52 protein-coding genes and 1 pseudogene (1 of these 53 running past the window's edge) are annotated in these 57,671 nt (G+C 35.5%); 33 read left to right on the top strand and 20 right to left on the bottom strand.

Translation table 11 applies throughout. The features are described from left to right. Positions 1-223, top strand: a 223-nt coding sequence (locus tag ACTCAF_RS01460; RefSeq protein ID WP_463061526.1) for a lysozyme family protein, incomplete at its 5' end; no start/stop codon positions are given. A gap of 2 nt (positions 224-225) precedes the next feature. On the opposite strand, the gene ACTCAF_RS01465 is transcribed toward ACTCAF_RS01460, so the two are convergent. Continuing rightward, positions 226-771, bottom strand: coding sequence for a helix-turn-helix domain-containing protein (locus ACTCAF_RS01465; protein WP_463061527.1), 546 nt, complete (start codon positions 769-771; stop codon positions 226-228). Positions 772-996: 225 nt separating this feature from the next. On the opposite strand from ACTCAF_RS01465, the gene ACTCAF_RS01470 reads away from it, so the two are divergent. The 16 genes from ACTCAF_RS01470 to ACTCAF_RS01545 all read left to right on the top strand — a co-directional run bounded on the left by ACTCAF_RS01470 (position 997) and on the right by ACTCAF_RS01545 (position 18,391). Continuing rightward, a complete protein-coding gene (locus ACTCAF_RS01470; protein ID WP_463061528.1) occupies positions 997-2,136 on the top strand; it encodes an ABC transporter substrate-binding protein in 1,140 nt (379 codons plus the stop codon). Positions 2,137-2,191: 55 nt separating this feature from the next. Continuing rightward, positions 2,192-3,073 (top strand): branched-chain amino acid ABC transporter permease, encoded by an 882-nt coding sequence (locus ACTCAF_RS01475; protein ID WP_463061529.1) that lies wholly within the window; start codon positions 2,192-2,194, stop codon positions 3,071-3,073. 9 nt (positions 3,074-3,082) lie between these two features. Then, positions 3,083-3,925, top strand: coding sequence for a branched-chain amino acid ABC transporter permease (locus ACTCAF_RS01480; protein WP_463061530.1), 843 nt, complete (start codon positions 3,083-3,085; stop codon positions 3,923-3,925). 9 nt (positions 3,926-3,934) lie between these two features. After that, a complete protein-coding gene (locus ACTCAF_RS01485) occupies positions 3,935-4,726 on the top strand; it encodes an ABC transporter ATP-binding protein (protein ID WP_463061531.1) in 792 nt (263 codons plus the stop codon). Further along, the gene (locus ACTCAF_RS01490) at positions 4,710-5,417 is read left to right on the top strand and encodes an ABC transporter ATP-binding protein (protein WP_463061532.1); all 708 of its coding nucleotides are present in this window, start codon (positions 4,710-4,712) and stop codon (positions 5,415-5,417) included. Before ACTCAF_RS01485 ends, ACTCAF_RS01490 begins: the two co-directional genes overlap by 17 nt. Positions 5,418-5,527: 110 nt before the next feature. Further along, positions 5,528-7,165 (top strand): L-glutamate gamma-semialdehyde dehydrogenase, encoded by a 1,638-nt coding sequence (gene pruA / locus ACTCAF_RS01495; protein WP_463061533.1) that lies wholly within the window; start codon positions 5,528-5,530, stop codon positions 7,163-7,165. A gap of 9 nt (positions 7,166-7,174) precedes the next feature. Next, the gene (locus ACTCAF_RS01500; protein WP_463061534.1) at positions 7,175-8,077 is read left to right on the top strand and encodes a proline dehydrogenase family protein; all 903 of its coding nucleotides are present in this window, start codon (positions 7,175-7,177) and stop codon (positions 8,075-8,077) included. Between the two features lie 168 nt (positions 8,078-8,245). Then, positions 8,246-8,542, top strand: coding sequence for a hypothetical protein (locus ACTCAF_RS01505; protein WP_463061535.1), 297 nt, complete (start codon positions 8,246-8,248; stop codon positions 8,540-8,542). Between the two features lie 596 nt (positions 8,543-9,138). After that, on the top strand, positions 9,139-12,444 hold the full coding sequence (locus ACTCAF_RS01510; protein WP_463061536.1) for a pilus assembly protein: 3,306 nt from the start codon (positions 9,139-9,141) through the stop codon (positions 12,442-12,444). A 3-nt stretch (positions 12,445-12,447) separates the two neighbouring features. Next, positions 12,448-12,921, top strand: coding sequence for a pilus assembly FimT family protein (locus tag ACTCAF_RS01515; RefSeq protein ID WP_463061537.1), 474 nt, complete (start codon positions 12,448-12,450; stop codon positions 12,919-12,921). Continuing rightward, complete coding sequence (locus ACTCAF_RS01520; RefSeq protein ID WP_463061538.1) at positions 12,893-13,312, top strand: type IV pilus modification PilV family protein; 420 nt, start codon at positions 12,893-12,895, stop codon at positions 13,310-13,312. Before ACTCAF_RS01515 ends, ACTCAF_RS01520 begins: the two co-directional genes overlap by 29 nt. 3 nt (positions 13,313-13,315) lie before the next feature. Then, complete coding sequence (locus ACTCAF_RS01525; protein WP_463061539.1) at positions 13,316-14,161, top strand: PilW family protein; 846 nt, start codon at positions 13,316-13,318, stop codon at positions 14,159-14,161. Beyond that, entirely contained in the window at positions 14,116-14,709 is a 594-nt protein-coding gene (locus tag ACTCAF_RS01530) for a hypothetical protein (protein ID WP_463061540.1), read from the top strand. The genes ACTCAF_RS01525 and ACTCAF_RS01530 overlap by 46 nt, the downstream gene beginning before the upstream one ends. Before the next feature lie 100 nt (positions 14,710-14,809). After that, the gene (locus ACTCAF_RS01535) at positions 14,810-15,607 is read left to right on the top strand and encodes a cation efflux transmembrane domain-containing protein (RefSeq protein ID WP_463061541.1); all 798 of its coding nucleotides are present in this window, start codon (positions 14,810-14,812) and stop codon (positions 15,605-15,607) included. A 97-nt stretch (positions 15,608-15,704) separates the two neighbouring features. After that, complete coding sequence (locus ACTCAF_RS01540) at positions 15,705-16,106, top strand: RrF2 family transcriptional regulator (protein WP_463061542.1); 402 nt, start codon at positions 15,705-15,707, stop codon at positions 16,104-16,106. Between the two features lie 167 nt (positions 16,107-16,273). Next, on the top strand, positions 16,274-18,391 hold the full coding sequence (locus tag ACTCAF_RS01545) for a vitamin B12-dependent ribonucleotide reductase (RefSeq protein WP_463061543.1): 2,118 nt from the start codon (positions 16,274-16,276) through the stop codon (positions 18,389-18,391). On the opposite strand, the pseudogene ACTCAF_RS01550 reads toward ACTCAF_RS01545, so the two are convergent. After that, positions 18,304-20,982: pseudogene (locus tag ACTCAF_RS01550) on the bottom strand (pilus assembly protein); the annotation flags it as partial. The gene ACTCAF_RS01545 and the pseudogene ACTCAF_RS01550 sit on opposite strands and share 88 nt — an antisense overlap. Before the next feature lie 431 nt (positions 20,983-21,413). On the opposite strand from ACTCAF_RS01550, the gene ACTCAF_RS01555 reads away from it, so the two are divergent. Then, entirely contained in the window at positions 21,414-21,953 is a 540-nt protein-coding gene (locus ACTCAF_RS01555; RefSeq protein ID WP_463061544.1) for a 50S ribosomal protein L11 methyltransferase, read from the top strand. Here ACTCAF_RS01555 and nspC read toward each other — a convergent pair. From nspC to murJ, 6 genes are read right to left on the bottom strand one after another with little or no spacing between them, the layout of a single operon-like run. Beyond that, positions 21,948-23,117, bottom strand: coding sequence for a carboxynorspermidine decarboxylase (gene nspC / locus ACTCAF_RS01560; RefSeq protein WP_463061545.1), 1,170 nt, complete (start codon positions 23,115-23,117; stop codon positions 21,948-21,950). The two genes, ACTCAF_RS01555 and nspC, sit on opposite strands and share 6 nt — an antisense overlap. Further along, on the bottom strand, positions 23,114-24,331 hold the full coding sequence (locus ACTCAF_RS01565; RefSeq protein WP_463061546.1) for a saccharopine dehydrogenase family protein: 1,218 nt from the start codon (positions 24,329-24,331) through the stop codon (positions 23,114-23,116). The genes nspC and ACTCAF_RS01565 overlap by 4 nt, the downstream gene beginning before the upstream one ends. Positions 24,332-24,342: 11 nt before the next feature. After that, complete coding sequence (gene speA, locus ACTCAF_RS01570; protein ID WP_463061547.1) at positions 24,343-26,187, bottom strand: biosynthetic arginine decarboxylase; 1,845 nt, start codon at positions 26,185-26,187, stop codon at positions 24,343-24,345. A gap of 3 nt (positions 26,188-26,190) precedes the next feature. Beyond that, positions 26,191-26,811, bottom strand: a complete 621-nt coding sequence (locus ACTCAF_RS01575) for an MBL fold metallo-hydrolase (RefSeq protein ID WP_463061548.1) — start codon at positions 26,809-26,811, stop codon at positions 26,191-26,193. Between the two features lie 16 nt (positions 26,812-26,827). Then, the gene (gene dtd / locus ACTCAF_RS01580) at positions 26,828-27,274 is read right to left on the bottom strand and encodes a D-aminoacyl-tRNA deacylase (RefSeq protein ID WP_463061549.1); all 447 of its coding nucleotides are present in this window, start codon (positions 27,272-27,274) and stop codon (positions 26,828-26,830) included. Next, positions 27,271-28,761 (bottom strand): murein biosynthesis integral membrane protein MurJ, encoded by a 1,491-nt coding sequence (gene murJ, locus ACTCAF_RS01585; protein WP_463061550.1) that lies wholly within the window; start codon positions 28,759-28,761, stop codon positions 27,271-27,273. Before murJ ends, dtd begins: the two co-directional genes overlap by 4 nt. Positions 28,762-28,886: 125 nt before the next feature. On the opposite strand from murJ, the gene ACTCAF_RS01590 reads away from it, so the two are divergent. Then, entirely contained in the window at positions 28,887-29,168 is a 282-nt protein-coding gene (locus ACTCAF_RS01590) for an integration host factor subunit beta (RefSeq protein WP_463061551.1), read from the top strand. 106 nt (positions 29,169-29,274) lie between these two features. Here the strand turns inward: ACTCAF_RS01590 and ACTCAF_RS01595 are convergent, their stop codons facing one another. Both ACTCAF_RS01595 and trxA read right to left on the bottom strand, forming a co-directional pair. Further along, entirely contained in the window at positions 29,275-29,463 is a 189-nt protein-coding gene (locus tag ACTCAF_RS01595) for an FmdB family zinc ribbon protein (RefSeq protein ID WP_463061552.1), read from the bottom strand. A gap of 16 nt (positions 29,464-29,479) precedes the next feature. After that, on the bottom strand, positions 29,480-29,797 hold the full coding sequence (gene trxA, locus ACTCAF_RS01600) for a thioredoxin (RefSeq protein ID WP_463061553.1): 318 nt from the start codon (positions 29,795-29,797) through the stop codon (positions 29,480-29,482). A 145-nt stretch (positions 29,798-29,942) separates the two neighbouring features. On the opposite strand from trxA, the gene pepD reads away from it, so the two are divergent. Beyond that, positions 29,943-31,322, top strand: a complete 1,380-nt coding sequence (gene pepD, locus ACTCAF_RS01605) for a beta-Ala-His dipeptidase (protein ID WP_463061554.1) — start codon at positions 29,943-29,945, stop codon at positions 31,320-31,322. Here the strand turns inward: pepD and ACTCAF_RS01610 are convergent. The 4 genes from ACTCAF_RS01610 to ACTCAF_RS01625 are packed head-to-tail and all read right to left on the bottom strand — an operon-like array spanning position 31,305 to position 35,443. Further along, positions 31,305-31,994, bottom strand: a complete 690-nt coding sequence (locus tag ACTCAF_RS01610) for a tRNA (5-methylaminomethyl-2-thiouridine)(34)-methyltransferase MnmD (protein WP_463061555.1) — start codon at positions 31,992-31,994, stop codon at positions 31,305-31,307. The genes pepD and ACTCAF_RS01610 overlap by 18 nt on opposite strands. After that, the gene (nadB, locus tag ACTCAF_RS01615; RefSeq protein ID WP_463061621.1) at positions 31,966-33,528 is read right to left on the bottom strand and encodes an L-aspartate oxidase; all 1,563 of its coding nucleotides are present in this window, start codon (positions 33,526-33,528) and stop codon (positions 31,966-31,968) included. The genes ACTCAF_RS01610 and nadB overlap by 29 nt, the downstream gene beginning before the upstream one ends. Next, positions 33,528-34,253, bottom strand: a complete 726-nt coding sequence (locus ACTCAF_RS01620) for a DUF6588 family protein (RefSeq protein WP_463061556.1) — start codon at positions 34,251-34,253, stop codon at positions 33,528-33,530. Before ACTCAF_RS01620 ends, nadB begins: the two co-directional genes overlap by 1 nt. After that, a complete protein-coding gene (locus ACTCAF_RS01625; RefSeq protein WP_463061557.1) occupies positions 34,250-35,443 on the bottom strand; it encodes a hypothetical protein in 1,194 nt (397 codons plus the stop codon). The genes ACTCAF_RS01620 and ACTCAF_RS01625 overlap by 4 nt, the downstream gene beginning before the upstream one ends. A 109-nt stretch (positions 35,444-35,552) precedes the next feature. Between ACTCAF_RS01625 and eno the strand changes: the two genes are divergently transcribed. The 3 genes from eno to ACTCAF_RS01640 are packed head-to-tail and all read left to right on the top strand — an operon-like array spanning position 35,553 to position 38,841. Continuing rightward, positions 35,553-36,839: a phosphopyruvate hydratase gene (gene eno / locus ACTCAF_RS01630; protein WP_463061558.1), complete on the top strand. Its 1,287-nt coding sequence runs from the start codon at positions 35,553-35,555 to the stop codon at positions 36,837-36,839. A gap of 9 nt (positions 36,840-36,848) precedes the next feature. Next, complete coding sequence (locus ACTCAF_RS01635; protein ID WP_463061559.1) at positions 36,849-37,946, top strand: aminopeptidase; 1,098 nt, start codon at positions 36,849-36,851, stop codon at positions 37,944-37,946. Continuing rightward, positions 37,939-38,841, top strand: coding sequence for an iron-containing alcohol dehydrogenase (locus tag ACTCAF_RS01640; protein ID WP_463061560.1), 903 nt, complete (start codon positions 37,939-37,941; stop codon positions 38,839-38,841). Before ACTCAF_RS01635 ends, ACTCAF_RS01640 begins: the two co-directional genes overlap by 8 nt. 182 nt (positions 38,842-39,023) lie before the next feature. Here ACTCAF_RS01640 and ACTCAF_RS01645 read toward each other — a convergent pair whose 3' ends face one another. Next, the gene (locus ACTCAF_RS01645; protein ID WP_463061561.1) at positions 39,024-39,596 is read right to left on the bottom strand and encodes a lytic transglycosylase domain-containing protein; all 573 of its coding nucleotides are present in this window, start codon (positions 39,594-39,596) and stop codon (positions 39,024-39,026) included. A gap of 80 nt (positions 39,597-39,676) precedes the next feature. Between ACTCAF_RS01645 and metF the strand changes: the two genes are divergently transcribed. The 8 genes from metF to meaB all read left to right on the top strand — a co-directional run bounded on the left by metF (position 39,677) and on the right by meaB (position 49,082). Then, positions 39,677-40,528, top strand: a complete 852-nt coding sequence (gene metF / locus ACTCAF_RS01650; RefSeq protein WP_463061562.1) for a methylenetetrahydrofolate reductase [NAD(P)H] — start codon at positions 39,677-39,679, stop codon at positions 40,526-40,528. Beyond that, complete coding sequence (locus tag ACTCAF_RS01655; protein ID WP_463061563.1) at positions 40,525-41,418, top strand: radical SAM protein; 894 nt, start codon at positions 40,525-40,527, stop codon at positions 41,416-41,418. Before metF ends, ACTCAF_RS01655 begins: the two co-directional genes overlap by 4 nt. Further along, positions 41,418-42,062 (top strand): phosphorylase family protein, encoded by a 645-nt coding sequence (locus ACTCAF_RS01660; RefSeq protein WP_463061564.1) that lies wholly within the window; start codon positions 41,418-41,420, stop codon positions 42,060-42,062. Before ACTCAF_RS01655 ends, ACTCAF_RS01660 begins: the two co-directional genes overlap by 1 nt. 186 nt (positions 42,063-42,248) lie before the next feature. After that, the gene (locus ACTCAF_RS01665) at positions 42,249-43,793 is read left to right on the top strand and encodes an acyl-CoA carboxylase subunit beta (RefSeq protein WP_463061565.1); all 1,545 of its coding nucleotides are present in this window, start codon (positions 42,249-42,251) and stop codon (positions 43,791-43,793) included. A gap of 20 nt (positions 43,794-43,813) precedes the next feature. After that, complete coding sequence (locus ACTCAF_RS01670) at positions 43,814-45,334, top strand: acetyl-CoA carboxylase biotin carboxylase subunit (protein ID WP_463061566.1); 1,521 nt, start codon at positions 43,814-43,816, stop codon at positions 45,332-45,334. Between the two features lie 10 nt (positions 45,335-45,344). After that, entirely contained in the window at positions 45,345-45,878 is a 534-nt protein-coding gene (locus ACTCAF_RS01675) for an acyl-CoA carboxylase biotin carboxyl carrier protein subunit (protein WP_463061567.1), read from the top strand. A gap of 74 nt (positions 45,879-45,952) precedes the next feature. After that, positions 45,953-48,115 (top strand): methylmalonyl-CoA mutase, encoded by a 2,163-nt coding sequence (gene scpA / locus ACTCAF_RS01680; protein WP_463061568.1) that lies wholly within the window; start codon positions 45,953-45,955, stop codon positions 48,113-48,115. After that, entirely contained in the window at positions 48,102-49,082 is a 981-nt protein-coding gene (meaB, locus tag ACTCAF_RS01685) for a methylmalonyl Co-A mutase-associated GTPase MeaB (protein WP_463061569.1), read from the top strand. Before scpA ends, meaB begins: the two co-directional genes overlap by 14 nt. Positions 49,083-49,277: 195 nt before the next feature. Here meaB and ACTCAF_RS01690 read toward each other — a convergent pair whose 3' ends face one another. Genes ACTCAF_RS01690 through ACTCAF_RS01705 form a run of 4 tightly spaced genes read right to left on the bottom strand, consistent with a single transcriptional unit; the run spans position 49,278 to position 51,897 of the window. Further along, positions 49,278-50,189 (bottom strand): hypothetical protein, encoded by a 912-nt coding sequence (locus ACTCAF_RS01690; RefSeq protein ID WP_463061570.1) that lies wholly within the window; start codon positions 50,187-50,189, stop codon positions 49,278-49,280. 56 nt (positions 50,190-50,245) lie between these two features. Beyond that, positions 50,246-50,887 carry a response regulator transcription factor gene (locus ACTCAF_RS01695; protein ID WP_463061571.1) on the bottom strand — a complete coding sequence of 214 codons (642 nt, stop codon included), beginning with the start codon at positions 50,885-50,887 and terminating at the stop codon, positions 50,246-50,248. Then, positions 50,884-51,177 carry an MTH1187 family thiamine-binding protein gene (locus ACTCAF_RS01700; RefSeq protein WP_463061572.1) on the bottom strand — a complete coding sequence of 98 codons (294 nt, stop codon included), beginning with the start codon at positions 51,175-51,177 and terminating at the stop codon, positions 50,884-50,886. The genes ACTCAF_RS01695 and ACTCAF_RS01700 overlap by 4 nt, the downstream gene beginning before the upstream one ends. Next, positions 51,178-51,897, bottom strand: a complete 720-nt coding sequence (locus ACTCAF_RS01705; protein WP_463061574.1) for a tRNA1(Val) (adenine(37)-N6)-methyltransferase — start codon at positions 51,895-51,897, stop codon at positions 51,178-51,180. A gap of 136 nt (positions 51,898-52,033) precedes the next feature. Between ACTCAF_RS01705 and ACTCAF_RS01710 the strand changes: the two genes are divergently transcribed. Next, positions 52,034-53,953, top strand: a complete 1,920-nt coding sequence (locus ACTCAF_RS01710; protein WP_463061575.1) for a transketolase — start codon at positions 52,034-52,036, stop codon at positions 53,951-53,953. 28 nt (positions 53,954-53,981) lie between these two features. Here ACTCAF_RS01710 and ACTCAF_RS01715 read toward each other — a convergent pair whose 3' ends face one another. Beyond that, a complete protein-coding gene (locus ACTCAF_RS01715; RefSeq protein WP_463061576.1) occupies positions 53,982-55,277 on the bottom strand; it encodes an NCS2 family permease in 1,296 nt (431 codons plus the stop codon). A gap of 588 nt (positions 55,278-55,865) precedes the next feature. On the opposite strand from ACTCAF_RS01715, the gene ACTCAF_RS01720 reads away from it, so the two are divergent. Beyond that, a protein-coding gene (locus tag ACTCAF_RS01720; RefSeq protein ID WP_463061577.1) for an NADP-dependent malic enzyme crosses the window boundary here: on the top strand, positions 55,866-57,671 show its 5' portion. The gene runs 489 nt beyond the window's last position; 1,806 of the gene's 2,295 nt are visible here — the first part of the coding sequence; it begins with the start codon at positions 55,866-55,868; its stop codon lies beyond the right edge, outside the window.

Here is a 57,671-nt window from a genome sequence, read left to right on the forward strand (position 1 = left end):
AAGCAGACTTTATTGCAGTATTGCTGCTTACAATACAGGAGCAGGTAATGTGGCAAAGGCTTTTGTTGGCAGTTACAATATTGGTTCTGCTGTAAATGTCATAAACAGGATGAGTCCGGATGATGTGTATAGGACATTAAAGAGAAGTTTGCCGTATGATGAAACAAAAAGATATCTTGATAAGGTGTTGGATAAAATAAAAGTTTATGAAGCTGCCTTATAACTTTAAAATGTAGGTGGGTGGTTTACCCAAAGCACTTCCGTTACTTCATTTGTGGGGTTTCTCCAACTGTGCGGATGATTTGACTTATAAACTGCCGAATCGCCTTCTTCTAATGTAAAAATCTCATTGTTAACCTGAATTTCAAGTTTACCTTTTAGGACAATTACAAATTCTTCTCCGTTATGTGTATGTGATTCATTACCACTATATGCACCGGGCTCAAGATGCATAAACAATGCTTCAAGTTCTGTTTCTGAAAATTGAGGCCTTAGAAGCTCATATGTTACTTTAGATTTAGGGTTGACCATCTTGTTTCTTTCGTTTTTTCTGACAACTACCCTTTGGCTGCTGATAGAGTCGTCAAAAAAATGGATTACATTAACATCAAGCGCATCTGAAATCTTTTTTAATGATGCGATGGTAGGGGAAACTAAGTCCCTTTCCACTTGGGATAAAAAACCAAGGGAGCAACCTGACTCTTTGCTTAGTTGTCGCAGTGTAAGTTTTTTCTCTTTTCTAAGCTGCTGAATCTTTTTTCCTAAAGTCATAGTTCACTATATTAAACAAAAAAACAAAAGTCAAGACAATATTAACAATGTACAGTTATATTAAAAAATATTAAAAAGTTTACCTAAAAAACAAAATTGTTGAATTACAAGAATGTTAAAAATATTTAATATTAATTAGTAATAAAAAAATGTTTGACAAAGAGAGATAATTGTTTTAAAGTTTAAGTTCGAAATTTTAAACTAAATATTTTAAAAGGAGGATTTATGAGAAAACTTGGCTTACTTACTTTAGCTGTAGTGTTTATGTTTGGATCTCTTGTGTTTGCAGCAGGGGAGCTTGTGATCGGTATCCAGGGCCCAGAAACAGGTAACTTGGCGGTTTATGGTCAAAAGACACTTGCTGGCGCAAAGCTTGCTGTGGATGAAATCAACGCAGCAGGGGGAGTAAACGGTAAAACTATCAAACTTATCAATTATGACAGCCGTGGAGATAAGGCTGAGGCAGCAAATGCAACTCAAAGACTTATTAATAAGGATAAGGCATGTGCAATTATCGGCGAGCCTACTTCAGGAGCTACATTTGTTATAGGGCCTATCGCTGATAGAGCAAAAACTGTTTTAATTTCTGCAGGTGCTACTGCCAAAGGTGTTACTGACAATAAACCATTTGTATTTAGGGATACTCTTCTTGACTCTGACGGTGGTCCGGCTACTGTTAAGTTCGTTATGGAGAAGTTTGGATGGAAAAATTTTGCCCTTATTACTTCAGTTAATAATGACTACAGTGTGGGTCTTTCTGCAATTTTCAAAAAAGCTGTTAAAGATTTTGGCGGCAATATTGTAGTAGAGCAGACTATATCTGATGGCGATACAGACTTTTCTGCTCAAATAACTGCAATAAAGCCAAGCAACCCTGATGCAATAATTTTCAGCGGTTACTATCCTGAAGGCTCATTGATTCTTCTTGAGGCAAGAAAGCAGGGACTTAAAGCTCCTATCGTTGGCGGTGATGGACTTCTTGCTCCAGATCTTTGGGACGTTGCTAAAGATGCTGCTCTTGGCTCAATAGTTTATGCTGGTTTCTCACCAGAAGCTAAAGCTCCAAAAGTACAAGAGTTTGTTAAGAAAATGGAATCAAGGGGCGGAGCAGATATGTTTTCAGCTCAGGGGTATGACGCTGTATATCTAATTGCCAATGCTATGAAAGATGCAAAAGTAACCAGTTGTTCTGATGTTAAGCAGAGAACAGCAATGAGAGATGCTCTTGCAAATATACCTATGTTTGACGGAGTTAGCGGTCAGATGAAGTTTGACAAAGAGGGTAATGCTGTTAAAAAACCTTTCATCCAGGCAGTTGACAAAAAATCTGACGGTAAATACTACTTCAAGCTTCTTAACGAATAAACATTATGGGGGGTAAAAGCCCCCATTTTTCTATTTACCTTATAAAGGAGGAGTCGTGTTAGAAATAATACTCAAGCAGCTTCTGAATGGAATAACGGTAGGGAGTATTTATTCTCTGATAGCCCTTGGTTATACAATGGTCTACGGTATTATAAAGCTGATTAACTTTGCTCACGGTGACATTTATATGGTGGGGGCATTTGTCGGTCTTATAGTCGCTACACAGTTTTCAAGTAATTTCATTGTGGTTATTGCTATAGCTATGGCTACCACTGCAATAATTGGTGTTTTGGTTGAAAAGGTTGCATATAAACCGGTAAGAAACTCATCAAGAATTTCTGCTCTTATTAGTGCAATTGGTGCATCAATATTTATATCAAATCTTGTGGTTTTAATAAACGGACCTCAGAGGGAGGCTTACCCTCAAATATTTCCTGAGATAAATTTCAATGTTGGTGGTATTACGATATCATTTTTACAAATATTTATAATTTTGGTATCAATTGCCCTTATGTTTGGGCTTTATTATATAGTTCATAATACAAAAATGGGGATAGCCATGCGTGCTGTCTCTCAAAATCTTACTACAGCAAGATTAATGGGGATTAATTCTGATAAAATTATCTCTTTTACTTTTGCCATAGGTTCATCACTGGCTGCTGCTGCTGGTGTGTTAGTAGGTACCTATTACAGGGCTGTTGACCCACTTATGGGGTTGTTGTTTGGACTGAAGGCTTTTGTAGCAGCTGTTTTAGGCGGAATTGGGAGTATACCTGGTGCTATGATTGGAGGTCTGGTTTTGGGGCTTGCCGAGGTTATGGGGGTTGCGTTTATTTCTCCATCCTTTAGAGATGCTATTGCATTTGGCATATTGATATTCATCCTTATCGTTAAGCCTTCCGGACTTTTTGGTAAGGCCACAAAAGAAAAAGTGTAGGTGTGAAAGATGGATTCAATTTTAAATTATCTTTTTAATGATTATATAGTTCAGGTTGCAACAATTACCGGTATTAACATTATAATGGTGCTCGGGCTAAATCTCATAACAGGTGTCACAGGGCAGTTATCCCTTGGTCATGCTGCTTTTATGAGCATTGGTGCATATTCCTCATCAATGATATCTATAAAACTTGGTGCACCCTTTATAGTTTCACTTATAGCCGGAACAGGTTTTGGCGCACTTTTTGGCGCATTATTGGGTATTCCAATTTTGAGGCTTAGAGGTGATTATCTTGCAATTGCCACTCTTGGCTTTGGTGAAATTGTAAGGGTTGTTATTTTGAATACTCCTGCTCTTGGTGGTGCTCTTGGAGTATATGGTATTCCACCTTCAACTAATCTCGGTATAACGGCTTTTTTTGTTGTATTTGCAATATTTTTTATGTACAGGCTTGAAAAATCAAGACATGGGCTTGCAATCAGAAGTATCAGAGAGGATGAGATTGCAGCAGAGATGATGGGTGTAAATATATCAAGATACAAAGTGCTTTCCTTTACGATAGGTTCGGCATTTGCAGGTCTTGGTGGTGCTTTGTATGCTCATTTCCTGTCATACATTAATCCAATAGACTTTGGTTTTATGAAATCCATAGAGCAGCTTTGTATGCTTGTGCTTGGTGGCATGGGCAGTATTTCAGGTGCTGTATTTGGCAGTATAGTGTTAAGTACGATTCCTGAAGTTTTAAGATTTGCATCTGAATACAGAATGGTAACTTACGGTATTGTTTTGATTTTGATGATGGTTTTCAGACCTCAGGGGCTTTTTGGTAAAATCAAGGTAAATGTTTAAGGTGAAGCTATGAGTGAAGCTATTTTAAAAGTAGATAAAGTTTCGATGCATTTTGGCGGTTTAAAAGCGGTAGATAATGTTAGTTTTGATATAAATCAAGGGGAAATATTAAGTCTTATTGGCCCAAATGGTGCCGGTAAAACAACAGTTTTTAATGTAATTACCGGAGTTTATACTCCAACTCTCGGGAATGTTACTTTTAAAGGTGTTAATCTTAATTTGTTAAAGCCGTATAAGGTTACAAGCCTTGGAATTGCAAGGACTTTTCAAAACATAAGATTGTTTGCCCAGTTGACTGTTCTTGAAAATATATTGCTTGCAATGCATTGTAGAAGAAAGACAAATCTTCTTGAGTCAGTATTCAAACTTCCAAGATATAGGTATGAAACGAAAGAGTGCATTCAGAAGGCTGAAGAGCTTCTTGATTATATGGGTTTGCTGGGTGAAAAGCTTGAGCAGGCACAAAACTTGCCTTACGGTAAACAGCGTAAGCTTGAAATAGCAAGGGCAATGGCCACAGATGCCGAATTGTTGCTTCTCGATGAGCCTGCAGCCGGTATGAATCCCCAGGAAACGCAAGAGTTAATGGGTTTAATCAGGCAGATAAGAAAGGATCTCAATAAAACCATATTTCTAATTGAGCACGATATGAAGCTTGTGATGGGAATATCTGATAGAATTATAGTATTTGACCATGGACAACTTATTGCCGAAGGATTGCCCGAGGAGATTAGGGCAAATAAAAGGGTAATTGAAGCATATCTTGGTAAAGAGGTAGAAGACAATGCTGAAACTGAGTAATATTCATACAAAATATGGACATATAGAAGCTTTAAAAGGGATAGATATCCATGTAAAAGAAGGTGAAATAGTTGCGATTATTGGTGCTAATGGAGCAGGTAAGACAACTACTCTAAATACTATTTCAGGAATATTGAAGCCCGTTGCTGGTACAATTGAATATCTGAATCACGATATCACAAGGTGGTCTGCAGATAGGATAGTTTCTGAGGGGCTTATTCAGGTGCCTGAAGGCAGACAAATTTTTCCACTGTTGACGGTAAAGGAAAATTTAATGATGGGAGCCTACCTCAGAAAAGATAAACTTGAAGTGACAAAAGATCTTGAAATGGTCTATGACATGTTTCCAAGGTTAAAAGAGAGAGAAAAACAACTTGGTGGTACACTTTCCGGTGGCGAACAACAAATGCTTGCAATAGGTAGAGCTCTGATGTCTAAACCTACACTTCTTTTGCTTGATGAACCTTCTCTTGGACTTGCTCCGATAATTGTTCAAAATATTTTTAAAATTATTGTCGATATTAATAAGAAAGGTACAACAATAATGCTTGTGGAGCAGAATGCTCATATGGCACTTTCCATAGCACACAGAGGTTATGTTATGGAAACAGGGAAAATTATTCTTGAGGATAATGCTAAAGCTCTTTTAAATAATGACGAAGTGAAAAGCGCTTATCTTGGTGGACATTAATATATGTGGGGTACAGATATGTATCCCACTTTTTTTGTGCTTGACTGTTCAATATTTTGAAATTATTATTAAAATATAATACATTGAACAAAAAAAGAAGGAGGTTACATATGAATAATTTTAATAACTCGGTAGTAAATATCCCTTTTCCTGAGAATGAAAAGGTTTATGATTATGCTCCCGGCAGTCAGGAGAGGGAGTTGTTATTGCAGGCAATAAATGATTTAAAATCAAAAAAGATAGAGATTCCGCTTATTATAGGTGGAAAAGAGATAAAGACTGGTAAAGTTGCCAAAGTAGTATGTCCTCATGACCATCAACATGTTTTGGCTGAATACCATTTAGCTGGTGAAGAAGAGATTAAATTGGCTATAAAAGAATCTCAAAAGGCATGGAAAAAATGGCAGGAAATGGCCTGGCAGGACAGAGTAAGTATCTTTCTGAAGGCAGCCGAGCTCCTTTCAACTAAATACAGATATCTGATGAATGCAGCAACTATGCTTTCTATTAGCAAAAACCCATATCAGGCCGAAATTGACTCTGCATGTGAATTGATAGATTTTCTTAGATTTAATTGCTACTATGCACAGCAAATTTATAAAGACCAGCCACTTTACAGTCCTAAGGGGATTTGGAATTATGTACAGTATAGACCTCTTGAAGGTTTTATCTTTGCAGTTACTCCATTCAACTTTACTGCCATTGGTGGCAATTTACCTACTTCTCCTGCAATTATGGGTAATGTGGTATTGTGGAAACCTGCTTCGAGCGCCGTTTATGCACCTTATTTCTTTATGAAAATTTTGAAGGAAGCAGGCCTTCCTGATGGTGTAATTAATTTTATCCCTGGAAGGGGTTCAATGGTAGGTGATATTGTTTTAAAAAGTGAACATTTTGCAGGTGTTCATTTTACTGGTAGCACCGCTGTATTTCAAAATATGTGGAAGACAATAGGTGAAAATATTGCAAAATACAGATCTTATCCAAGAATTGTTGGTGAAACCGGTGGCAAGGATTTTATCTTTGTTCACAATAGTGCTGATATGAGAAAACTTGTTGCGGCCACCATTAGAGGGGCATATGAATATCAGGGGCAAAAATGCAGCGCCGCATCAAGGATTTATATCCCTAAATCAATTTATAACGAATTTTTTGAAATGTTTAAATCTGAAGTTGGCAAAATCAAGATGGGACCGGTTGAAGATTTTCATAATTTCTTCAATGCAGTTATTGATGAGGCAGCATTTGACAGCATAGTGGAGTATATTGAATATGCAAAAAAATCAAAGGATGCTGAAATTTTAATTGGCGGCAATTATGACAAATCAAAAGGATACTTTATTGAGCCTACTTTTATTTTGGCAAAAGACCCTCACTTCAAGACTATGGAAGAAGAGATTTTTGGACCGGTATTGACTGCATATGTATATGATGACGATAAGGTGGATGAGGCACTAGAGCTTTGTGATAAAACTTCAATGTATGGCCTTACTGGGACAGTGTTTGCAAATGACAGGGAATTTATTGCAAAAGCAATGAAAAAGTTAGAACATGCTGCAGGTAATTTTTATATCAATGACAAGCCAACAGGCGCAGTTGTAGGTCAACAGCCTTTTGGTGGGGCGAGGGCATCAGGAACTAACGATAAGGCAGGAAGCTACTTAAATCTTATTAGATGGGTATCTACGAGGGCTATTAAGGAGACCTTTAATGGGCCTGAATCGTTTGAATATCCCTTTATGAAATAGGAGTCTAATATGGGTATATTTAATTTTTTAGTCTCTAAGAGCATAATGTTTATACCTGCTCCAATTGTAAATATTTTTGCCAAAAGCTATATTGCAGGACCGACTCTTTATGATGCGGTGAGAGTTACCCATGAGCTAAACAATAAGGGGATGATGGCAACCATTGATATCCTTGGCGAATTTGTTAACACCAAAGATGAGGCTACATTTTATAAAAATGAATGTGTAAAGATACTTAATACAATTAAAAAAGAGGGTTTGAATGCAAATATATCATTAAAACCAACTCAGATGGGTCTTTTGCTTGATAAGGAGTTTGCATTTGGAAATATCAAAGAGATCGTAGCCCATGCAAAAGAGCTTGGCAACTTTGTTAGAATTGATATGGAAGATACACCTCGTACTGATGATACGCTGGGATTGTTCAGAAAACTCAGGGAAGAATATATCGGGCATGTAGGTACCGTACTACAATCATATTTAAGAAGGACGCCGCAAGACATAGAAAATTTGTCTGATGGGTATCTAAATTTTAGGCTTTGCAAAGGGATTTATAATGAGCCAAGAAAGCTTGCATACAAGGACCCATATATAATCAATCAAAATTATATATACTGCCTTGAAAAGCTTTTTCAGAAAAAAGCCTATGTAGGGATTGCCACTCATGATGAAAAGCTTGTATTTGAAGCCTTAAGACTTATTGAAAAATATGGGCTTAAAAAGGAAGATTTTGAATTTCAAATGCTTCTTGGCGTAGATGAAGAGTTAAGAGAGATTATTGTATCGGCTGGTCACAGGCTCAGGGTGTACGTGCCTTTTGGTAAAGAGTGGCTTGCATATTCAAGAAGAAGGCTTAAAGAAAATCCAAATATTGCAAGACACGCACTAAAGCAATTTTTCAAGATTAAATAATTTATAAGGCAAGCAATTACTGCTTGCCGATTTATATTTATCCTTTTTGCTATACAAACTGAATCATAGATTTTTTTATTTTCCTTTTAAAATTTTAAATTTTCACGATTTTTTTATGTTTACTAATATAAATATAATAAACGTAGAATACCCTGTGGAGGGATATAAATGAAGAAGGTTATGATTTTTATTATTTTAACATTATTAATAAGTACTTTTGTATTTGCTTTGGATAACTTAGTGTTAAGAGGGGTTGTTAGCGAGATACATGAAAATTATATAATATTAGATATTGATAGAGGGGTTTGCAAAGGTAAAAGGATGATATATTATTCCAAAGAAGATTATTTATATGATGCTATTAAGACACAAGATATAGTTGGTGAACGGATAACTGTTTTAGTGGATTCTAACACTTGTGAAAAAGAAATGAAAGTTATTAATAATCTGAAAAAAAATAGGTAGGTAATATGAGAAGGGTTATTTTTTATTTATTATTTACATTATTATTGGGAGATATTGTTTATGCGCAGAATAGCTGTTCGGATTATAGCTATTTGCCACCGACATTTGTTTCCCAAGTGCCTCCCACAGTAATGATAGCTCTTGATACAAGTGGTAGTATGGACTGGGATTCATATGTAGACAATCATCTTGATTCAAGTAAGACTTATGAAGGTTTATTTAATCCTCAGAAGAAATATAAGAAAGTTAACGGTGTATGGCAAGAGACAACATCAGGTTCTGCTGCAACGTGTCCTTCACCAAATGGTTTTTATGTTGATTCAGTAGGTAATCCTGTAACAAAAGTATGTTATAGCGGATGGTTTAGTTGGAATACTAAAACAAACGAAGATTGTATTGATATTAATAAAGTTTATTCTGGCAATTGCCTAAACTATTGGCTGATGAGCAGGATGGATGTATTTCAATGGGCGATGACGGGTGGTAAACCTGCAGGTTGTACTAGTAATAACAGTAGAAAATGTGATGCAGCAAGAGCCTGTACAGGATCTAATTGTGACATTGAAACGGGTGGGGGGGTTGTTGTTAGGGTGCCAATGGTCGACAACGAGACCTATCATGGGATAAAGGATGCAGTACTCTATCAACTTATGGAAAGAGAAAACAGACCCCGTATAGGTATTATGACGTATTCAGGAAGTCATTCAAATAGCTATATAAATGCTGGTGTATACATCGGTGATTTTACTTCTGCTCAATCTGTAGTTGAGGAGCATCCTTATACTAATTTAATAACGGCTATTAATACAGCATCACCAGAAGGGGGTACACCTTCAGGGCCTGCAATGTGGGATGTTTGGAATTATTATAAACAAGAAATACCTGAGTATGGTGGATTACAGCCAAATACTTCAAATACTGATAATTCAAATCAATTTAAAGATCCTTTATGGATATGTGAAAACACAGATAATGGTTTAAAATGTGATTATGCACCATGCTCAAGTAACTATGTAATTTTAGCCTCTGATGGACAGTGGAATACCCCTTCCACTAATATTTACTACAATTGTTCCGACCCCTTATCTGATGCCTGCAGATCATCTGACCCTGTTGTGCCTGCGTATAAGATGCATATGGGGGCAACTAGAGATAAAGACGGTGCAACTGTGAAGATCGATGCTGTATATACTTTAGGTCTGTTCTTAGGGGGTACCGGTGAACAGTCCCTTAAAAATGTAGCTATGTATGGAAGCTTTGACAAATCTCTATCTGGTGGTTTATGGCCTGATAGCTTGACAAATTTTCCTAATGATACATGTTACATGGATGATGGTGGCTCAGGGCGAGGGAGTGCATGTGAGCCTTTGCCAGCATCTTCTTCCGATTGGGATCAAGACGGTAATGACTTACCGGATACCTTTTTTAGTGCAAATAACGCATTGGAGCTTAAAGATAGATTGCAATCGATTTTTAATGATATTTTAAAACGGGCATCTTCAGGTACAGCCTTGTCTTCTGTTTCTACAGGAAGTCAGAGTTCATTAATGTTGTTTCAAGCATTTTACTACCCTACACTTAGTGATGATGCTAGCAAACGGGAAATATCATGGGTAGGGGACGTAAGGTCCTATTTTGTGGACGACAATAGTAATATACGTGAAGACACAGATAATAATAAAACATTAAATTATGCTGCCGATAAAATTTTAATATTGAAATTTTTTGAAGATGTATCTCAAACAATGGCGTTGAAAATAGATGACAATGATGAAGATCAGATTCCTGACAGCTGCACTCTTCCAAGTGGAAGATACGATCTGATGGATTTGAATACTATCTTTAGTGCATCTAAATGGCTTCAAGATCTAGATTCTGACTCAAGAACTATAATGTATAATGACGGGACACCAAATAAGGCTATTACAAATAATTTCACCCCTTCAAATGTGACAACACTTAAAAATTATTGGGGAATTACAACTGATAGTGAAGCTTCCAAACTTATTAACTTTATTAGAGGCTATGACTATCCACGTGACAATAATTATAGAAAAAGAAATTTTTTAACTACCAATGCCTCTGAAGTATTTAAAGGCGTGTATAAGTTAGGCGATATCATTAATTCAACTCCAATCATCTTGAGTAATACCAACGTAAATAGATACCATAACCTATTTAGAGATAGTAGTTATTATGAGTTTGCAAACTCTAGTGTGGTAAAAGGGAGAAAACCGGTCATCTTTTTTGGTGCAAATGATGGGATGGTACATGCAATTTCTATCGGTAAAATTGAAGATATTAATTTAAGCAACGATGTGGCAAAGGTTACTGGCAATGATTTGGGTGCTGAACTATGGGCTTTTATCCCACAAAATGCATTGCCATATCTGCAGTGGTACAATATAGAAGGTAGTAACTGTCATGTGCCCAAAATCGACTATAGATTCCAACTAGTTGATGTAGCTATTAGTGGAACAGGAGAAAAAAACAGAGATAGTTGGAGGACATTACTGATTGGGACAATGGGGTTTGGTGGAAAGGAAATTAAAATAAATAACGAAACATACAGCTCATCAATCTTTGTCATCGATGTTACTGATCCTGAGCGTGCAAAGTTTTTGTGGGAGCGCAAATTAACTGATAACTCACTTACTATAAATTATCCTGCAATTATTAGACAAGGGGATAAAGATGAAAGAGGCTCTTGGTACTTGGTAGTAGGTTCAGGGCCATTGGATCCATCAGGGGGCAATTTTGTTAAGAATCCTAAAATATATTTTTATAACCTGATTGATGGCACGTTAGTAAATACTGTAACTATTCCTGAAAAAGATGTTGCTGTGGGAGAGATTTTATCAGTAGATGTGGATTTTGATTACAATATCGATGCTTTAGTCTTTGGTACATATAGTGCCCCTAACACTGAGAAAGGTAATTTGTATATGTTGCACATACGCAGCAATGCTTCTAACTACCTAAGTATTTCTAACCTTGACGACAGCAATGTTGAAATGATTCTCAATATCAATAGGCCTATTTTCGCTATGCCGACAGATGTCTTGGATGAGAGCAATAATTTATGGATATATGCAGGTACCGGCAGATTTTTATCTCAAAATGACAAAATCGATCATAGCACCCAATATATATTTGGAATTAAAGATAAAAATCAGTTGTGGAAAGGGGGGAGTGGAGCTACTTTAAATATATCTGACCTTTATGATTCCACAGATATTACTGTTGAGGCCTATATCAATCAAGTTGACTGCTACTGTTTAGGGATTAAATGTGGAGGTGCTTATTTTAATTTAGATACAAATTCATATGAGTGTTCAAAAGGAGATCCTGTTGTCACAGATACCTATGGTGATTTAACAAATGAACCAAAAGCAGATGGACAGGGCTATTATTCAGTCAGTGGTTTGGCTAATTATCTGTATATAGATAAAGCAGATGGGGGCGGAGGATATAGCGGATGGGTTAATGAGATTACTGATGGTAAACGTGTGTATTCAAAGCTCTTTGTTGCAGGGGGGATTGTTGACGCGTTAGTTTTTGAGCCTCAGATGGATCTGTGTTCCTATGGAGGGCAAACAAAATTACAAGGGGTGTATTATAAGACAGGTACTCCTGCATCAAAGCCTATGTTTTTGAACTCTGGGCAGACGATTAGTATTGTAACAGAAAATGGTGAGTCAGTTAGGAAAATTGAAATATCAAAGGTCGTAGATTTAGGCTTTGGAGCGCCACCTCTTGGGGAAGGTATTACAGCGATGCCTCAGAAGGAAGGCAGCAATGAATATACTAAAATGATTCAGCTTTCTGATGGCTCTATTACTAGGCAGACACAATACGGGGATAGTTTTTCCAGTAAACTTATACTTATGATTACAAGGTGATAGATGAATAAGGGGTTTACATTAATCGAGCTACTTGTTGTTATAGCTATAGTTGGAATTATTTTAGGGATTTCGACTCTGTATTTTCCCAAAATGATTTCGAAAATTCATGTGAATGAAACAGCTGACAGGATTGTTACAATGCTAGAAACCGCAATGCAAAATTCCATTACAAAAGGGTATGAAAACGCTCCTAGTTCACCTAAATATAAATTGTACGGTTTATCACTCGACAATTCCAGCTTGCCGCTTGTGATTCGTAGCTGCACCTTTGAAGGTGATTCACCTGACAATTTAACTGCAAAAGACTGCGAAGAGTTTACACCACCTAGTGATTTAAAAATTAGTTTTGAAGGTAACGAGCTTGTTTTTAGTAAAAGGGGGCTTACAACTAAAAATTCAACAATAACTTTGGAAAACAATTTCGGTTATAAAAAAGAGGTAAGTATTGCTGGAGCGAAGATTAATGTTAAATAAAAAGATACAAGGGTTAACTAAAAGTAAAAAAAGTGCTTTCAGCCTTATTGAAGTCATGGTTGCGCTACTTATTTTTGCTATTGCGATGCTTGGGATAATACCTTTATTAATAAACTATATGCGAACAAATGTTATGAATGAAGTAAGAAATAATGCAAATTATGTTATGCAAGAGGTTATAAACAATATTAAAAATGAAAATTTTGATAATATTTATGATGGGAATATGACGCAAAATTATAATGATATACAGTACGATGTCAACTGGACAGTTGAAGATGATAACGTCTCCTTTTCTCAAATGAAAAGAGTTACTATTGTACTAAAATGGCAAAAACCATATGGGGAAGGTGAAGATAATTTAACAAGTGAAATTTTTATTAGGAAATGACTTATGAATAAGATTTATATAAATTTTATGTTTAATACAAATAAAAAGGGGGTAACTTTAATAGAATTACTTATTGCTATTGCAATAGTTTCAGTTATGATGTTAGGTGTATATTTGACATATACCTCTTTTACCAAAACAGCCATCGATACAAGACAGATTGCAAGGTCCGAGTCTGAAGTAAATCAGGCACTGCTTAAGTTAGAAAAGTTATTACAGTCGGCAGGTTTTGGTATAGATGAAAGGGAAAGACCGTTTTTTGTTGTTAGTAAAAAATTAGATAACTCAACCTCAATAACTTTTAAAACCCTCTTTGGGGATAAAATAGAAGCTGGACTGTGGGAAGTTTGTGTGAATAAAACGAGAATTGTCACTAAAAACTATCCTGTGGTAGTATTAAATGAAGAAAAACAATTAGAAGAGTCTTATTCTAATACAGACAATTGTAGGGACGGAGAAATTCTATATGTGTGTAAGGATTCAAACAATAATGGTATATGTGATAATATAGACGATTCAAATGATAACTATTTTTTTGAAAAAGAACTAAGATTATCAGCAGATACATCTTCAAACTATGAATGGTCAACCCACTGCGCACCCAATACCAGAAATCTTCTTTTAAATAATGAACCTTACCTTGGATGTATTGCTGATTTTAAAGTGGATTATACTGATAATACTGTAAAGCTTGGTATAATTTATCAAAGTGGAAGCAAAAACAACTCACCGTTATCAAAAACCTTTAGTTACGATTTTTTTAGTGAAAGCTATACATTAACTCAAAATCAGGAGTATTATAGATGGAAAAAAGTAGAAATTATTTTAGATTTGGTAAATTTAAAATAAATAAGAATGGTTTTGCACTTGTAACAGTTTTGGTTTTTGCTGCAGCTATGTTAATCTTGGCAACGTCAGTATATTATTTTATAATACAGGGGACCAAGTTTTCTGGTTCAGTAAAACGCTACAGTAGTTTAAAAGAAGCTACTGAAGGCGGAGTTACTTTAGGAATTGAAATAGTGAAAAATTATAATAGGAATATTGAATCGATGTTTTCAGGGGTTAGTCTTGAAGCAGTGGATACGACTAAATGTGGCCTATCAGGCAACAGTCTAGATAGTTATATTATTAATGCAGATCCTGAGGATATAGAGTGTACAAAGTATATATCGACGCACCCATGGTTTAAATTTGAAAGTGGAAATTACGAAGTTTCAGTTTATATTATCAAGGTCTTCCAAGGTGCACTTTCTGGTGTAGGTGGTTCAACATCCTTTACCGCAACCAGTAATGTTGGTACTTACAAGTATTTATTTAAAATAATTTCTCAGGGTAAGGATAAATCTAGTGACTCTACAATTATTACAGAAGCCCTTTATAGGTTAGTAATTTAACTTTATACTTTTATGCATTTTTAAAATAAAATATTTTGACCATCTAATTTTGATATACTACTACTATATTTCTTAATAATTTTTCTAAAACAGGTGATAGATGTACAAAACAGTTTTTAAAATATCCAAGATGGATTGTCCTTCAGAAGAGCAACTAATACGTATGAAGCTTGAAGAGGTGAGAGATATTGTTCATATGGATTTTGATATTTCAAATCGTCAGTTAATAATTTATCATGAGGGTGATTACAAAAATATATTTAAACGTCTTGAAAGTTTAAATCTTGATACTTCAATAGTAGAAAGTATACCGGCTGAAGATGTTAGTAATGTAGCAGATAATTTAATTTATGAAAGAAAACTGCTGTGGCAGGTTTTGGGTATTAATTTTTTCTTCTTTGTTTTAGAAATATTTACAGGTTTTATTTCAAATTCCATGGGGCTTGTGGCTGACAGTTTTGATATGCTTGCAGACAGCATTGTATATTCATTAGCACTCTTTGCTGTTGGTAAAGTTGCAGCTTTGAAAAAGAGTATTGCAAAATCTGCAGGGTATTTTCAATTGATTCTTGGTCTTATGGGGGTTGTTGAGGTGCTTAGAAGATTTTTTGGGCTTAGTGAAGTTCCTGTGTTTCAAACTATGATAATTATTTCAATTTTGGCACTTATCGCAAATAGTCTATCATTATATTTGCTCCAAAAAAGTAAAAGTAAAGATGCCCATATGCAAGCAAGTATGATTTTTACATCAAATGATGTGATTGCTAATCTTGGGGTAATTGTAGCTGGTGTGCTCGTGTATTTTACAAATTCTAAATATCCTGATTTAATTGTTGGGTTGATTGTATTTTCCATAGTATTACGAGGGGCATTTAAGATTATTGAGCTTTCAAAATAGACTAAATGAGTAGATAATAAATCGAAATTGGTTGACTTTTAGTTTAATTAAGACTATTATGGTCTTAATTAAAGATTCAGGTTAATGGAGTACGTCTATGAAAATAACAAGGGCTGGCGACTATGCCTTAAATGTGATGGTATATATTGGTTCCCAAGAAAAAAATAAATTGTTTATGAGAAACGAACTTTCTGAAATATGTGGTATACCTGACAGTTTTTTAGGTAAGATTTTGCAATCACTTGCAAGAGAAGGGATTTTATATTCTGAAAGGGGTAAAAAAGGTGGGTTTAAACTTTTAAGAGATCCATCTGAAATTACTCTATATGAAATAATTAAGGCTGTGGAAGGGGATATAAAGATAAACGATTGTCTTGTAGATTCAAACTTTTGTGCTGGGCTTTCCAACTGTAATATACATTCAGTTTTGAATAAAATTAGAGATTCATTTATTGAAGAGTTAAAGAAATATACACTTGAAAATATTATTAAAGGTTAAAAAGTTAAAAATCTACATATTCTAACTTATTAATAAATAAGATTAAAATTTATTTATATTCGTATCATATAGTTATAAGACCGGACATTATTTTGTATTGAAATTAAAAAAATATAGGCTACAATCGAAAAGCTTGTCTTCAAAAAAGCTATATCGGAGGAAAATTAATGATTAAAACAGATTTATTAGAAAAATTAAATAAAGAGCCAAAATTATCTGCTAATGCTATTACTGTTTTGAAGAAAAGGTATCTAAGAAAGGATGAAAGCGGCAATGTTGTGGAGACGCCTCAGGGGATGTTTCAGAGAGTAGCAATAAATATTGCTACTGCTGAATTAAAATATGGCTTCGAATCTAAATATGAAGAGTACGCATTTAAATTTTATGATATGATGGTTGATTTAAAATTTTTGCCTAATTCACCTACGCTTATGAATGCAGGCAAAGAGTTGCAGCAGTTGTCAGCGTGCTTTGTTTTACCTGTAGAAGATTCACTTGATAAGATTTTTGAGTCTGTCAAGCATACAGCACTTATCCATAAGTCAGGGGGAGGTACAGGGTTTTCTTTTTCAAGGCTTAGACCAAAAGACGATGTTGTAAAATCGACAAAGGGTGTCTCAAGTGGTCCTGTATCCTTTATGAGTGTCTTTGATTCTGCTACTGAAACAATAAAACAGGGTGGTACAAGGCGCGGTGCAAACATGGGGATTTTAAGGGTGGATCATCCTGATATTATGGAATTTATTTATGCGAAACAGGATAAAAGTAAGCTCACAAACTTTAATCTTTCTGTAGCTGTTACAGAAGAATTTATGGAAAAGGTTTTAAAAAATGAAGAATATGAGCTCAAAAATCCGAAGACCGGTAAAGTTGTGAAAAAATTAAATGCAAAAGATGTTTTCGACCAGATGGTCAAGCTTGCTTGGGAAGGTGGTGATCCAGGAATAGTTTTTATTGATAGAATAAATAAATTTAACCCAACACCTAATGAAGGGGAGATAGAAAGTACTAACCCTTGTGGTGAACAGCCACTTTTACCTTATGAATCATGTAATTTAGGTTCAATTAATCTTGGTAAGTTTGTAAAAAATAATGATATTGATTGGGATGACTTAAAATATGTAATTCATACCGGTGTAAGATTTCTTGACAACGTTATAGATATGAATTGTTATCCAATTGATGAAATAGACAAAATGACAAAGAAAAATAGAAAAATAGGACTTGGGGTAATGGGTTTTGCTGATATGCTTGCATTGCTTGATATCCCTTACGACTCTGATGAGGCTATAGGTTTGGCTGAAAAGGTCATGAAATTTATTCAGGATGAAGGTAGACTTGCTTCATCTGAGCTTGCAAAAGAAAGGGGCAATTTTCCAAATTTTGAAGAAAGTATTTATCCTAAACTAGGTTATGAGTATATGAGAAATGCAACAGTTACCACTATTGCACCTACAGGTACAATATCTATCATTTCAGGTTGTTCTAGCGGAGTTGAACCGTATTTTGCAATTGCCTTTTATAGAAATGTTATGGATAACAACAAATTGGTAGAGGTCAATCCGATATTTAAAGAAAGAGCAAAAAAAGAGGGCTTTTTCACTAAAGAGCTTATGGATAAAATAGCTAATGCAGGTACATTACACGATATTAAGGAGATACCTTCCCACATAAAAAAGGTCTTTGTTACGGCACATGAAATAGCTCCAGTATGGCATGTCAAGATGCAGGCTGCATTTCAAAAATACACCGATAATGCCGTAAGTAAAACTGTAAATTTTCCCAATGAGGCGACGATTGATGATGTAAGGGATGTTTATATACTTGCTTACAAGTTAGGGTGTAAAGGGATAACGATATATCGTGATGGAAGTCGTGATGCACAGGTGATTAACCTTGGGACAAGGGAAAAGAGTGCTAAAGAGGAGGTCGTTCAGGAGTATCATGGTGTTTTTAAGCCAAGACCAAGACCAAAGGTGTTGTTTGGTAAAACTCTCGAGATGATGACCGGCTGTGGTAAATTGTATGTTACAATTAACTTCGATGAGAACAATGAGCCATTTGAAGTGTTTACAAGTATGGGTAAGGCCGGAGGCTGTGCTCAGAGCCAATGCGAGGCCATAGGAAGACTTATTTCACTTGTTTTTAGGTTAATAAAGTATATTTTAGCACTGTTTGATGTACTAAGAAAATTTTTTCCATCAGGATCTAAAGGCCCGCTACCAACTACTAAATACCAGCTTCCTTTAGATGTTTTATCTCCCTGTCTAATTATTGAAGGGTAAGATAGTGTGAGTGTATTATCTGGTAGTTGGTATTCCCACAGTAATTTTGGCTGTTCAGGTGTTGTAACATCAATTGCAAATATAGAAGAGCTATACGTATTATCAGTAATTATTTTTTTACCACCGAACCCCATCATTCCGATTAAAACTGTCCTCCAAGAATCCTTTTTATCTTGTTCATCACCAATTGAAGCATCAATTAGCATAAACCTGTAATCAACCTTAGGTACGTGGCATGCTTTCCCTTCTTCAAAATACCATTGTAGATATGGTAACGCATTTTTAGGGATAAAAGCCCATAGCTCTTGGCCTAAGCTCGTGTTGTTGTCAGGGTAAACTTCAGCAACAGAATTAGAATCACTACTATCTTTTATTTTACCACTGGCAAATGCATGAAGCATGCCATCATTAGCGCCAACAAATAATAGATTTTCTCTTTTTGTAACTATATCAGAATTTACAAATGAATGGTAAGTACTATCATTGTAAATTAAATCATAAGCATTGACCTGTTGGTTTTTTAAAACAATTGGTGTTGAGTTAATAATATCTCCTAATTTATATACTCCACTGCCAGTATTCCTACTTCTTGTATCAGAATAATCAATCCCTCTTATGAAGTTTATTAATTTTTCTGTTGATGATGTATCAAGCCCCCAAACGTTAGAAATATAATTAACTGTATCAGAGTTTGTATTAATAAAATTATTGTCTAATGTATATGTACAATTAACTGTACAATCTTTATTATATGCTATTTTTCTATTTTCTGCATTGGTGTTTTTTAATACACTAGCAGCACTCCAGATTGGATTTAGATTTTTAAGGTTGTATCCATCTCCGCTTGGTAAATCACATGAATCAGGGATAAGATCAGAGTCACTGTCATCAATTTTAAATCCTCTCGTTTCTCCAAGTGTGTCTAAAAATTTAAAAATCAAAATACTATCAGTGGCTAACTCTAACTTATTATTTTCATTAGAATCCTCTCTTATATTATCCTTATCATCAATGAAGTAAGTTTTTATATCACCAATCCAATTTATTTGAGTATTATTATCTTCAAATTGTGGATAATAATAAGCTTGATAAAGCATCGAAGTTTCACGCTTTTCTGTAGAAACCGTTGCTATAGCAGTACCTGAATTTGCTCTTTTTAATATATCGTCAAATATTGCTATTAATTGTTCTTTTAATTCTAGAGCATTTTTTGCACTAAAAAAAGTATCTGGCAATCCATCTGGGCTTGACGTCCTATTTAAATTATCTATTGCATCCCAGTCTGAGTGAGAAGAGGGCAAAGTTTCACATGCGCTACCTTTGCCATAACCAGCATCAACCATTTGGCAACTATTATCTGGGTAGTCTGATGTTCCCCCTGGCCACTCGGAACCTGAAATATCTTTATCAAATGCACCATACATCGCCACATTTTGCAAAGAAGTTATACCTGTACCTTCAAGAAACATTCCAAAAGAATATACTGCATCTATATTTACAAAAATATTATCCTTGTTTCTTATACCACCAAGATGCATCTTGTGTGCAGGAACAACTGGATCCGGTGAATTGCCATTAATATCAAGGTCATCAATATTATTTGAAGGAGTATTCCATTGTCCATCTGATGCAAGTATTACATAATTACTAGAACATGGTGCAAATTGACATTTCAATCCATTACCATCTCCATTATTGCATATCCACAAAGGATCTTTAAAATGATTTGAGTTATCAGATCCTTTATCAGGGTCTAATCCTCCATATTGAGCATCATTTTGTAAGTAATAATTCCAAACATCCCACATAGCAGGCCCTGAAGGGGTACTACCACTAACTGTAACGGTATTAATGGAAGTTATTAAATTTTTATAAGGATATGACGTATCAGTGCTATTTGCAGTCAAAAAATCACCAACATAAACGCTTCTTCCATTATTAGAAATACCATTACCTGCGAAAAACATAATTCCTATTCTAGGTCTATTTTCTTTTTCTTTAAGCTGATATAGGACTGCATCCATAATGCCATGATGGCTTGTGTTATCATACAAAGGTAGTTCTATTTTAATACCATTATAACTTTCAATAGTACATGTGTTTCCTGTACAAGCTATTTCAGGATCACACTTTTGAGTATTACCAACTGCTCCTGGACATTCTGCAGGTACACCACCAGTCATTGCCCACTGAAAAATGTCAATACGTGTCATATAGTTCCAGTTTAAACAAGAACCGCTGGCAATTGTATTTACACCAGGATTAGTATATTGCCATAAGTTCTCATCACAGCCAGAGTGAGTTACATTTGTTTCTATCCATTTATAACTATTATTAACTTTTACAAACTTGTAAACTTTTTTTGGGTCAAATAAACCTTCGTAATTTTTACTTGAGTCATATTTTTCATAATATGCATACCAACTCATACTGCCGCTAATATCTAAAGCAATCATAACTGTTGGAGGAACAGACGCAGTAAATGTTGCCGGTATGTAAGAATAGTCTGTACAGCTATTTGCTGAGATTGCTTTTTGAGCTTGTATAAAGTATAAAGAGAACAATAAAATATAAAATATTACTTTTTTCATTTAATCACCTCAAAGGCATTGAATTTAAATGGTGTAAGACATCTTTGCATTGATTTTCTTCTACTAAAACAGATATACTATTGCCAGGTTGTAAGTTATTTATAAAATTTAAATCATTTGAATATATCTTTACTTGTTTGTTGCAATTTCTATTATTAGGTTGTACGACAATATATTGGTTATTTTTTTCTATAACTGTCCCTATAATGATAAGATTGTCGAAAGCATTCAACAGTAAAGAATAAAATGTAAAAACAAATACAAAAATCATTTTCATAGCTCACCTCTTTGCTACTAATGTATATTATCTACCATAAAAAAATCGTGAAAATTTAAACTTTCCCAAATTATACCACAATTTTTTGTTTTGGTAAGTAAAATTTATGTGTTTTGGTTTGACATAAACAATTGTTTGCTGGTAATCTGGCTTTATGAATAAAGAGAGCGTTTTTTGTTACGAGATAAAAGGGGAAAAGTTTAAAATCATTACAGGTGCATTTGGTAGCGGTGAGCATGAAACTACCCTTGGGTGTGTGAAATTTATTGAGTCTCTTGATTTGAAAGGGAAAACGTTTCTTGATGTTGGATGCGGGACAGGGATTTTGTCGGTAGCAGCTTTAAAATGCGGTGCAAGGTATGCAGTCGCTTTTGACATATCTTTCAAAGCCTGTGAGACTTGCAGGGTAAATGCAAAACTTAATGATATTGACAATATTTATGTTGTTTGCGGTGACAACAGATGCATAGACTCAGATTTTGATGTAATTGTTGCAAACATATATGTTGAAATATTATTGGAGCTGATTGATTTCAATAAAAAATGTCTTAAGAAAAGTGGAACATTAATTTTATCTGGCATACCGGTTGAAGAAGCATATACCGTAAAATCAAGATATATTGATGCAGGTTTTATCTTTGAAAAAGCAAAGTACCATGAAGACTTCGTAACAATGCAATTTCAAAAACTATGAAATTCTGTTTTTATAATCAAAATAGCTGAAATCCTTTTGATATGTTATGTTAAAATTCCTGTCAAAATAAATTATTGAGGGCAGTTCAATCCCGTTAAAAGTGGTATTTTTAACAAAAGAGTAAAGTGCCATATCAAGAAGCACAAGCCTGTCCCCTATCTTTAATGGATTTTTAAACGAATAGGTGCCTATAAAATCCCCTGCAAGGCATGATATTCCACCAAGTTTGTAAGTATATTTGTAAACACCTGGCTTCTCAGCACCAATAATTTTTGGGGTGTAGGGCATTGCCAGCACATCTGGCATATGGGTTTCCGCTGAAGAGTCCAGAATTGCAATATCAATACCGTTTGAAATAATATCAAGCACTTCAGTAACAAATACCCCGGCATTCAATACCACAGCTTCGCCAGGCTCAAGATAAACTTGAATATTATCGTATTTTTTTCTAAATGTGTTGATAGTGTTTATCAAAAGATTTACGTCATAGTCATCTCTTGTTATATGGTGTCCACCGCCAAAGTTTACCCACTTAAGTTTGTTGATATATTTGCCAAATCTTTTTTCAAAACTTTCAAGTACCCTTACAAGCACATCTGCATTTTGCTCACACATAGCATGAAAGTGAAAACCATCCACTTGAGAAATGTCAAAATCTTTCAAATCTTCAGGATTTATTCCAAACCTTGAGCCAACTGCACAAGGGTCATAAAGCTCAACTTCCACTTCCGAATGGCCGGGGTTTACTCTGAGGCCTACCTGCTTTCCACTTAATTTTGCTGATTTTGCATATTTGTTAAACTGGTTTATGGAGTTAAAAATAATAAAATCTGAATATTGAAGCACCTCATCAAACTGCCTTTCTGTAAAGGCAGGGGCGAATGTGTGCACTTCTTTGCCAAACTCTTCTCTTCCAAGCCTTGCTTCTACCGGTCCGCTTGCACATACGCCGTGAAGATATTTTTTTATAATCTGAAATCCATATGGCTGGGCAAAAGCTTTGAGTGCAAGAATAATTTTGGCACCGGTACTTTTTTGAACATGGTCAAGTATCTGGCAATTTTCTTCAATTTTATTTTCACTGATAAGATAGCAGGGTGTTTTCACCCTGCCGGTAATTTCTTCAGGAAAGTATTTTTCAGCTAATTCTATAAATTTTTTCATTCTGGAAGGTTCCCTTCAAAATCAACAATTTCCCATGGCAAGCCATATTTATTAAGAGCTTCCATAAATTTGTCAGGGTCAAGCTGCTCTACATTAAACACACCTGCGCCTTTCCATTCTCCTGTCAAAAACATCATAGCGCCAATCATTGCAGGTACACCGGTGGTGTATGAAACAGCCTGTGCCTGCACCTCTTTGTATGCTTCGGCATGGTCGCATACGTTGTAAATATATTTTTTAAATCTCTTTCCATCCTTCTTGCCGTCAAAAACACAACCGATAACAGTCTTACCTGTATAATTTTCTCCGAGGGTGCCGGGGTCAGGCAAAAGTGCCTTTAAAAATTTTAAAGGAACGACCTTGCAACCTTCATAATCCACTTCATCAATTCTCGTCATACCGACATTTTGCAATACTTTCAGGTGAGTAAGATAATTTTGCGAAAATGTCATCCAGAAACGAATCCTTTTTAAGCCTTTGATATTTTTTACAAGTGACTCAAGCTCTTCATGATACAAAAGATAACTTTCACGTGGGCCAGCTACAGGATAGTCAAAAGTAAAATGCACTGAGCCATCTTCAATTATCGGTGGAGTTTCTACCCATTTTCCATCACTCCAGTGTCTGACCACCTGTGTAACTTCCCTTATATTGATTTCCGGGTTGAAATTTGTTGCAAAAGGATGTCCGTGATCGCCAGCATTACAGTCGAGGATATCGATATAGTTTATTTCATCGTATAAATGTTTTTGTGCATAGGCACAAAATATATTTGTTACGCCCGGGTCAAATCCGCAACCTAAAATTGCCATAAGCCCTTTTTCCTTAAATTTGTCCTGGTAAGCCCACTGCCAGCTGTATTCAAAATGTGCTTCATCTTTTGGCTCATAGTTTGCTGTATCAAGATAGTTTACACCTGCCTCAAAGCACGCATCCATAATGGTCAAATCCTGATAGGGCAAAGCTACATTTATTACGAGGTCTGGTTTGTATTTTTTCAATAATGTTACAAGCTCACTTACATTATCAGCGTCAACCTGTTCAACTTTGATATCTACATTGTAATTTTTTTTGACTTCTTTTGCAATTTGCTCACATTTTGAAAGTGTTCTGCTTGCAAGGCAGATTTCAGTGAATACTTCCGGTAGAGAGGCACATTTTTTTGCAACGACATTTCCTACTCCACCTGCTCCAATGATAACTACTTTTCCCATACCAACTCCTTTTATTCGTTTTTACATCCTGCAATTGTTTTAAGATAGCAGTTTTCACTTAAGAATACATAAAGTCTTCCCAAAGTGTATTTTTTTGTCTCATCGTCTATTAAGTCCGATTCTTCAATCTTCTGTTTCAGTCTTCTTTCCACATCTTTTATATCATAATCCATATCGTCAAGTATATCCAGAATATTTTGGGCTTCAATTATGTTTTTAATTTCGTAATCGCCATCATCATTAAATTCCACAGTAAATTCAGTGGGGTGGGTAAAAAGGTTATGCTGCATCCCCATAGTTTCCTGGTATGCTCCCACAAGGAAGAAACAGAGAAAATAATCCTCATCAGTTAGGTTTACATCGTGAAGAAAAAGAGGCTTTTGTGTGTCGAAAGAGATTTCTCCGTCACTGTCACAAGTAATGTCCCATAGGCTTGCAGAGCGTGTTGGTTTTTCATCGAGCTTTTCAAGGGGCATTACTGGGAAGTGCTGACCTAAACCCCAATAGTCAGGAAGGCTTTGAAAGATTGAAAAATTCAGGAGGTATCTTTCCTGTATCATATTTTGTATATTGATAATATCTGTCATATCCTTATTTTTAAGCAGGTCGACAGCTTTCTTGATTATAAGGTGTACCAGTATCTCCGTATTGCTTCTGTCAATTAAATCAATGTATCCAAGGTCAAAAAGTGTTAAAAGGGATTCCATATGGTCAAGGCTGTCGTGTAAAAATTCAACTGCATTATTTTCATTCATAATTTTGTAGAGTTCATAAAGCTCATCAATTAATGGCGGATTTTTTTCCTTTAAAATCAATTCTTTCTGGTCATATTCCTGGGAAAAAAGCTCCAAAACAGGGGTTACGACAACCGCATGGTAAGCTGCCACAAATCTTCCGGCTTCTATATAAATATCAGGCTCAGGAACATTTTTGTTTTGGGCAATCATTTTTAGCAAATAGACAACGTCACTTGTAAATTCCTCGAGGGTATAGTTTTTTTCATACATCCCCTTGTGCTGGCTGTATTCGACAGCAAGCCCACCGCCTAAATCAACGGAATTTAAGTTTTTTGCACCCATTTTATACAATTCAGCATAAATATTGCCTGCTTCTCTGAGTGCCTTTTTCATAGGAGAAATCTCACTAATCTGTGAGCCAATATGAAAATGTATCATTTTGAACTGCTCAAGCATATTTGCAGACTTTAACATTGTCATTGCCTCAACCAGCTCTGCAGAAGTAAGACCAAATTTTGAATTAATACCTCCACTTTTTGCCCATATACCTATACCTGAGCTGTGCAGTCTTATTCTAAGCCCAATATTTGGATAAGGTGGTCCCATTTCTTTGGCTACTTCCAGAATGGTTTCAAGCTCATTTATCCCTTCAATTGTGATTGTGATATCGTGCCCCATCTGGGCTGCTATAAATCCCAAGGAAATCATCTCTTTGTCTTTAAAACCATTTACGACTATCGGACTGCCAAGATTTGTATAACTCATTGCAATTATTAGCTCAGGTTTACTTCCCGCTTCAAGTCCGTAGTTGTATCCATTGGTCATATCGGTAAGGGGGATTACAAAGTTTGGAAATTGATTTACTTTTAAAGGAAATACACCATTGAATCTCCCTTTATATGAATATTCCTTTATTGAGTTGTTAAAACTGTTAAAAAGTAAATCGAGTTGACTTTTAATCAGATGGGGAAAACGGATTAAAAGAGGCCCTTTGTACCCTTCGCTTCTAATTTCCTTTACAATGTCGACTATTGAAGGTTTTTTTCCATAATTTACAATTACTTTACCGTCTTTAATCTTAAAATAGTTTTTGGACCAAATTTTGATTCCGTAATCCATATTTTACCTCAAAAAAGGATTTGTCTTTTTTTCAAACCCTATTGTTGTTTTTTCTCCATGACCCGGTATGACAACCGTATCATCAGGAAGTGTGAAAAGCTTTGATTTTATACCTTTTACAAGAGCATCAAAGTCAGAATATGGAAAGTCTGTTCTGCCAACAGACAAATAAAACAAAGTGTCTCCGGAAATTACAATTTTCTGGTTTAGAATATGAAAACACATTCCGCCAGGGGTATGGCCTGGCGTTGCAAGTGCCTTTATTTTTATATTTTCGATTTCGAATATATCTTCGTCTTTTATATCTCTGTCAATTTTGGGAGCCTTTCTTGGCGGAAGGCCAAACAAGACTGCCTGTTTGGCTGTTTCTTCCATGATTTTTTCATCTTTTTTGGACATATAAAATGGAATGTTGTACTTATCTTTAAGCTCATCAACTGCACCGATATGGTCAAAATGGCCATGGGTATTGAGAATATAAAGTGGCTTTAGTTTGTTTTTTGTAATATATTCGTCAATTGCATTAAAGTCATCGCCCGGGTCAAAAATTATACATTTTCCATTTACTGAAAATATTGAGCAATTTACGTAAAGCGGTCCAACATCAAGAATTTGTAACTTCATAATTACACCTTTATAATTATTTTTTTTCCAAGATTATAGTTACAGGGCCGTTATTTACAAGACCTATTTTCATCTTTGCGCCAAAAATACCGGTTTTTACTTTATCCTGCCCTAAAATTTCTTTGCATTTATATATAAATTTTTCATAATATTTGATTGCTGTATCTGGTGGCATGGAGCTGGTAAAATCAGGTCTCATCCCCTTTTTTGTATCCCCTGCAAGCGTAAACTGGCTGACAATAAGGATTTCTCCGCCGATATCCTGAACGGAGAAATCCATTTTTCCATTTTCATTTTCAAATATTCTAAGCCCGCAAACCTTTTTTGCCATATAATCTATAAAACTTTCTTCATCATTTTTCAAAAATCCTGTTAAAATCAATAACCCCTGTCCAATTTCAGAATATATTTTTTTATCAATCTCCACATAGGCACTTTGAACTCTCTGGACACAACACTTCACTTTAAGACTCTCCTGATGTTTATGTTTAGCAACTTTAAACAAAGGAAGTAACTAATAGCAGAAATCGCAATGACAATCAATACGTTTAGATTATAATTTTTTAAAATAATTAGTATTGCTGACATAAAGAGTGTGGCAAAAATAAATTTTATAATCAGCCTTGAATTAGCCTTGAAGTTAAATTTATAGTCTTTGATATTTATGTACAGTAATAATGAGTTGACTAATGCTGCACAGGTAGATGCAAGTGCAATTCCAGAATGGGAAAGCCATTTTATAAATAGCAACATGAATATCAGATTTGCTATAAAGGAAATAAATGCAATTTTAACAGGTGTTTTGGTGTCTTTTCTTGAGTGAAATACTTTGGTAAAGAGGTTTACAAGGGAATAAAATATAAGACCTATTGAGTACATAATTAATGCTTCTGCTGTATTTTTTGTGTCTTCTGCACCGAAAAGGTTTCTTTGATAAATAAATTTTGTAATTTCATCTGAAAGAATTATTAGCCCGGCAGTTGCAGGAAGTATAATTAAAAATATTGCTGCAATTGATTTATCTATCAGCTGGTATTGTCTTTCGGTAGTATTTTCGGTATTTAGCTTGCTTAATTCAGCAAGCGCCACAGAGCTTAATGCTATAGAAAATACGCCAAGGGGGAACTGAAAAAGTCTATTTGCATAATATAAATATGAAATACTCCCTTCTTTTAGAAATGAAGCCACAATTCTTCCGATCGTAAAATTTAGCTGGCTTATCCCAACCCCGACTATTGAAGGAATAATCAAAAGGAAGGTTTTTTTAACATTGCCATCAATCTCTTTTTTGAATTCCATTTTGTATCCGAAATAATATGAATATATGAACAGCAACACAAACTGCAACAATCCTCCTACAAATACTCCGTAAGCAAGATAAAAAATGTTTCCGTTTAACTTCCAGCCTATGTAAGCACCAGCTATCATGGAAATATTCAAAAGTGCAGTGGAAGAATAAGGGATAAAGTAACTGCCCAAAAGATTTAAAAATCCGGCAAATATTGAGGATAAGCTTATAAAAATAAGGTATGGCATTACTATTTTCAGAATACCTGAAGCAAAAATTACCGTATCCTGGTCATTTACATATCCTGGCAAGAATATAATAACAAAATATCTGGAAAAAATAATTATTGTGAGAGTTACAAAGCCTACAAGAATAAAAAGATAAAAAAGCAGTTTTGTCATGTATGTATTTGCATAGTCACTCCCTTTATTTTTGTTTTCAGCTAATATAGGGAGGAAAGCAGATGAAAGGGCACCTTCTGCAAATAGTGCCCTGAAAAGATTTGGTATGGCAAATGCAACAAAAAAAGCATCGGTATATTTGGACGCACCAAAAAATGCTGCGACTGCTAAATCTCTGATAAGTCCGAATATTCTGCTCGTAAAAACCCCAAAACTGGAGTTGATTATCTTTTTAAAAAGGGTGTAATTTCTTTCTTTCAATGTTCTTCCACTTTAAATATATTATAAAAAAGACTAAAATTTACTTTACACATAAAATTATACACGTTATAATACGTTATAGTTGAAAATGGAAGCAATTTTATCTTTAAAGGAGGCTGTTAAATATGACCAAGTCAGAATTAATTGAAAAATTATCGTTAGAATACCCGGAGATGACCAAGAAGCAGGTAGAGTTCATTGTAAATGGTGTTTTTTCATCTATCAAAGATACCTTAAAAAATGGTGGCAAAGTTGAAATAAGAGGCTTTGGCAGCTTTAAGGTAAGGCAAAAGAGCGCAAAGACCGGAAGAAATCCAAAAACCGGCGAAAAGGTTCAGGTTCCTGCCAAAAAGATACCTTATTTTAAGCCAGGAAAAGAGATTAAAGAGCAGCTGATTAATCTGTAAAAATGTTTTTTTTGTAAACAATATTTGACTGTTTATTTATAAAATAAAAGGCACCGCAAATTCGGTGCCTTTTTTGTACGCCGGACCCCGGCGATAGATTTTAAGCTCAGCTAAATCCCGAAGAGCCACAGGATGCTGTGGACGTGTTACCCGAAGAAAGAGATGAAATTTTACTCATTTTCTTTTCTACGTTATCAGATTTGCAGTTTGGGCATTCAACCTTTGTATCCTGCTTGATAACAAGTTTTGAAAAGCTATTTTTACACTCTTTGCATTCGTATTCGTATATAGGCATTTATCCCCTCATTATTTTAAAGATGTTTATTTAGTGCATCAACATAAACACCTTTAGGTTGAACGCCAATAAACTGCTCAACAACTTTTCCACCTTTGAAAATAATAACAGTAGGGATACTCATAATCCCAAATTGAGCAGCAAGTTGCTGGTTATCGTCTACATTCACTTTTCCTACTTTTGCTTTACCCTCAAACTCAGTGGCAAGCTGATCGATTGTTGGAGCAAGCATTTTACAAGGTCCGCACCACACAGCCCAGAAGTCCACCAACACTGGAACATCACTATCTAACACTTCGCTCTTAAAATTTTCACTTGTAAATACAGTAGCCATCAATAACCTCCTATTTTGATTGATTTCACAATATATATTTTATATAAAAATTGTCAACAAAAACGAAATTATTTTGTATGGTTGGAAAAAGGTACAATAGTTAAAATATATGAAAATATTTGCATATTTATATGTTGGAGGAAAAATGACTGAGCAAGTTTTAAAGTATTTTAAAGAAATTTCTGAAATTCCAAGATGTTCAAAAAATGAGAAACATATAATCGGATATTTGAAACTGTGGGCAGAGAAAAAAGGCTTTCGTTATAAAGTCGACCGGGGTGGTAATCTTGTTGTTTATGCAGGCAAAGGTTTAAACGTTATTGCTCTCCAGAGTCACGTGGATATGGTTTGCGAAAAGTTGAAAGATAGCAATCATGATTTTGAAAAAGATGGTATAAAGCTTGTTTTTGAGGGTGATTTTGTGAAGGCCAGTGGAACGACACTCGGTGCTGATAATGGGGTAGGGGTGGCTATTATGATGGCGCTCTGTGATGATGAAGATATATTGAGAAATTTAAGCCTTGAACTTTTATTTACCGTTGATGAAGAGACGGGGTTGAATGGAGCAAACAATCTTGAAAAAGGGCTTCTATCCTCAAAGTATATGATTAATCTGGATACGGAAGATGATAATGAAATTATAATAGGTTGCGCAGGTGGAAGAGATATTTATGGTGAAAAGGGGTATGATTTTATTGAAAATGGTGAGAATAGAGGCTACCTGATTGAAATTAAAGGTCTTTTTGGCGGACATTCAGGTATTGATATTGATAAAAACAGGCTTAATGCAGTTAAAATTATGGCTGAAGTCCTTCTTAGTATTGACGATGTAAAGATTTCAAGTATCTCAGGCGGTACGAGACACAATGTAATTCCGGTCAGCGCAAGTTCAAGTATTTTAACAGCTTATCCTTTTAAACACTTGCAACATATTTGTAATGATATTTGTGAAAAGTACAGAAACGCAGAGCCGGGACTTTCTATAAATATTACGGAAGATACTCTGTCTTGTCAGTATATTGATGAACTTAATAGCAGAGAGATATTAAATCTCATTTCAGAATTACCTTCAGGGGTAATACACAAGGAAGGTGAATATGTCGTAACATCTGCAAATCTTGCAAAAGTTCGGACTGAAGATAAAAATATCAAGTTTTTGCTGAGCATCAGAAGTTCGGTAAAGGATTTTAAAGAGAAAATTTATCATGATATTATGTCCAAATTTTCTGAATATGGATACAATGTTTTTGGGGATAATGATTATCCTGCCTGGCAGCCGGATTACAATTCAAAGCTGCTAAAGATTGCAGAAGAGATTTACAGAAAAAGATATAATGATTTGAAAATTAAAGTAGTCCATGCAGGACTTGAATGCGGCATTATAAAAGAAAAATATCCGGATATCGATGTGATTTCCATAGGTCCGGATATAGATTTTCCTCACAGTGTGAATGAAAGGGTAAGGATTTCATCCATAGGCAAGACTTACACTTGGGTAAAAGAAATTTTAATGACTCTTTTTTAGCAAAGTCCCGGGTTGGAAATCATTGGGCAGGTTTGGGGTGGAGAATACTTTAAAACATGCCTCTTCAAACTCTTTCCTGATTTTTTTACTGCAGGCGTATGTGACAACAACACCATCATTATCAAGTAAATCGTACAGTCTTTTAAATATTTTGATATCCCACATTTCAGGATTTTTTGATTTGCTGAATGGATCAAAAAATATCACATCAAACTTTTTGTTTATTTTAAATATGGTTTTTGATGCATCTCCGAAATGTATATTGAGACTAAAGTTATCTTCGACTGTGCTTTTTAGAAGTTTTCTGAGTATTTCATAACCTTTATAGGGGAAAAATATTAAGTTTTCTTTGACAATTTCAGGCAATTCACGGTCAATTTCAAGGGAAATTATTTCAAGTCTGTTGGTTGCTCCGGATTTGATAGCTTCATCAATTGTTATTGCAAGATTATAGCCAAGCCCAAAGCATATATCAAGCAGTTTTACGTTACCTTTCTTCAATCTGTCTATTATCCCTGAGCCCAGCACAAATTTATAAAGGCTTTCATTGTAAGCACCTACCGATTTGGCTCGATATGCTTCATTGTATGTGAGATTGAAGAATGAAAACGAGCCGTCAGTAGTAGAGAATATTTTTTTGTCTTTACCGTATAGTGGGACTAAATTGGGCATTTTCAAAAACTATATGTCTTGTATCATTCATTTTTTCGGGATAATCATCTCTGAAATGACCCCCACGGCTACCTTTTCTGGCAATTGCAGCTTCTGTCATAAGCTTTGACACTATAAACATATTCTTCAATTCTCCTGAATCTCTGTCGTATGGCATCTTTTCATAAAACTTAGGAAGATAGTTATCTATAAATTCAAGGGCAAAGCTTAAAGATCTTTCATTTCTAACTACACTCACATTTTCCCACATAATATTTTGTAGCTCGGTTTTCAGGAGTGCGTAATTTAACTTATTGTCCATCGAAGGTTTTATAGAAACAGCAGGCTTTGATGGTTCATCATATTTCGTATCTATTATCGCGGCCTTTGCTGCTCTTGCCCCAAATACAACACCTTCAAGAAGTGAGTTACTGGCCAGCCTATTTGCTCCATGTACCCCTGTACAGGCAGTTTCTCCGCATGCGTAAAGTCCATATATATTTGTTCTTCCCCACACATCGGTTTCAATGCCACCCATGTAATAGTGAGCGGCAGGGCTTACAGGTATTAAGTCTTTAGTAATATCAATTCCATATTTCAGACAGGTAGAGTATATTTTGGGAAATCTGTTTTTTACATAAACACTGTCAAGATGGGTGAGATCCATAAAAACGTATTTGGAGTCTGTTTTTTGCATTTCAAAAAATATTGCTCGACTGACAACATCTCTTGGGGCAAGCTCACCCATTTCATGGTAATTGTGGCAAAATCTTTCGTAATGAATATTTTTTAAAACTGCGCCTTCACCTCTCATCGATTCGCTGAGAAGAAAGGCAGGAGCATTTTCCACATGAAGCCCTGTCGGGTGAAATTGAAAAAACTCCATATCTTTTAATGTGGCACTCGCTCTGAAGGCTATCGCCATTCCATCCCCTGTGGCAACCTCGGGATTTGTAGTCCTTTCAAATATTCTGCCTGCGCCTCCAGTTGCAACAATTACAGCTTTGGAGTAAAAGTAATGAAAGGAATTATCGTTTTCATCAAGAGTTATAATTCCGCACACTTTGTTATCACATTTTATCAAATCAACCACAAAGTAATTTTCAATTTTATCAATCTTATCGATATTATTTACATAATCCTTTAGAGCTCTGACAATTTCATGACCGGTGGCATCGCCGCTTGCATGTATGATTCGGTTTACGCTGTGGGCGGCTTCCCTTGTAAATGAAAGGTGGTCCCCATGCATATCAAATTTTGCGCCCATTTTAATAAGCTCTTTGATATATTTAGGTCCTTCCTCAACAAGTGTCATTACCGCGTCTTTGTCACACAGACCGTCACCAGCCCTGATTGTGTCTTCATAATGAAGATAGATATCATCATCGTCTGAAAGCGCTACAGCCACACCACCTTGTGCATACTCCGTATTGCTTTCACCAAGTGAAGATTTTGTGATTATTGCAACTTTACCTTGCCTGGAAAGCTCTATGGCGGCTCTTAGACCCGCCACGCCACTTCCAAGCACAATATAGTCATAAAAGCTTGCGTTTATCAAAATCTCAGCCCCAGTTTTAGTCCGTATTGTTTAACTTCGCCGATACTTGCTTCAACGGTAATATTCAACAGAGGAAGTGGTGAAACCTGAAGCCCCAAAAGTCCCCTGTAAATTGTCTCATGTACATCATCAAGAGTTACAAGGTCACTGTTTTCACTTGCGTTTACACGGAGCATCGTAATGCCTGCGTATGGTGTAAGAAAAAGAAAGCCTTTACTTATCATAAGATCGCCAGAGTAAGTGTTTACATCAATTTCATCTATCCCTTCAAGTTTTGAAAAAGCGCCCCTTATGCTAATAGCAGGCATTGTTATACCACCTTCAAGTATTGCATATTTTACTTCTACACCCCAAAGTTTGATGTCAGTTGAAGGAACAGATGAGTACATTGCTCCAACATCTATATTAAAAGGCAGCCCTTTTTGGAGGTGAATTCTGGCAGTAGGAATTGTAGGAATTGTATCACCATTCTTGAATGTTAATTTCCAATAATCTTTGTCGTCGTTTATTTCTGTAACTATTACTTCTGCTGCGGCATCAAAGCCAGTAATCCCGAGAGGCTCTGCGGGGGACATAGGGTTAAATGCAAGGGCAACGCCAAGTTCTTTGGTAGCAGATTTAAACATATCCTGAGTAAGGCCTGGGTCAAGCTTGATATCTTTGGCAAAAGATGTGACCGTTGAGATTAAAATGGCTGCGGCAACCAGTAAAAATTTTTTCATCTTTTCCTCCTTTTCAAATCCGGTAGACCGGTATCTTTGTAGAGATATTTCTTGCTTCTTGTAAATGCACCAAATTTTATAGATTTACATTTTTTCTTTAGCTCTTTAAGCATATTTTTAACGCCCAAAATCTCTTCTTCCAATATTGTACCACTTTTAAAAAAAATGTCACTATCAATTGCCATATTGGATAATTTCAAAAAATTTAGATTATATGTGGTAATAAAGTCGATTAGGCTCTGGACATTTGGTCTTATATCTGTAAATCCTGGCAATATATTGAGGTTAAGGATTATTTCAAAGTTATATGTTTTGGAAATGTCGATGAGTTTCTGGGCATTTTTAAAATAAGTTTCATACTCCTGATGAAAGCCAAGAATATTGTGTGCAATAGAATTGTTAAGAGAAGAAATATTTAGCGTTACAAGATCAATGTCAGAATTCAAAATTGATTTTATGGTATCAATGTTAATCTGGTAAGGTTCTATATTTATAGTTATATTATCATTCTTTTTAATCTCTTTTATACAATCGCATACTTTCTGGATAATTTTATCTTGTGTAAGATTTGCAAATGTTATGACAAGGTCTTTTTGAGAATTATTTAGAAAATTAATCATTTCAGATATTTCTTGTACGGAGTTGTTTTCAAGATAATAAGTATCAAGAATAAGCTCATTTCCGAGTGGTGTGAGATTTTCGATATCTTTATATATGCTTTTTGACATTTTGGCGAAATGCCTGATCAAATTATTTGAGCCGCTATATGTGCTTAGTATATCTTTAAAGCTTCTTGCCTGGGTGATATCAGATGTGAGTATATCTATTTTTATGGCTGAAAAATAAAATTTTTCATCCATAAACCCCACTGCGGTGCAGGCTTCGTTTATGGGCTTGCTGTCTTTTGTTTTCAGAAATGCTGGCAGGCTAACCCTGAGATATCCTTTGGGAGGCACAACGTAAATGGGATAACCTCCATCAAATTCGATGATTTTGGCGCTTTCCTGATCATAGGCATATGGTTTTGCGTTTTCGATAAATTTAATTTTTGAGTATTTAGGAAGCTCTTCAAGCTCAGATTCATATGGGACAATGTTGAATATATTGGTTTTGCAACACATTTTAAGAGTAGGGTGGTCGTAAATTTGTCCCTTTTTGTCAGCAAAAAGAAGATTTGGTATTTTGTACATTTATTGTATCACCTTCTGATGGATATTAAAATTCGGGCTAAATACTATTGTTTTTTTATCTTTTTTGCAATATATAATTCATAGTTTTAAAAATAATTTGAGGTGAGTTATGACTGATATTATTGATGTTTATGCCAGGGAGATTTTGGATTCAAGGGGTAATCCCACTGTTGAGGTTGAGGTAGTTACAAGCGATGGGACAGTAGGTACTGCGGCGGTGCCTTCAGGTGCTTCTACAGGGGAGTTTGAGGCGGCAGAGTTAAGAGATGGTGATAAAAACAGGTTTATGGGTAAAGGTGTACTGAAAGCTGTCCAGAATGTAAATGAAATCATTGCCCCTGAAATAGAAGGAATTGATGTGCTGGAACAAAAGCTTATAGATGAAATTTTGATTGATATTGACGGTACGAAAAATAAAGAAAAGCTTGGTGCCAATGCTATTCTTGGTGTTTCGCTTGCATGTGCAAAAGCGGCTGCCAATGCACTCGGGTTGCCACTTTACAAATATATAGGTGGAGTATTTGCTCATCAGTTGCCAGCACCAATGATGAATATTTTAAATGGTGGTAAGCATGCTGATAATAATGTGGATATTCAGGAATTTATGATTATGCCCCTTGGAGCATCTTCATTTAAGGAAGCTTTGAGAATGGGGACAGAAACTTTCCATAGCCTTAAAAAAGTACTGACTGAAAAAAGGTACAATACAGCTGTTGGCGATGAAGGTGGCTTTGCTCCAAATCTCAAATCAAATGAGGAAGCACTTGAAGTGATTTTGATGGCCATTGAAAAGGCGGGGTATAAGCCTGGTGAAGATATATATCTTGCTCTTGATGTTGCATCAAGCGAACTTTATAAAAATGGAAAGTATATAATGGCTGCAGAAAAAAATCCTGAAAAGACTGCTGCGGATATGATTGAATATTATAGATATCTTGTTGCAAAATATCCGATTATTTCAATTGAGGATGGTCTTGCTGAGGATGACTGGGAAGGGTGGAAAATGCTGACTGAAGCAATCGGTAACAAAGTCCAGCTTGTTGGCGATGATCTTTTTGTGACAAATACAGAAAGGCTTAAAAAAGGTATTGATAACAAAATTGCAAACTCAATACTTATTAAACTGAATCAGATAGGAACACTTACCGAAACCCTTGCAGCTATTGAAATGGCTAAAAGAGGAGGTTATACCTGCGTAATTTCTCACCGCTCAGGTGAAACTGAAGATACTACAATTGCAGATTTGTCAGTGGCTGTAAATGCCGGTCAGATTAAGACCGGTTCAGCGTGCAGGACTGACAGGGTGTGTAAATACAATCAGCTGATAAGAATTGAAGAAGAATTGCTTGATCAGAGCAGTTATCCGGGGTTGTCAGCTTTTTATAATTTGAAGTAAGGAGTATTAATGTTTTATGAAGAAAAGCTTGCAAGGCTTATTTGTGAATATAGCCTTGAAATAAAAGAAAATCAGGTGGTCGAAATAAGGGGTGAAGCATGTGCCGAGCCCCTTATTAAGGCCTGTTTTAAAAAAATACTGCAGATGGGTGCATATCCGATAGTTAAAATGAGTTTTGCTGATCAGATGGCGCTTTTTTACAGGTATGCCAATGAGAAAATACTTAAAATGATTCCCGAAAGTATTATGGTGGCAGCAAAGACTCATGATGCAATGATTTATATTGATTCCGAATCAAATACCAAGCAGTTGTCGGGTGTAGATAAGCAGAAAATAGCTGTCAACAGAAATGCCACAAGAGTTTTGAAAGATATTATGTTTGAAAGGGAAGCTCATGGAAAATTCAGGTGGAATATTGCACCTTACCCTACTGCAAGTATGGCTCAGGATGCCGAAATGGATTTTGAGTCATACTCTGAATTTGTTTTTGACGCTTGTAAACTCAATGAAGATGACCCTGTTGAAGCCTGGAAGAATGTCAAAAGATTTCAGCAGGGCATAGTTGATAGATTGACAGGTGTCAAGTCTATCAGGATATTAGGTCAACAAACCGACCTAACTTTAAACGTTGAGTCAAGGAAGTGGATAAACTGCTGCGGCAAACATAATATGCCTGATGGTGAAGTTTTTACAAGCCCGGTGGAAAATAGTGCTGAGGGTGAAATGTATTTTGATATGCCAACATCCTTTTTGGGGGTTGAGGTTCAGGGGGTTTATCTCAAGTTTGAAAAAGGGAAAGTTGTTGAAGCAAAAGCAGAAAAAAATGAAGATTTTCTTTTGAAAATGCTTGATACTGATGAAGGTGCAAGGTTTGTAGGGGAAATAGCATTTGGTCTTAATGAAAATATCAAGTTTCCAACAAAGAATATTCTTTTTGATGAAAAAATTGGTCAGACAATGCATTTAGCAATAGGCTCATCGTATCCTGAGGCTGGCGGCAAAAATAAGTCGGGACTGCATTGGGACTTGATCAAGTCTATGAAAAACGGCCGGGTTTACGCTGATGGAAAACTCATTTATAAAGGTGGAAAGTTTATTGATGGATAAATTTTATTTTTATGGTCCTGTAAAAACTTTTTTTAAACCTGAAAAGGAAGAGATTTTCCGTGAGTTGTTAACGTACTATGATAAAATAGGAGTTATTTCCGGGAAATCAGCCATATATAAGACAGGTTTCAGAGATTTTCTTGTAACTACTTATCAGGAAAAAGAGTTTTTATTTTTTGACGAAGTAGAGGAAAACCCTTCAATAAATACCGTAATAAAAGGGGCAAAATTTTTAAGAAAAAATAGGTGCGAAATCGCCATAGGTTTTGGGGGCGGGAGCAGTCTTGATGCAGCAAAAGCAATGGCATTTTTTGCAAAAAATGAGGGTGGCTTTTATGAAATGCTTTCAAAACAAATAGTAGAGCGTTCACTCCCCCTTATACTTGTCCCAACCACCTGTGGCACCGGAAGTGAGGTAAATAATTATAGCATAATAACTGATGTAGAGAAAGCAGACAAAATAAATTTTTCTAAAGAGACTACTTTTGCTGATTTTGCAGTCTTGTTGCCTGAATACTTGACATTTCTTAACGAAGAGGTGCTTATTTCAACCCTTTTTGATGCTTTTACCCATGCTTTTGAAGGGTATATTTCTCTAAAGGCAAACCCTTTCAGTGATTATATTGCTGAGGCAGCCTTAAAAAATATAATTAGCATTTTAAAAACATATTCAGAATGCAAAAGCTTCGACTATGAGAAAGCTTTATATTCTTCTTCGCTTGCCGGTTTTGTCATACTTCACACCGGCACAACACTGCTTCACGCTTTTGGATACTATCTTACAAACCATAAAGGGATACATCACGGAAAGGCCAATGCTTTACTTCTTCCGGTTTACTTTAAGATGCTCAAAAATAGCTCTGTGAAAAAAATGAAGAGGTTGAACGCATTATAGATAGCAATGAATTCGATATTTTTGGATTTATTGATGAATTTTATAATAAATCTTTTATTAAAAATATTTTAGATGAAAACGAAGTGGAAGACTTTGTAAAATATGCCATTGGCAAGAAAAATGCCACGTTTACCCCTATTGAGACAAATTTTGAGAGTATTTTGAAATATTTTCAATAAACTTTAAGGGGTATAAATCTCGAGTATTTTTTTTATGTATGATTTTGTTTCTTTAAAATCCGGTATTGCCATATTTTTTAACACATTTCCAGGCCCGGCATTGTAGGCTGAGAGAGCAAGCTCAAGATTGTTAAATCTCTTTAATTGGATTGACAGATATTTTACACCTGCCTCAATGTTTTCCTTGTAATTAAATGGTTTTGAGTATCCCATCTCAAAAAAAGTAGCAGGCATAACCTGCATAAGCCCTATTGCACCTGTTCTTGAAATGGCAAATTCATTATATTTGGATTCCACCTGTACCACCGCTTTTACAAGTTTTGGATCTATATCGTACTTTGGTGCAACCTGGTCAATGTAATCATTGATTGTTTTTTCAGATGTTGGTCTAATAATAATCCCGGTGTCAGTTACAATATACTTGATCAGGAGATATACACTTGAGGTTCTGGTTTTTAAAAAAAATGGGTTTATTAATGCTTTGGGGTTTAATGTGGTTATAAAACAAAAGAGATTTAGTATTGCAATGTACGAGATGAATGCCACAAAGATTAATTTATATACTCTTGATAACATATCTTAATATTTCATAAAAAGTGCTTGCGGTCAATTGTTTTAATGTGTTATTTTCCAATAAAAAATTATATGGGGTAATAATGAAAATTTCTGAAATTTTGAACAAAAAGGAGTTTATAGTTTCTTTTGAATTTTTTCCACCAAAAAAGGAAGAGAATGAACATATTCTTTTTGAAACTATTGAGAAATTAAAACCTTTTAATCCTGATTTTGTTTCAATAACTTATGGGGCTGGTGGAAGTACAAGGGATAAAACGGCTTACTGGACAAAACTTATAAAAAAAGATTTTGATATAAATGTTATGATGCACCTTACATGTATTGCAGCAACGAAATCTGATATAGATGCTAACCTCAGTATGCTTGAACAGGAAGGTATTGAAAATATTCTGGCTTTGCGTGGAGACCCACCCAGGGACTTTCCTGAGGATAAAATAAAAAAAGAATTCAGGTATGCTTATGAGCTTGTAAGTTTCATCAAAAATAGAGGGGATTTTTCTGTTGGTGTTGCGGGATATCCCGAAGGGCATATTGAATCTGAAAATCTTGAAAAAGATATAGAACATCTTAAGCAAAAGGTTGATTGTGGAGCAGATTTTGTTGTTACCCAGCTTTTTTTTGATAATACCTATTTTTATGATTTTTTGGACAGGGCAGCTAAATATAATATTAATGTGCCAATTATACCTGGAATTATGCCTATAACAAATATAAATCAGGTGATAAAATTTACAGAGATGTGTGGTGCAACTGTTCCAGAAACTTTAATTAAGGAAATGATTGATAAATCTGAAGAAGATATGTTTAAAATTGGTGTTGAATACGCAATTAAGCAATGTATAGATTTGAAAAAAAATGGAGTTAGAGGACTTCATTTTTACACATTGAACAAGTCTGAGGCTACTAAATTGGTACTCGAGGGTTTATTGTGATAATTGACTACGCTCCTGACTACACTTATCCGCTTTATAGACCACCAAGTGAGGCTTATTCACTGATATTTCAGATAACTGAAGGCTGTTCATACAATAAATGTACGTTTTGCGGTATGTATGTAGATAAGAAATTTTCATTAAAACCTTTTGAAAAAATCAAAATAGAAGTGGAGAGAATGCCTGAAAAATACCGACTTAATGTGCGGAGAATATTTCTGGCTGATGGTGATGCTGTTTCTTATCCTACTGAAGGGCTTATCAAAATTCTGGACTATTTAAATGACAGATTTCCTTATGTTGAGAGAATCAGCTCTTATGCCGGTCCTCACGCGATAATGAAAAAAAGTATTGATGAGTGGGTAGAGTTTAAGAAAAGAAAGTTGAATCTTTTATATTTTGGGCTTGAGAGCGGGAATAATGAAGTGCTTGAATTAATGAATAAAGGGATGAAAAGTGATAAGGTAAAGCCTAAAGTTATTGATATTCAGGAAATAGGGATAAATTTTTCCGTGATGATTATTTTGGGTGCAGGCGGAAAACTTTTGTCAGATGCCCATGTATGTGATACTGCCTTATGGATTTCTCAGGTTAATCCTAAATATTTAGGGATGTTGACGCTTTTTATCAGACGAAAAAAAGATTATTTTGACAAGATTCAAACCCCTACAGTTGGTGATTTGATTACAGAGTCAAGAAAGATTGTCGAAAATATAAATGGCAGCGGAATTATTTTCAGAAGCAACCATATTTCTAATTTTGTTACACTGAAAGGAGTGCTTAAAGAGGACAGAGACAGACTTTTAAATCAATTGGATTATACTTTAGAATACATTAGAAAAAATGATCTCTTCGATAAATATCCTGATTATTACAGGGAAGAATTTTGATGAAGCCTGTGAAATATATTTTTATTCCATCTATCAGGGAAGCAAGACTGATATTTGATTGTAATTTTGAACTGGATGAATACGGCTACTACATTGGAAAATTTAATGATTTTAAAATAATTGTTTCAGGTGTGAGTAAAACCAACATTTCAATTGTTGCCACAATTTATTTCTTAAAACAGAAACCTTCAGTTGCATATCTTGTGGGGATTGCTGGCTGTTATCGTTATTCAGGTGTTGGGATAGGTGATTTGGTTTCCATAAGATATGATTATTTTGTAGATGAAGGGATGGTATTTGAAGATAAGATTGTTTTCTTGAGTGAAATGGGATTTCCTGTGTGTAAAGACAACAGGGTAAGTTTTTGTGAGTATGAAAAACTGAAAATTGTAGATTCCAATACGGTTTCTTTTTTAAGCAGCTCTGATGATATTGCAAGGTTGTATTATGAGAAAACCGGTGCCTCAATAGAAAACATGGAAGGTGCAAGTTTCGGGCTTGTTTGTTCGGTGTTTGGGGTAAAATCTTATCACATCAGAGGTGTATCAAATTATTGTGGCAACCGTAATGAGCAATCGTGGGATACAAAAAAATCGACATCCTCATTAAAGAATTTTTTTTTGCAATCAAATCCAGATATATAGTTAAGTAAATATAAAATACTATTTCATAACAGAATAATTGTTTTGTCTTATTAACTATTTCATAAACACGTTTTTTTAATTTATTGTTTTGAGTTATTTATTATACTGCTTATTAAATTAATTTTATTGACAACAAAAGTAAATTATGTTTTATTATTGCGACATAAGCTGATATAGGGGGAAAGTATGGAAGAAAAAATCAAACAGTTGATGGAGCTTAATGAGAAAGCAGAGCTCGGTGGTGGTGTTGAGAGAATCAAAAAAATGCATGCTCAGGGGAAGCTTACTGCAAGGGAAAGAATTGATAAACTATTGGACAAAGGGACTTTTGTAGAGCTTGATAAGTTTGTTGTTCACAGATGTAATTATTTTGGAATGGAAAAAAATAAGATTTTAGGTGATGGTGTAGTTACAGGGTATGGAAAAATAAATGGTAGAACAGTTTTTGTTTTTGCTCAGGACTTTACTGTATTTGGTGGTTCACTTTCAGAAATGTTTGCCAAAAAGATATGTAAAATTATGGACCTTGCCATGGAAGTTGGCGCTCCCGTAATAGGCCTTAATGACTCTGGAGGTGCAAGAATTCAGGAAGGGGTGCTTTCGCTGGCAGGTTACGCTGATATTTTCCTGAGAAATAGTCTTGCAAGTGGAGTTGTTCCTCAAATTTCTGCAATTATGGGGCCTTGTGCCGGTGGTGCAGTTTATTCACCTGCCTTAACAGATTTTATCTTCATGGTTAAAGAAACAAGCTATATGTTTATTACCGGCCCTGAAGTTGTAAAAACAGTTACAAGTGAAGTCGTTACAAAAGAGGAGCTTGGTGGTGCTATGACCCACAACACCAAGAGTGGTGTAGCACATTTTGCAGCAGAAAATGATGAAGATTGTCTTCTTAAAATAAGAGAACTTATGAGCTATCTTCCAAATAACAATATGGAAGACCCTCCTGTTGTTCCTACAAAAGATGACCCCAACAGGACAGAGATGTCTTTAAGAGACCTTGTTCCTGTTGATCCAAATAAACCTTATGATATGAAAGAGATTATTACGAAGGTTGTTGATGATGGCAATTTCTTTGAAGTTCAGGAATTTTTTGCAAAAAATATAATTGTTGGCTTTGCAAGGCTTAACGGTAAAACTGTTGGTATTGTTGCTAACCAGCCTTCTGTACTTGCCGGAGCTCTTGATATAGATTCGTCCGTTAAAGGTGCAAGATTTGTAAGATTCTGTGATGCGTTTAATATTCCTCTTCTTACTTTTGTGGATGTTCCAGGGTTTATGCCTGGTGTTTCCCAGGAATATGGCGGTATTATAAAGCATGGTGCTAAACTGCTTTACGCCTACTGTGAGGCGACAGTTCCAAAAGTAACCGTAATTACGAGAAAGGCTTATGGTGGCGCTTATGACGTTTTGAGCTCCAAACATGTGCGTGGTGATATTAACTATGCATACCCTACTGCTGAGATTGCTGTAATGGGGCCAGATGGTGCAGTACAGATTTTGTTTGCAAAAGAGGTTGCAAATGCTGCTGATCCGGCTGCAAAAAAGAAAGAGTTGACCGACAGTTATAGAGAGACGTTTGCCAATCCATACAGGGCAGCAGAACTTGGATTTGTTGATGAGGTAATTCTTCCTGAAGATACCCGCCCAAGATTGATTCAGGCGTTTGAACTTCTGGCTAACAAGCGTCAGTCTGTTCCACCTAAAAAACATGACAACTTGCCATTATAAAACGCTTATTGGAGGAAAACATGCCTGAGATAAAAAAAGTATTGGTTGCAAATAGAGGAGAAATTGCGATTAGGGTTTTTAGAACTTGCAGGAAAATGGGGATTAAGACTGTTGCAATTTATACCCATGCTGACAGAAAGGCTCCTCATGTAAGATATGCTGATGAGGCCTATTGCATAACTGACAGTCCTGCTGATACAAGTTATTTAAAGCAAGATAGAATAATAGATATTGCCAAAAAGACAGGGGCAGCAATTCATCCGGGCTATGGATTTTACGCTGAGAATGCTGGGTTTAGAAGGGCTTGTGATGATGCAGGGGTAATATTTATAGGGCCTTCAGCCGAACATATCGATATGATGGGTAGTAAAACCGGAGCAAGGGCAGTTATGGCTGAAGCCGGTGTGCCTACTGTTCCAGGGACAAAAAATCCTATTAGAGATATTGAGGAAGCAAGAAAGATTGCAAGGGAGATTGGTTATCCCATTATGCTTAAGGCAGTCTATGGTGGCGGCGGAAAAGGGATGAGATTGGTCCATAAGGAAGAGGATTTTGAATCGTCTTTTAGAACAGCAAGCAGTGAGGCCTTAAACGCATTCGGCAATGGCGATGTATATATGGAAAAATTTATTATAGAGCCTCACCACGTAGAGGTTCAGGTTATCGGCGATATGCATGGAAATGCAATACACTTATTTGACAGAGAGTGTTCCATACAAAGAAGACATCAAAAAGTTATTGAAGAAGCACCTTCCCCTTTCATATCAGAAGAGACAAGGCAAAAGATGTGCAGTGTAGCTGCTGAGGCTGTAAAGAAAATTGGATATTTCAGTGCAGGTACGTTAGAGTTTATAGTTGGTGCTGATCAAAATTTCTATTTTCTTGAAATGAATACGAGGTTGCAGGTCGAACATCCAGTAACTGAGCTTATTACGGGTATTGATATAGTCAGGGAAATGATTTTTGTTGCCGAGGGTAAACCATTAAATTATGCTCAAGAAGATGTACAACGAAACGGGCATGCTATAGAATGCCGTATCTATGCAGAAGATCCTGCAAATAACTTTGCACCGTCTCCGGGTCTTTTGACAGTTTATCAGACCCCTGAAGGCCCTAATGTAAGGGTGGAAAGTGGTGCGTATCAAGGGTATGAGATTCCGCTTTATTATGACCCAATGATAGCAAAGGTTTGTGCAAATAGTAAAACTCGCCAGGGTGCAATTGAAAACATGAAAAGGATACTTTCTGAATATATGGTGGCAGGTATTAAAACATCTATACCTTTCCACTTGAGCGTATTGAAAAATGAGACTTTCCTGAGCGGTGTTTATGATACAGGTTTCATTGATAACAAGTTCGACATGGAAGAGATGAAAAGAAGAGAAAATGAGGATGTGACCGTACCTGTTATTGCAGCTGCAATCAAACAGCTTCTTTCTGAAAAGATTTCTGCTGCTCGTGCCGTTACAAGACCTGAAGTTGGGGATTCAAACTGGAAACGCTTTGGTAGAAGTGTAAACTTTGCAAAAACATTAGGATAAGAGGTGGAATATGGCTGTTAAAAGAAAATATTTTGCAAATGTAGAAGGGCACGAGGAAGAGCTTGTAGTTGATTTGACCGAGGTAAGCCCTTCAAACTATACAGTTGTTATGGGGGAACAGGAATACAAAGTAGATTTTGAACAGATAAATGAAACAATATATTCAATTATCATAAATGGCAGGTCATATGCCATAGATATGAGTGAAAAAGGTGATAAGTTTGAAGTAATTGTTGATGGAGATAATTTTAATGTTGAAATCTTAGATGAGATGAAAAAGCTCATGAGGATGAGGACATCTTCAACAGTTGAGGGGAGACAGATCATAGAAGCACCTATGCCAGGCTATATCTGGAAAATGCTGAAAGAACCAGGTGATGAGGTCAAAGCTGGTGAGCCTATAATGATTCTTGTGGCGATGAAAATGGAGAATGAAATCAAGTCTCCAAAAGATGGTGTTGTTACAGAAATATTTGTCAAAGCCAGCGAAGACCCTAACGAAAGCACAGTCAAAATGGGTGATAAACTGGCAATAGTAGAATAAATTTATGGGCCTGCTTAAACAGGCCCTTTTTACAGATATTTGTATCTAATTTGTATTAAACAAAAGAGGTTTCTATGAAAAAATATACTATTAAAGATTGGGAGAATCTCGCAAAAAAGGAAATTAAAAGTGACGATTTGTCAAAGCTTATATGGAATACCCCGGAGGGTTTCCCTGTAAAACCCCTTTATACGCTGGAAGATATTGAAAATCTTGAGACCATTAACACATTGCCAGGACTTGAGCCTTTTATAAGGGGTCCAAGAGCTACTATGTACACTGTAAAGCCATGGACAATAAGGCAGTATGCCGGGTTTTCTACTGCCGAAGAGTCCAATGCATTTTATAAAAAAAATCTTGCCGCAGGTCAGCAGGGGCTTTCTGTTGCTTTTGACCTTGCTACCCACAGAGGTTACGACTCAGACCATCCAAGGGTAGTAGGGGATGTGGGAAAGGCCGGAGTTGCTATTGATTCTGTTGAGGATATGAAAATTCTTTTTGACGGAATTCCGCTTGATAAAGTTTCTGTTTCTATGACAATGAATGGGGCAGTGATACCTATAATGGCAAATTTTATTGTTGCAGCAGAAGAGCAGGGGGTCAGTCAGGAAAAACTTGCGGGCACTATACAGAATGATATTTTAAAAGAATTTATGGTTAGAAATACTTATATCTATCCGCCTGAGCCTTCAATGAGAATTGTGTCAGATATTATTGAATACACAAGCAAATATATGCCAAAGTTTAACTCTATCAGTATAAGCGGGTATCATATTCAAGAAGCAGGGGCAAATTGTGCGCTTGAACTTGCTTTTACTCTTGCTGATGGGCTCGAATATATCAGAGCTGCATTGTCAAAGAGTTTAAATATTGATCAGTTTGCGCCAAGACTGTCATTCTTTTTTGCTATCGGGATGAATTTTTTTATGGAAATTGCAAAGCTTAGAGCCGCAAGACTTTTGTGGTCTAAGATTGTAAACGAGTTTAATCCTAAGGATCCAAGATCGATGGCTCTAAGAACACACTGCCAGACATCAGGCTGGAGTCTGACCGAACAGGACCCTTACAATAATGTTATAAGGACTACTATTGAAGCTATGGCTGCAGTCCTTGGTGGCACGCAGTCTCTTCATACAAATGCCCTGGATGAGGCAATCGCTCTACCTACTGAATTTTCTGCAAGAATAGCAAGAAATACTCAGATTATTATTCAGGAAGAGACAAATATTTGTAATGTGATAGACCCTCTTGGAGGTTCATATTACATTGAAACTCTTACCAATACGTTAGCTGAAAAGGCCTGGGAGATTATTGAAGAGGTTGAGGAGCTTGGAGGGATGACAAAAGCTATTGAAACAGGGATGCCAAAGCTCAGGATAGAGGAATCTGCTGCAAGAAAACAGGCAAGAATTGATGCAGGGCTTGATACTATTGTAGGTGTAAATAAATATAGACTTGAGAATGAAGTGCCAGTTGAAATCCTTGAGATTGACAATACTGCAGTGAGGGAAGCTCAAATCAGGCGTCTTAACAAGGTAAAGTCTGAAAGAAACAACGATGCTGTCAGAAATATACTTGAAAAATTGACAAAAGCTTGTGAAAATAAAAAAGAAAATCTTCTTGAAATTGCTGTTGAAGCAGCAAGACTTAGGGCAACTGTCGGTGAAATATCCGATGCTATGGAGAAGGTTTTTGGAAGGCATAAAGCTGAGGTAAGACTTCAATCAGGAGTATATATGAGTGAAGTTTCTGATAAAGAAGATTTTGTTCAGGTTAAAAATATTGTTGATAGTTTTGCCGAGGAGATTGGAAGAAGACCCAGAATACTTATTGCAAAGATGGGCCAGGATGGTCATGACAGAGGGGCAAAGGTTGTGGCCACAGGTTATGCTGATCTTGGTTTTGATGTAGATGTGGGGCCATTGTTTCAAACTCCTGAAGAAACTGCGAAAATGGCGGTCGAAAATGATGTGCATGTGATAGGTGTGTCAAGTCTTGCAGCCGGACATAAGACACTTATTCCTCAACTTATAGAAGAATTGGAAAAACTTGGTGCTGATGATATCATTGTAACAGCAGGTGGTGTAATTCCAAAGCAGGACTATGATTTTCTTTACAAAAGCGGTGTTGCATGTATTTTTGGCCCTGGCACTCCGATTCACAGGGCAGCAAAAGAGGTAGTTGAGGCAATAAAGGCAAAAAGATACCCAAAAGCAGTCAAAAATGCAAATAGATGAAATAGTTAAAGGGGTGCTGTCTGGTAGCAGGCGGCACCTTGCCAAAGCTATAACTCTTATTGAAAGCAGAAGGGAAGAAGATTTCAGGAAGTCTCTTAAACTTCTTGATGCTATTGTACCATATTCGGGAAATTCTATAAGAATTGGGATAACAGGAACTCCCGGGGTTGGGAAAAGCACATTTATTGAATCATTTGGACTTTATCTGATTGATAAAGGTTACAAGGTCGCTGTTCTTGCAATTGATCCTTCTTCTCAAAAAACAGGTGGCAGCATTCTTGGTGACAAAACGAGAATGGAAGAACTCAGCAGACATGAGATGGCTTTTATAAGGCCTTCTGCTTCCGGTAAAACGCTTGGTGGTGTTGCAAGAAAAACAAGGGAGTCCATGATAGCTTGTGAGGCAGCTGGTTACAATGCTATTTTGGTGGAAACAGTTGGAGTAGGTCAATCTGAGGTAGCGGTAGCAGATATGGTTGATGTTTTTACATTGCTTTTATTGCCAAATTCAGGTGATGAGCTGCAGGGGATAAAGCGTGGGGTAATGGAGTTATCTGATATTATACTTGTGAACAAAGCAGAAGATGACAACCTTGATAAAGCAAAACTTGCAAAATCCCAAATTGAAAACGCCCTGATGATGCTTTCCCAGAGGGATGACGGATGGAATGTGCCTGTAATACTGACAAGTGGGTTAAAAAAGTTTGGTTTTGATGATTATTTTGCTTCTTTAGTTGAGTTTTTTGATTTGATGAGAAAAAACGACTTTTTTCAAAAAAAAAGGCAATCTCAATATTTGTCCTGGATGTGGTCGATGGTTGATGACTATATAAAGGAAAAAATACATTCTGATAAACATATGAAAGAGATAATCGACAACTGTCAGGAAAAGATAGTTTTGAAGGAAGCATCCCCTTTTTCAGTGGCAGAAATTTTGATTGATAATCTGAAAAACATTTTTGAGTAGATTTATCAAATAGCTTGAATAGAAAAATCAAATAATTTCTAAAAAGTGTTGACAAAAGACAGTCATACTGTATATTCTCTATTAGGTATTTGATAGAAATACCAAATACCCTCCTCCCCCCTCCTTAAAATATATGGAGATTGCCGGCTTCAACGAGGCCGGCTTTTTTAATGTTCAAATTTTGTTGGTTTATATTTAGAAAGAGATTTTTATACAAAAGTCCTTAGTGGTGGATCGCCATTTTAGCTTGAATCTATTTTTACTTAGGAGTTTTTCCGCAATGTTTAATCCAACGCCCAATCCCTTATGAACATCTTTAGAAGTATTAGAGTTGTTTATATTGTTTTTAATTAGAAGATATTTTAAATTTTTGTATAGCCCTGACTTTATTGTTATCCTATTTAAACCATAATTTTTTGTGTTATCGAATATCAAATAAAGGGCATTGTAGACTTCATCTTTTGTGCAGGTTGCATATATTTTTTTCCCATATTTTTTAATGTAAAATGAATTTTTTAAATCAAAATCCTCGATAATATTTTCAATTAGTTTAACAATATCTACGTTTTCTTTGGAATATGAATTGATACTTAATTTTTCTGTTATTTTGCTAATGTTGTTCAGGTCGGTTTCAAGCATTTTGTTAATATTTACAAGTCTTGTGAGTGCGTCTTTTTTCCCTTTGTTTAATAGCTCAATATTTATTTTTGTGGTGGCGAGAAAGTTTCTCAACTTGTGTGAAAATACAAGGAATACTGCTTCGACAGTCTTTAAATACTGTTTTTCTCTGTCAAGTGTTCTATAAATTGTCAGATAATAAAGGATTGCTACAGAGAATATAATTATTATATCCCAGTATAAAAGAAGTAGCATTTTGTCCTTTATCTGATTTTTTATAAAATCTTCTTTAATATAGAAATAATTGGGTTTCTTGATTTCAAAAAGCACATAATTATTTTTTATAGAACTATCGTTTACTATTTTTAAATAATCAGGTAGCGTAATTCTTATATTTTTTGATATAAGCTCCTGATACAGCATAATTTCTTTTTTTAAATTTTCTTCCGTCTGAAATTTAAAGGTTTGAATAAAAATAAAATTTATCATTGTTAGCCCTATGATAATTACGGTTATCAGAAAAAAGAAAAATTTTAATTCAAATCTCAGGCTTTTAATTTATATCCCCTTCCTTTGTAGGTGATTATTGAATCTTCAGGGAGAATTTTACGTAAATTTTTTATATACGTTCTGATCGACTCTGTGCCAACGGGTTTGTCCCCCCAAACTCTTACAAGAATTTTTTCAAATTCGACAATTTCTCCCCTGTATCTGATTAATAGGCTCAGCAGTTCCCATTCAATTTTAGTAAGTGTAATCTCAATGTTATTTTTATAAAGTGTTTTTTCTTTTAGATTAATTTTTATATTGTCTATAGTTATGCAATCATCACAATAGACCCTTTTGGATAAAGCCTGTATTCTTAAAACAAGCTCCTTCGGGTCAAAAGGTTTTACGATATAGTCGTCACATCCGTTTTGGAAGCATATCTCCTTTGAGGCTATGTCATCCTTAGCGGTAATAACTATTACCGGTATGTTAATGTTTTTATTCTTGAAAGTCCGAAGCAGGTTTTCACCTTTTTTGTCTTTAAGCATAAGATCAAGCAAAATAATGTCATAATTTTTAACTTCATAATATAAAGATTCATCAAAAGGGAAGCATATTTTCACTTCATACAATTCTTCCAGATACTCTTTCAATGACTCAGCCAGTAAGATGTCATCTTCAATTATAGCTATTTTCATATCTGTTTCATAACGGATTCTACTTTGTCAGACATTTTACCTGTTCTGTTTTTTCTGTAATCTATTTTTATGGAAATTGAAATTCTGTTGCAGTCATCAAGACTTTCAATGGCTTTATTAATAATATCAAATACTTGTGAAGTGTTTTCCCCTGCAATGATTGTTCCCATAGGGGTCAATTGCCATTCAAGTCCGCTTTCTTTAATTACCTTTACTGCTTTTGAAACGTATTTGGAGACGCTTTCCCCCTTATCAAGTGGTGTTATACTTACATATGCCATAGCTTTCATTTATGCCTCCTCATCTGTAAATAGTTTATCAAAATTTTTGTTATTTTTCCCGTTTATTTTTTGAAAAATTGGCGGCTCGACTCTTAGTTCAATTTTCGCAGATTTTTTGAATTCAACAAAAACAAGTTTTGCCGGTTTGTCGATGTCAGGATGAAAAAACATTATTCTCTTCGGTTCAAGGTTGAAATTTCTGCAGTTTGCAAGAAGATTTTCTGTCAAGTCGGCATCATATGATATATAAAGGCTTCCTGAATTTTCAAGAAAGCTATTGGAAAACCTGAATATATCATAAATATTCATCTCGGTATCAAATCTTGCTATGTTTTCATCAGTGCTGTTACAAACTTTACCAGTGTTAATTTTTCTGTAAGGTGGATTAGATATCATAAAGTCATATCTTTTTTCAGGTCTAAAGGACTTAATGTCTTCCCGAACAGGTTTTATAACATTTTTGCATTGATTTAATTCTATTGTTTTATTTAAACAGTAATACATACTCTGTTGGTACTCAAGTGCATCTATATTTTGAAATTGATGAATTTTGTGGAGTAGTAATGAGATAACTCCACTGCCAGCGCCGATATCAAGTGCATTATTTATATTTTTCTTTTTAACAAACCTCACAAGAAGAACAGAGTCAAGGGAAAATCTGAATCCGTTTTTGGGCTGACAAATTTTATATTCATTATTTAAAATAGTATCTATTGTTACATCTGCCATAATGATATTAAATATATTATGGGTGAAAAATGACAAGCAAAATTTTAAAAAAGCCCAGAATTCAAATTATCGCCAACATTGGTTGACCTTGTCGTAAATTTAATATATAGTTTCAGCAAAAAAATAAGGGGAAAACATGAAAAATAGAGGCTTTAGCGGTAAATTGAGCTTAGAAGAAAAAGAATCTTTGCAAAGACTTGCCACTGTTTGCAGAGGAGATATTTTAAAGATGACGACTCTTGCAGGAAGTGGCCATCCTGGCGGTTCAATGTCTTCAATTGACCTTTATCTTACAGTTTACAAATTTGCAAACATAACTCCTGAAAATTTTCGTATGATTGACCGTGATAGGGTTGTGGTTTCGCATGGGCATACTTCACCCGGTGTTTATTCAGCTCTCGGGCGTAGTGGTTTTTTTAATATTGATGATGCAATTGCCTATTTCAGGCTTGCAGGCAGTATTTACGAAGGTCACATAGAAAGGATGGTTAACGGTGTTGAGTGGACTACGGGTAATTTAGGCCAGGGGCTTTCTGCAGCGTGCGGTATGGCTATTGCGGGCAGGGCAAATAAACTTGATTACAATATCTATGTTTTTATGGGGGACGGTGAACAGCAGAAGGGGCAAATCAGTGAGGCAAGGCGATTTGCGGTGAAGTATAATTTAAATAATATTACTGCAGTGGTTGATTACAACCGCCTTCAGATAAGTGGTGATATCGAAAAGGTTATGCCTCAAAATATCAAAGATGAATATATTGCTGATGGTTGGGTAGTTATAGAAATTGACGGGCACAATTTTGATGAAATATATGATGCATTTGTAAGGGCAAAGTCTATTGACAGACCGGTACTTATTCTTGCCAATACCACAATGGGTAAAGGTGTGTCATTTATAGAAAATATTGCTGATTATCATGGTAAGCCCTTGAGTTTGGAACAGCTTGATTTGGCTCTTAAAGAGCTTGGCGTTGAAAATGATATTGAAAAATATGCTAAAAAGAGAAAAGAGTTTGTTTATAATAAAGAAGAGCATAAAATTTTCCGATACGACACTAAAATTCAAAAAGGGATGCCAAAAGTTTACCCGGCTGATGTAAAAACAGATAATAGGTCTGCTTTTGGTAATGCAATAGCGGACCTTATCCAACTTGCATCAATAAGTAAGGACTCAACTCCAATCGTTACATTTGACTGCGATCTTGCCGGCTCTGTAAAGCTTGATAAGGTAATGAAAGACTTTCCTGAGAACTTTATTCAGTCAGGTATTCAGGAGCACCATACTGCTGTTGCTGCCGGAGCTGCAAGTGTAAATGGGGTAATATCTGTTTTTGCAGATTTTGGAGTGTTTGGGGTTGATGAAACATATAACCAGCAAAGGTTAACCGATATTAATGATGGAAATTTGAAATTGGTAACGACTCATGTGGGCATTGATGTGGGGGAAGATGGGAAGACACATCAATGTATCGATTATGTGGGTGCAATGAGGAACATTCCCAACTTTAAAGTACTTGTCCCTGCCGATCCAAACCAAACAGACAGGCTTGTAAGATATGCAGTTGGTGAATATGGAAACTTTCTCGTGGCAATGGGGAGGTCAAAAATACAGGTTATTACAAAAGATGATGGCAGTGTATTTTTTGATGAAGATTATGAATATTCTTACGGTAAAATTGATATTATTAGAGATGGAAAATATCCTTTGATTACATATGGTACTATGACTAACTATGCTTTAAAGGTCAGAAAAATTCTTTTGGATAAGGGGATTGAGCTTGCAGTTATCAATATTGCTTCCCCACTTGAGTTTGACATTCTGAGCCTTAAAAAATATATCGATAGCGGATACGTTTTTACGTATGAAGATCACCTCATTTTAAGTGGTGTTGCTGCTACTTTATCTATGAAAGCTATGGAGCAAGGTATTAGTTTTAAATTGAAGGCATTTGGACCTTCAAACTATGCTTACTCAGGTAAACCGGATGATATATTCAAGTTGTTAAAACTTGATCCTGAAAGTGTAGCTAAATCAATTTTAGAAGTTTTAAAATAAAAAAAGCGGCAGTATAAACTGCCGCTTTTTAATTATTCAGATATAAAAATCTTAATATAAAAAGTAATGCCAGAATCCAGACAGGTGTGCTTACATCCCTGTATCTGCCGCTAAGAAGTTTTATAATGGGGTAAAATATAAATCCCAGTGATATTCCGGTAGCAATACTGTATGTAAAAGGCATTGAAACTATAACAACAAAGGCTGGCAGACTTTCCGTAAAGTCATTCCAGTTAATCTGTACAACAGATTTTAACATCAGTGCACCAACAATAATAAGTGCTGGAGCTGTTGCAAACACGGGAATGGACTCTGCAAGTGGGGATATAAACATTGACAGTAAAAAGAGTGTACCGGTAACTACAGCTGTAAGCCCTGTTCTGCCACCGGCAGCAATTCCAGATGCACTTTCTATGTAAGTTGTAACTGTTGAAGTTCCTAAAACACTACCTCCAACAGTACCTATTGCATCGACGGTAAGTGCCTTATTGACATTTGGAAATTCGTTGTTTTCCTTGATAAAACCTCCCTGCTTGGCTACACCTACAAGAGTCCCGGTAGTATCAAAAAGATCAACAAATAAGAAAGCAAATATAATACCGAATATTCCAATATTGAGAGCACCTTTTATATCAAGATGCATAAGCACGGGTGTGATGTCAGGTGGAGTCCCTATTATACCTTTGAAATTGCTGAGTCCTGACAAAATTCCAATTAACCACATTATTAGCATTCCTATTAGAATGGCTCCCTTTATTTGTCTTGCCATAAGAGCGCCAATTAAGATTACCCCAACAAGTGATAAAAATGCATCAGGTGTAGTGATATTACCAAGCGATACAAGCGTTGCGGGGTTATCCACAATTATTTTTGCCTCTTGCATTCCGATTAATGTTATAAACAGACCTATTCCACCTGCTGTGGCGATTTTTAGATTTTCAGGTATGGAGTAAACTATGACTTGTCTGACCTTGATAAATGTCAACAGCAAGAAAATTAATCCTGAAATAAATACAGCACCAAGGGCTGTTTGCCATGGATAGCCCATTTGCATAACTACCGTATAGGTAAAATAAGCGTTTAACCCCATGCCCGGTGCAAGCGCAAAAGGGTAGTTTACCAAAAAACCCATGAGAATAGTGGTAAGACCTGCAGAAAGAACAGTTGCCATCATTACAGCCTTGAAATCCATACCTGTTTTTGACAAAATGGCGGGGTTGACAAATATAATGTATGCCATTGTCATAAATGTAGTAATTCCAGCAATAATCTCAGTTTTTACATCCGTTTTATTTTCTTTAAGTTTAAATAAATTATCAAGCATCATTACTCCTTTGATTTTTTTTGAACGAAGTAGCACAATTTGCGACAAAATTAAACAAAAAAAATCGTAATTGAGTATTGGATAGGTTATGAATCGAGATTCATACTTTTTTTGCCAAAAGTGACGTATTTTTTAAACTAATAGTTAAATAAAAATGCCTGTTAAATTGAGATGGAACTTACTGAAACAGTTATTTTTTTAATAATTGTGATAATAAACCAATTATTATGAAAAATCAATCATAATAAATTGAAAAAATATATAAAAATGAAAATATCAACAAATTTAACAGTATAAAATTAATAAATACAAATCAATGATATTTTTAAATTAGTATATTAAAATTTATTATTACCAATATCTTATAATTTATAAAATATCAATTATTATTGGCCTGTTGTGTAAACTATAAAAATATATCAATATAGGTATCTAATGAAAATTAAAATAATATTGATAGCATTATTGAATAAATCTATTAAATCTTTTGTTAATCGTATTGGAGATATAATTTGAAATTTTCTGTTTACAAGATATTAAAGTTGATTTATAGTTTATTATCTATTGAATAACAATATGGAGGACATTATGTCAAAAAAATCAAAATTTACCAAAGAAGATGCACTTTTATACCATTCAATGGGCAGGAAGGGTAAAATTGAGGTAGTGCCTACAAAGCCTTGTTTTACACAGAAAGACCTTTCTCTTGCTTATAGCCCGGGAGTTGCTTTTCCATGTCTTGAAATTGAACAAAACCCTGAACTTGTTTACGAATATACAGCCAAAGGTAATCTTGTAGCCGTAGTTTCAAACGGTACCGCAGTTTTAGGGCTTGGAAATATAGGTGCTCTTGCAGGTAAGCCAGTTATGGAAGGGAAGGGTGTTCTTTTTAAAAGATTTGCCGATGTGGATGTTTTTGATATTGAAGTTAATTCTCAAAATCCTGATGATGTGATTAAAGCCTGTGAGCTTTTGGAGCCAACTTTTGGTGGGATTAATCTTGAAGATATCAAGGCTCCAGACTGTTTCTATATTGAAGAGACATTAAAAGAAAAGCTTGATATTCCAGTATTCCACGATGATCAGCATGGTACTGCTATTATATGTGCTGCCGCACTTTTGAATTCTCTTGAAATTGTAAATAAGAAAATTGAAAATGTTAAGGTTGTGATAAACGGAGCTGGTGCAGCAGGAATTGCCATTGCAAATCTTATAGTTGCATTAGGTGTCAAGAAGGAAAACTTAATCCTTTGTGACACAAAAGGGATTGTTTATAAAGGGCGAACAGAAGGGATGAATAAATATAAGGAGTTGTTTGCTTTAGACACAAATCTCAGGACTCTTGAAGAGGCTATGGAAGGTGCTGATATATTCCTTGGGCTTTCTGTGAAAGGTGCTGTTACCAAAAAAATGGTACAGTCTATGGCGAGGAATCCAATTATTTTTGCTATGGCCAATCCTGACCCTGAAATTACTCCTGAAGAAGTGGCTGAAGTCAGGGGGGACGCTATAATGGGTACAGGACGTTCCGATTATCCTAATCAGGTAAATAACGTGTTGGGATTCCCATTTATTTTTAGAGGTGCACTTGATGTAAGGGCAAGGAAAATCAATGAAGAGATGAAAATTGCGGCAGTAAAGGCACTTGCTGAGCTTGCAAAAGAAGAGGTACCTGAGTCTGTATGTAAGGCTTATGGACTTAAAAAAATAGAATTTGGAAAAGATTATGTTATACCAAAACCATTTGACCCAAGAGCATTGACGAGAGTTGCTCCTGCTGTTGCAAAAGCTGCTATAGAAACAGGGGTTGCAAGGGTAACAATAACAGATTGGGACGCATATAAGGCTTATCTTGAGTCAAGACTTTCAATAGCAAAAGAGTTTACAAGGCAAATTATAAACAATGCCAAAGAAACACCTAAAAAAATCGTTATGCCTGAAGGTGAATATGATAAGGTTCTTGTCGCTGCACATAAAATTGTTGAAGAAGGAATTGGTACTCCTATACTTTTAGGAAATGAAGAGGTAATAAAAGCCAAGGCCAAAAAACATAATCTTTCTCTTGAGGGGATTGAAATAATAAATCCTGAAAAATCCGATAAACTTACCCAATACACAGAGTATCTGTTTAATTTAAGACAGAGAAAGGGGATGACCTATATTGAAGCTGAAAGAAGGCTTGTGAAAATATTCAACTATTTTGGCGCAATGATGCTTCTCAATGGTGATGCGGATTGTCTTTTGACAGGATATTCGAGGAGTTATGCTGATTCAGTAAAACCTCTTCTTGAAACTATTCCTCTTAAAAAAGGGTACAAAGTTCCATCTGGTGCATATTTTATGGTATTTAAAAACAGGGTAGTTCTGTGTGCTGATACCACTGTAAATATTGAA

This window comes from Deferrivibrio sp. (assembly GCF_055117995.1).

What these genes read in the sequence shown, in the direction of transcription:
- ACTCAF_RS01465 (WP_463061527.1), bottom strand. Translation starts at nt 771, where the DNA reads ATGACTTTAGGAAAAAAGATTCAGCAGCTTAGAAAAGAGAAAAAACTT.
- ACTCAF_RS01470 (WP_463061528.1), top strand. Translation starts at nt 997, where the DNA reads ATGAGAAAACTTGGCTTACTTACTTTAGCTGTAGTGTTTATGTTTGGA.
- ACTCAF_RS01480 (WP_463061530.1), top strand. Translation starts at nt 3,083, where the DNA reads ATGGATTCAATTTTAAATTATCTTTTTAATGATTATATAGTTCAGGTT.
- ACTCAF_RS01485 (WP_463061531.1), top strand. Translation starts at nt 3,935, where the DNA reads ATGAGTGAAGCTATTTTAAAAGTAGATAAAGTTTCGATGCATTTTGGC.
- ACTCAF_RS01490 (WP_463061532.1), top strand. Translation starts at nt 4,710, where the DNA reads ATGCTGAAACTGAGTAATATTCATACAAAATATGGACATATAGAAGCT.
- pruA (WP_463061533.1), top strand. Translation starts at nt 5,528, where the DNA reads ATGAATAATTTTAATAACTCGGTAGTAAATATCCCTTTTCCTGAGAAT.
- ACTCAF_RS01500 (WP_463061534.1), top strand. Translation starts at nt 7,175, where the DNA reads ATGGGTATATTTAATTTTTTAGTCTCTAAGAGCATAATGTTTATACCT.
- ACTCAF_RS01505 (WP_463061535.1), top strand. Translation starts at nt 8,246, where the DNA reads ATGAAGAAGGTTATGATTTTTATTATTTTAACATTATTAATAAGTACT.
- ACTCAF_RS01510 (WP_463061536.1), top strand. Translation starts at nt 9,139, where the DNA reads ATGGTCGACAACGAGACCTATCATGGGATAAAGGATGCAGTACTCTAT.
- ACTCAF_RS01515 (WP_463061537.1), top strand. Translation starts at nt 12,448, where the DNA reads ATGAATAAGGGGTTTACATTAATCGAGCTACTTGTTGTTATAGCTATA.
- ACTCAF_RS01525 (WP_463061539.1), top strand. Translation starts at nt 13,316, where the DNA reads ATGAATAAGATTTATATAAATTTTATGTTTAATACAAATAAAAAGGGG.
- ACTCAF_RS01530 (WP_463061540.1), top strand. Translation starts at nt 14,116, where the DNA reads ATGGAAAAAAGTAGAAATTATTTTAGATTTGGTAAATTTAAAATAAAT.
- ACTCAF_RS01535 (WP_463061541.1), top strand. Translation starts at nt 14,810, where the DNA reads ATGTACAAAACAGTTTTTAAAATATCCAAGATGGATTGTCCTTCAGAA.
- ACTCAF_RS01540 (WP_463061542.1), top strand. Translation starts at nt 15,705, where the DNA reads ATGAAAATAACAAGGGCTGGCGACTATGCCTTAAATGTGATGGTATAT.
- ACTCAF_RS01545 (WP_463061543.1), top strand. Translation starts at nt 16,274, where the DNA reads ATGATTAAAACAGATTTATTAGAAAAATTAAATAAAGAGCCAAAATTA.
- ACTCAF_RS01555 (WP_463061544.1), top strand. Translation starts at nt 21,414, where the DNA reads ATGAATAAAGAGAGCGTTTTTTGTTACGAGATAAAAGGGGAAAAGTTT.
- nspC (WP_463061545.1), bottom strand. Translation starts at nt 23,117, where the DNA reads ATGAAAAAATTTATAGAATTAGCTGAAAAATACTTTCCTGAAGAAATT.
- ACTCAF_RS01565 (WP_463061546.1), bottom strand. Translation starts at nt 24,331, where the DNA reads ATGGGAAAAGTAGTTATCATTGGAGCAGGTGGAGTAGGAAATGTCGTT.
- speA (WP_463061547.1), bottom strand. Translation starts at nt 26,187, where the DNA reads ATGGATTACGGAATCAAAATTTGGTCCAAAAACTATTTTAAGATTAAA.
- ACTCAF_RS01575 (WP_463061548.1), bottom strand. Translation starts at nt 26,811, where the DNA reads ATGAAGTTACAAATTCTTGATGTTGGACCGCTTTACGTAAATTGCTCA.
- ACTCAF_RS01590 (WP_463061551.1), top strand. Translation starts at nt 28,887, where the DNA reads ATGACCAAGTCAGAATTAATTGAAAAATTATCGTTAGAATACCCGGAG.
- ACTCAF_RS01595 (WP_463061552.1), bottom strand. Translation starts at nt 29,463, where the DNA reads ATGCCTATATACGAATACGAATGCAAAGAGTGTAAAAATAGCTTTTCA.
- trxA (WP_463061553.1), bottom strand. Translation starts at nt 29,797, where the DNA reads ATGGCTACTGTATTTACAAGTGAAAATTTTAAGAGCGAAGTGTTAGAT.
- pepD (WP_463061554.1), top strand. Translation starts at nt 29,943, where the DNA reads ATGACTGAGCAAGTTTTAAAGTATTTTAAAGAAATTTCTGAAATTCCA.
- ACTCAF_RS01610 (WP_463061555.1), bottom strand. Translation starts at nt 31,994, where the DNA reads ATGCCCAATTTAGTCCCACTATACGGTAAAGACAAAAAAATATTCTCT.
- ACTCAF_RS01620 (WP_463061556.1), bottom strand. Translation starts at nt 34,253, where the DNA reads ATGAAAAAATTTTTACTGGTTGCCGCAGCCATTTTAATCTCAACGGTC.
- ACTCAF_RS01625 (WP_463061557.1), bottom strand. Translation starts at nt 35,443, where the DNA reads ATGTACAAAATACCAAATCTTCTTTTTGCTGACAAAAAGGGACAAATT.
- eno (WP_463061558.1), top strand. Translation starts at nt 35,553, where the DNA reads ATGACTGATATTATTGATGTTTATGCCAGGGAGATTTTGGATTCAAGG.
- ACTCAF_RS01635 (WP_463061559.1), top strand. Translation starts at nt 36,849, where the DNA reads ATGTTTTATGAAGAAAAGCTTGCAAGGCTTATTTGTGAATATAGCCTT.
- ACTCAF_RS01640 (WP_463061560.1), top strand. Translation starts at nt 37,939, where the DNA reads ATGGATAAATTTTATTTTTATGGTCCTGTAAAAACTTTTTTTAAACCT.
- ACTCAF_RS01645 (WP_463061561.1), bottom strand. Translation starts at nt 39,596, where the DNA reads ATGTTATCAAGAGTATATAAATTAATCTTTGTGGCATTCATCTCGTAC.
- metF (WP_463061562.1), top strand. Translation starts at nt 39,677, where the DNA reads ATGAAAATTTCTGAAATTTTGAACAAAAAGGAGTTTATAGTTTCTTTT.
- ACTCAF_RS01660 (WP_463061564.1), top strand. Translation starts at nt 41,418, where the DNA reads ATGAAGCCTGTGAAATATATTTTTATTCCATCTATCAGGGAAGCAAGA.
- ACTCAF_RS01665 (WP_463061565.1), top strand. Translation starts at nt 42,249, where the DNA reads ATGGAAGAAAAAATCAAACAGTTGATGGAGCTTAATGAGAAAGCAGAG.
- ACTCAF_RS01670 (WP_463061566.1), top strand. Translation starts at nt 43,814, where the DNA reads ATGCCTGAGATAAAAAAAGTATTGGTTGCAAATAGAGGAGAAATTGCG.
- ACTCAF_RS01675 (WP_463061567.1), top strand. Translation starts at nt 45,345, where the DNA reads ATGGCTGTTAAAAGAAAATATTTTGCAAATGTAGAAGGGCACGAGGAA.
- scpA (WP_463061568.1), top strand. Translation starts at nt 45,953, where the DNA reads ATGAAAAAATATACTATTAAAGATTGGGAGAATCTCGCAAAAAAGGAA.
- meaB (WP_463061569.1), top strand. Translation starts at nt 48,102, where the DNA reads ATGCAAATAGATGAAATAGTTAAAGGGGTGCTGTCTGGTAGCAGGCGG.
- ACTCAF_RS01690 (WP_463061570.1), bottom strand. Translation starts at nt 50,189, where the DNA reads ATGATAAATTTTATTTTTATTCAAACCTTTAAATTTCAGACGGAAGAA.
- ACTCAF_RS01695 (WP_463061571.1), bottom strand. Translation starts at nt 50,887, where the DNA reads ATGAAAATAGCTATAATTGAAGATGACATCTTACTGGCTGAGTCATTG.
- ACTCAF_RS01700 (WP_463061572.1), bottom strand. Translation starts at nt 51,177, where the DNA reads ATGAAAGCTATGGCATATGTAAGTATAACACCACTTGATAAGGGGGAA.
- ACTCAF_RS01705 (WP_463061574.1), bottom strand. Translation starts at nt 51,897, where the DNA reads ATGGCAGATGTAACAATAGATACTATTTTAAATAATGAATATAAAATT.
- ACTCAF_RS01710 (WP_463061575.1), top strand. Translation starts at nt 52,034, where the DNA reads ATGAAAAATAGAGGCTTTAGCGGTAAATTGAGCTTAGAAGAAAAAGAA.
- ACTCAF_RS01715 (WP_463061576.1), bottom strand. Translation starts at nt 55,277, where the DNA reads ATGCTTGATAATTTATTTAAACTTAAAGAAAATAAAACGGATGTAAAA.